This is a genomic window from Streptomyces sp. NK15101, assembly GCF_020400725.1.
In the GTDB taxonomy this organism is placed as follows: Bacteria; Actinomycetota; Actinomycetes; order Streptomycetales; family Streptomycetaceae; genus Streptomyces.
The window spans coordinates 110,413-167,521 of record NZ_JAINVG010000007.1 but is presented as its reverse complement, the minus strand read 5'-3'; the positions used below and the strand labels follow the sequence as shown (position 1 = coordinate 167,521).

The 57,109-nt window shown below is 73.2% G+C and carries 50 protein-coding genes (2 of these 50 running past the window's edge); 29 read left to right on the top strand and 21 right to left on the bottom strand.

All coding sequences use genetic code 11. The features are described 5' to 3' along the window. The 5 genes from K7G60_RS06215 to K7G60_RS06195 all read right to left on the bottom strand — a co-directional run. Window positions 1–1,156, bottom strand: partial view of a beta-ketoacyl-[acyl-carrier-protein] synthase family protein gene (locus K7G60_RS06215; protein WP_225799774.1) — the 5' portion only. Its footprint begins 62 nt before the window's first position; only the first 1,156 of its 1,218 coding nucleotides appear in the window; its start codon is at window positions 1,154–1,156; the stop codon falls past the left edge of the window. Further along, entirely contained in the window at window positions 1,156–1,386 is a 231-nt protein-coding gene (locus tag K7G60_RS06210) for an acyl carrier protein (protein WP_225799773.1), read from the bottom strand. Before K7G60_RS06210 ends, K7G60_RS06215 begins: the two co-directional genes overlap by 1 nt. A gap of 26 nt (window positions 1,387–1,412) precedes the next feature. Continuing rightward, a complete protein-coding gene (locus K7G60_RS06205; RefSeq protein WP_225799772.1) occupies window positions 1,413–3,011 on the bottom strand; it encodes a prenyltransferase/squalene oxidase repeat-containing protein in 1,599 nt (532 codons plus the stop codon). Between the two features lie 200 nt (window positions 3,012–3,211). Next, the gene (locus tag K7G60_RS06200) at window positions 3,212–3,817 is read right to left on the bottom strand and encodes an NUDIX domain-containing protein (RefSeq protein WP_225799771.1); all 606 of its coding nucleotides are present in this window, start codon (window positions 3,815–3,817) and stop codon (window positions 3,212–3,214) included. Next, a complete protein-coding gene (locus K7G60_RS06195; RefSeq protein WP_225799770.1) occupies window positions 3,814–5,061 on the bottom strand; it encodes a cytochrome P450 in 1,248 nt (415 codons plus the stop codon). Before K7G60_RS06195 ends, K7G60_RS06200 begins: the two co-directional genes overlap by 4 nt. 84 nt (window positions 5,062–5,145) lie before the next feature. On the opposite strand from K7G60_RS06195, the gene K7G60_RS06190 reads away from it, so the two are divergent. The 5 genes from K7G60_RS06190 (at window position 5,146) to K7G60_RS06170 (ending at window position 13,570) form a co-directional block, all read left to right on the top strand. Next, the gene (locus K7G60_RS06190) at window positions 5,146–6,486 is read left to right on the top strand and encodes a wax ester/triacylglycerol synthase domain-containing protein (protein WP_225799795.1); all 1,341 of its coding nucleotides are present in this window, start codon (window positions 5,146–5,148) and stop codon (window positions 6,484–6,486) included. Continuing rightward, window positions 6,483–7,895: a cytochrome P450 gene (locus K7G60_RS06185; RefSeq protein WP_225799769.1), complete on the top strand. Its 1,413-nt coding sequence runs from the start codon at window positions 6,483–6,485 to the stop codon at window positions 7,893–7,895. The genes K7G60_RS06190 and K7G60_RS06185 overlap by 4 nt, the downstream gene beginning before the upstream one ends. 100 nt (window positions 7,896–7,995) lie before the next feature. Then, window positions 7,996–8,448, top strand: a complete 453-nt coding sequence (locus K7G60_RS06180; protein ID WP_225799768.1) for a GNAT family N-acetyltransferase — start codon at window positions 7,996–7,998, stop codon at window positions 8,446–8,448. Beyond that, window positions 8,445–9,716 (top strand): MFS transporter, encoded by a 1,272-nt coding sequence (locus K7G60_RS06175; protein ID WP_225799767.1) that lies wholly within the window; start codon window positions 8,445–8,447, stop codon window positions 9,714–9,716. The genes K7G60_RS06180 and K7G60_RS06175 overlap by 4 nt, the downstream gene beginning before the upstream one ends. A 164-nt stretch (window positions 9,717–9,880) precedes the next feature. Further along, window positions 9,881–13,570, top strand: coding sequence for a S8 family serine peptidase (locus K7G60_RS06170; RefSeq protein WP_225799766.1), 3,690 nt, complete (start codon window positions 9,881–9,883; stop codon window positions 13,568–13,570). 67 nt (window positions 13,571–13,637) lie between these two features. Here the strand turns inward: K7G60_RS06170 and K7G60_RS06165 are convergent, their stop codons facing one another. The 4 genes from K7G60_RS06165 to K7G60_RS06150 form a co-directional block, all read right to left on the bottom strand. Next, the gene (locus K7G60_RS06165) at window positions 13,638–15,098 is read right to left on the bottom strand and encodes an acyl-CoA synthetase (protein WP_225799765.1); all 1,461 of its coding nucleotides are present in this window, start codon (window positions 15,096–15,098) and stop codon (window positions 13,638–13,640) included. A 349-nt stretch (window positions 15,099–15,447) separates the two neighbouring features. After that, window positions 15,448–16,632 carry an MFS transporter gene (locus tag K7G60_RS06160; protein ID WP_225799794.1) on the bottom strand — a complete coding sequence of 395 codons (1,185 nt, stop codon included), beginning with the start codon at window positions 16,630–16,632 and terminating at the stop codon, window positions 15,448–15,450. Window positions 16,633–16,744: 112 nt separating this feature from the next. Further along, the gene (locus K7G60_RS06155; RefSeq protein WP_225799793.1) at window positions 16,745–18,226 is read right to left on the bottom strand and encodes a GAF domain-containing protein; all 1,482 of its coding nucleotides are present in this window, start codon (window positions 18,224–18,226) and stop codon (window positions 16,745–16,747) included. Between the two features lie 159 nt (window positions 18,227–18,385). Further along, window positions 18,386–19,447 carry a rod shape-determining protein gene (locus K7G60_RS06150; RefSeq protein ID WP_225799764.1) on the bottom strand — a complete coding sequence of 354 codons (1,062 nt, stop codon included), beginning with the start codon at window positions 19,445–19,447 and terminating at the stop codon, window positions 18,386–18,388. Between the two features lie 392 nt (window positions 19,448–19,839). On the opposite strand from K7G60_RS06150, the gene K7G60_RS06145 reads away from it, so the two are divergent. Then, window positions 19,840–20,796: a hypothetical protein gene (locus K7G60_RS06145; protein ID WP_225799763.1), complete on the top strand. Its 957-nt coding sequence runs from the start codon at window positions 19,840–19,842 to the stop codon at window positions 20,794–20,796. Window positions 20,797–20,877: 81 nt separating this feature from the next. On the opposite strand, the gene K7G60_RS06140 is transcribed toward K7G60_RS06145, so the two are convergent. After that, the gene (locus K7G60_RS06140; RefSeq protein ID WP_225799762.1) at window positions 20,878–21,312 is read right to left on the bottom strand and encodes a MarR family winged helix-turn-helix transcriptional regulator; all 435 of its coding nucleotides are present in this window, start codon (window positions 21,310–21,312) and stop codon (window positions 20,878–20,880) included. Between the two features lie 105 nt (window positions 21,313–21,417). Here K7G60_RS06140 and K7G60_RS06135 point away from each other — a divergent pair, with 105 nt between their 5' ends. From K7G60_RS06135 to K7G60_RS06050, 18 genes are all read left to right on the top strand, one after another. Beyond that, entirely contained in the window at window positions 21,418–22,437 is a 1,020-nt protein-coding gene (locus K7G60_RS06135) for an NADP-dependent oxidoreductase (protein WP_225799761.1), read from the top strand. A 64-nt stretch (window positions 22,438–22,501) separates the two neighbouring features. After that, on the top strand, window positions 22,502–22,924 hold the full coding sequence (locus K7G60_RS06130) for an organic hydroperoxide resistance protein (protein WP_086831271.1): 423 nt from the start codon (window positions 22,502–22,504) through the stop codon (window positions 22,922–22,924). Between the two features lie 695 nt (window positions 22,925–23,619). Next, the gene (locus K7G60_RS06125; protein WP_225799760.1) at window positions 23,620–24,453 is read left to right on the top strand and encodes a methyltransferase; all 834 of its coding nucleotides are present in this window, start codon (window positions 23,620–23,622) and stop codon (window positions 24,451–24,453) included. A 61-nt stretch (window positions 24,454–24,514) separates the two neighbouring features. Then, the gene (locus K7G60_RS06120) at window positions 24,515–25,306 is read left to right on the top strand and encodes a hypothetical protein (RefSeq protein WP_225799759.1); all 792 of its coding nucleotides are present in this window, start codon (window positions 24,515–24,517) and stop codon (window positions 25,304–25,306) included. A gap of 29 nt (window positions 25,307–25,335) precedes the next feature. Then, on the top strand, window positions 25,336–26,463 hold the full coding sequence (locus tag K7G60_RS06115; protein WP_225799758.1) for a fatty acid desaturase: 1,128 nt from the start codon (window positions 25,336–25,338) through the stop codon (window positions 26,461–26,463). 4 nt (window positions 26,464–26,467) lie between these two features. Then, window positions 26,468–27,805, top strand: coding sequence for a phosphoribosylamine--glycine ligase (gene purD, locus K7G60_RS06110; RefSeq protein ID WP_225799757.1), 1,338 nt, complete (start codon window positions 26,468–26,470; stop codon window positions 27,803–27,805). Window positions 27,806–27,813: 8 nt separating this feature from the next. Then, complete coding sequence (locus K7G60_RS06105) at window positions 27,814–29,139, top strand: acetyl-CoA carboxylase biotin carboxylase subunit family protein (protein ID WP_225799756.1); 1,326 nt, start codon at window positions 27,814–27,816, stop codon at window positions 29,137–29,139. A gap of 23 nt (window positions 29,140–29,162) precedes the next feature. Further along, window positions 29,163–30,497 (top strand): aspartate aminotransferase family protein, encoded by a 1,335-nt coding sequence (locus K7G60_RS06100; protein ID WP_225799755.1) that lies wholly within the window; start codon window positions 29,163–29,165, stop codon window positions 30,495–30,497. A 17-nt stretch (window positions 30,498–30,514) separates the two neighbouring features. After that, on the top strand, window positions 30,515–31,741 hold the full coding sequence (locus K7G60_RS06095; protein ID WP_225799754.1) for an ATP-grasp domain-containing protein: 1,227 nt from the start codon (window positions 30,515–30,517) through the stop codon (window positions 31,739–31,741). A gap of 44 nt (window positions 31,742–31,785) precedes the next feature. After that, window positions 31,786–33,144 carry an MFS transporter gene (locus K7G60_RS06090; protein WP_225799753.1) on the top strand — a complete coding sequence of 453 codons (1,359 nt, stop codon included), beginning with the start codon at window positions 31,786–31,788 and terminating at the stop codon, window positions 33,142–33,144. Beyond that, complete coding sequence (locus K7G60_RS06085; RefSeq protein WP_225799752.1) at window positions 33,141–34,397, top strand: acetyl-CoA carboxylase biotin carboxylase subunit family protein; 1,257 nt, start codon at window positions 33,141–33,143, stop codon at window positions 34,395–34,397. Before K7G60_RS06090 ends, K7G60_RS06085 begins: the two co-directional genes overlap by 4 nt. Window positions 34,398–34,401: 4 nt before the next feature. Further along, a complete protein-coding gene (locus tag K7G60_RS06080) occupies window positions 34,402–34,755 on the top strand; it encodes a hypothetical protein (RefSeq protein ID WP_225799751.1) in 354 nt (117 codons plus the stop codon). A 17-nt stretch (window positions 34,756–34,772) separates the two neighbouring features. Beyond that, window positions 34,773–35,684 carry an NAD(+) diphosphatase gene (gene nudC / locus K7G60_RS06075; protein WP_225799750.1) on the top strand — a complete coding sequence of 304 codons (912 nt, stop codon included), beginning with the start codon at window positions 34,773–34,775 and terminating at the stop codon, window positions 35,682–35,684. A gap of 31 nt (window positions 35,685–35,715) precedes the next feature. Continuing rightward, complete coding sequence (locus K7G60_RS06070; protein WP_225799749.1) at window positions 35,716–36,171, top strand: rhodanese-like domain-containing protein; 456 nt, start codon at window positions 35,716–35,718, stop codon at window positions 36,169–36,171. Then, the gene (locus K7G60_RS06065) at window positions 36,168–37,283 is read left to right on the top strand and encodes a DUF6421 family protein (RefSeq protein WP_225799748.1); all 1,116 of its coding nucleotides are present in this window, start codon (window positions 36,168–36,170) and stop codon (window positions 37,281–37,283) included. Before K7G60_RS06070 ends, K7G60_RS06065 begins: the two co-directional genes overlap by 4 nt. Window positions 37,284–37,288: 5 nt before the next feature. Further along, window positions 37,289–37,846 carry a GPP34 family phosphoprotein gene (locus K7G60_RS06060; RefSeq protein ID WP_225799747.1) on the top strand — a complete coding sequence of 186 codons (558 nt, stop codon included), beginning with the start codon at window positions 37,289–37,291 and terminating at the stop codon, window positions 37,844–37,846. A 49-nt stretch (window positions 37,847–37,895) separates the two neighbouring features. Further along, the gene (locus tag K7G60_RS06055; RefSeq protein WP_225799746.1) at window positions 37,896–38,747 is read left to right on the top strand and encodes an EI24 domain-containing protein; all 852 of its coding nucleotides are present in this window, start codon (window positions 37,896–37,898) and stop codon (window positions 38,745–38,747) included. 11 nt (window positions 38,748–38,758) lie between these two features. Further along, entirely contained in the window at window positions 38,759–39,577 is an 819-nt protein-coding gene (locus K7G60_RS06050; RefSeq protein WP_225799745.1) for a pectate lyase, read from the top strand. Between the two features lie 20 nt (window positions 39,578–39,597). Here K7G60_RS06050 and K7G60_RS06045 read toward each other — a convergent pair whose 3' ends face one another. Continuing rightward, complete coding sequence (locus K7G60_RS06045; RefSeq protein ID WP_225799744.1) at window positions 39,598–40,560, bottom strand: LysR family transcriptional regulator; 963 nt, start codon at window positions 40,558–40,560, stop codon at window positions 39,598–39,600. Between the two features lie 137 nt (window positions 40,561–40,697). On the opposite strand from K7G60_RS06045, the gene K7G60_RS06040 reads away from it, so the two are divergent. After that, window positions 40,698–42,887, top strand: a complete 2,190-nt coding sequence (locus K7G60_RS06040; protein ID WP_225799743.1) for a M4 family metallopeptidase — start codon at window positions 40,698–40,700, stop codon at window positions 42,885–42,887. Between the two features lie 143 nt (window positions 42,888–43,030). Here the strand turns inward: K7G60_RS06040 and K7G60_RS06035 are convergent, their stop codons facing one another. Continuing rightward, window positions 43,031–43,762, bottom strand: coding sequence for a carbon-nitrogen hydrolase family protein (locus K7G60_RS06035; protein WP_225799742.1), 732 nt, complete (start codon window positions 43,760–43,762; stop codon window positions 43,031–43,033). 52 nt (window positions 43,763–43,814) lie between these two features. After that, window positions 43,815–44,723, bottom strand: a complete 909-nt coding sequence (locus K7G60_RS06030; protein WP_374115595.1) for a LysR family transcriptional regulator — start codon at window positions 44,721–44,723, stop codon at window positions 43,815–43,817. 49 nt (window positions 44,724–44,772) lie between these two features. Between K7G60_RS06030 and K7G60_RS06025 the strand changes: the two genes are divergently transcribed. Beyond that, the gene (locus K7G60_RS06025) at window positions 44,773–45,615 is read left to right on the top strand and encodes an NAD(P)-dependent oxidoreductase (protein WP_225799740.1); all 843 of its coding nucleotides are present in this window, start codon (window positions 44,773–44,775) and stop codon (window positions 45,613–45,615) included. A gap of 183 nt (window positions 45,616–45,798) precedes the next feature. Here the strand turns inward: K7G60_RS06025 and K7G60_RS06020 are convergent, their stop codons facing one another. Then, window positions 45,799–46,374 (bottom strand): TetR/AcrR family transcriptional regulator, encoded by a 576-nt coding sequence (locus K7G60_RS06020; protein ID WP_225799739.1) that lies wholly within the window; start codon window positions 46,372–46,374, stop codon window positions 45,799–45,801. A gap of 163 nt (window positions 46,375–46,537) precedes the next feature. Between K7G60_RS06020 and K7G60_RS06015 the strand changes: the two genes are divergently transcribed. Further along, window positions 46,538–48,982 (top strand): glycoside hydrolase family 3 protein, encoded by a 2,445-nt coding sequence (locus K7G60_RS06015; protein WP_225799738.1) that lies wholly within the window; start codon window positions 46,538–46,540, stop codon window positions 48,980–48,982. Between the two features lie 60 nt (window positions 48,983–49,042). Here K7G60_RS06015 and K7G60_RS06010 read toward each other — a convergent pair whose 3' ends face one another. Next, window positions 49,043–49,936 carry an SGNH/GDSL hydrolase family protein gene (locus tag K7G60_RS06010; RefSeq protein ID WP_225799737.1) on the bottom strand — a complete coding sequence of 298 codons (894 nt, stop codon included), beginning with the start codon at window positions 49,934–49,936 and terminating at the stop codon, window positions 49,043–49,045. 259 nt (window positions 49,937–50,195) lie between these two features. On the opposite strand from K7G60_RS06010, the gene K7G60_RS06005 reads away from it, so the two are divergent. Continuing rightward, window positions 50,196–50,690 carry a DUF3145 domain-containing protein gene (locus K7G60_RS06005; protein ID WP_225799736.1) on the top strand — a complete coding sequence of 165 codons (495 nt, stop codon included), beginning with the start codon at window positions 50,196–50,198 and terminating at the stop codon, window positions 50,688–50,690. 217 nt (window positions 50,691–50,907) lie between these two features. Here K7G60_RS06005 and fabF read toward each other — a convergent pair whose 3' ends face one another. The 5 genes from fabF to fasR all read right to left on the bottom strand — a co-directional run bounded on the left by fabF (window position 50,908) and on the right by fasR (window position 55,812). After that, window positions 50,908–52,170: a beta-ketoacyl-ACP synthase II gene (fabF, locus tag K7G60_RS06000; RefSeq protein WP_225799735.1), complete on the bottom strand. Its 1,263-nt coding sequence runs from the start codon at window positions 52,168–52,170 to the stop codon at window positions 50,908–50,910. A gap of 94 nt (window positions 52,171–52,264) precedes the next feature. Beyond that, on the bottom strand, window positions 52,265–52,513 hold the full coding sequence (locus tag K7G60_RS05995; protein ID WP_225799734.1) for an acyl carrier protein: 249 nt from the start codon (window positions 52,511–52,513) through the stop codon (window positions 52,265–52,267). 59 nt (window positions 52,514–52,572) lie between these two features. Next, window positions 52,573–53,604 (bottom strand): ketoacyl-ACP synthase III, encoded by a 1,032-nt coding sequence (locus K7G60_RS05990; RefSeq protein WP_225799733.1) that lies wholly within the window; start codon window positions 53,602–53,604, stop codon window positions 52,573–52,575. Between the two features lie 19 nt (window positions 53,605–53,623). Then, window positions 53,624–54,541: an ACP S-malonyltransferase gene (locus K7G60_RS05985; RefSeq protein WP_225799732.1), complete on the bottom strand. Its 918-nt coding sequence runs from the start codon at window positions 54,539–54,541 to the stop codon at window positions 53,624–53,626. A gap of 89 nt (window positions 54,542–54,630) precedes the next feature. Beyond that, entirely contained in the window at window positions 54,631–55,812 is a 1,182-nt protein-coding gene (gene fasR / locus K7G60_RS05980) for a fatty acid biosynthesis transcriptional regulator FasR (RefSeq protein WP_225799731.1), read from the bottom strand. 71 nt (window positions 55,813–55,883) lie between these two features. On the opposite strand from fasR, the gene K7G60_RS05975 reads away from it, so the two are divergent. Beyond that, entirely contained in the window at window positions 55,884–56,537 is a 654-nt protein-coding gene (locus tag K7G60_RS05975; protein WP_225799730.1) for a pirin family protein, read from the top strand. A 361-nt stretch (window positions 56,538–56,898) separates the two neighbouring features. On the opposite strand, the gene K7G60_RS05970 is transcribed toward K7G60_RS05975, so the two are convergent. Further along, window positions 56,899–57,109, bottom strand: the end of a protein-coding gene (locus K7G60_RS05970) for an Ig-like domain-containing protein (protein WP_225799729.1). Its footprint extends 968 nt past the window's final position; the window shows 211 of its 1,179 coding nt (coding positions 969–1,179); its start codon lies beyond the right edge, outside the window — the gene reads right to left on this strand; it ends in the stop codon at window positions 56,899–56,901.

Sequence of the window (57,109 nt, the reverse complement as noted above, 5' to 3'; positions counted from 1 at the left end):
CGAGCCGGAGCAGGGCCCCCCGGGCCGTCGTGGGGACGTCCAGGTCGATGCCCTCGCCCGGCTCCGCGAAGTTCGCGGTCGGCGGCACGGTCTCCTCGGCGAGCGACAGCACCGTGAGCGCCGCCTCCACCGCCCCCGCCGCGCCCAGCAGGTGCCCGGTCACCCCCTTCGTCGACGTCACCGGCGGCCGGTGCGGAAGGAGCGCCGCGAGCACCGCCGCCTCCACGGCGTCACCGCGCGGCGTACCCGTCCCGTGCGCGTTGACCAGGTCGACGTCGCCCGGCACCGCGCCCGCCTCCGCGAGCGCGCCCCGGACGGCCGCCGTCAGGCCGGAGCCGTCCGGCCGGGGCGCCACCACGTGGTGCGCGTCCGACGTCGCCCCGTAGCCGGTGATCAGCGCCCGGGGCCGGGCCCCGCGCGCGGCGGCGTCCGCGGGGCGCTCCAGGACCAGGAACCCCGCGCCCTCCGCCATCACGAAGCCCTCCCGGTCCCTGTCGAACGGCCGCAGCCCGCCCGCCGGGTCGTGGAACCGGCGGGACAGCGCGCCGAGCCGGTCGAAGCCCGCGACGTAGAACGGAGTCAGCGACGCCTCGGCCCCGCCGGCCAGGACGACGTCGCAGCGGCCCAGGGCCAGCAGGTCGAGCGCGACGCCGATCGCCGTGGCGCCCGCCGCGCACGCCGTGGTCACCGCCGTCGACGGGCCGCGGATCCCGAACTCGACGGCCAGCTGCCCCGCGACGGAGTTCGGCAGCGCGCCCGGCACCGCGAACGGGGACATGTCCCCGGGGCCGTCCGTCCGCAGCACCTCGCGCTGGGCCTCGAACGTGAGGACGCCGCCCGCCCCGATCCCGGCGACCACGCCGACCCGCGCCCCGTCCCAGCCGGCGGGGTCCAGGCCGGCGTCGGCGAGCGCCTCCCGCGCCGCGACCAGCGCGAGCAGCGCGCTCCGGTCGGGCCGCCGCGCCGTCACCGCCCTGCCGAGGTCCCCGGGCGGGCCGGGCGCCCGGCAGGCGAGGTGGCGCAGGCCGTCCCGCTCCTCCAGGACGGCGGTGGCCTTCCCGGCGCGGACGGTCTCCCAGGTCGTCGCGGCGTCCGCGCCGGCCGGGGTGAAGAGGCCGACGCCGGTGACGGCGGCCCCCGGACGCGCGCCGGACATCAGGCCACCCCCGCGTACCGGGAGACGAGCCCCTCGATCGCCCTGACGGTCGGCGCCGCGTACAGCTCCTCCTCCGGGACCGGGACACCCCGCTCCTTGCGGAGCACGAGGGCGAGCTCGGTGAGGAGGAGCGAGTCGAGCCCGGCCTCCTCGCGGGTGGACTCCGGGGCGATGTCGGCCGGGTCGAGGCCGAGCGAGACGAGCAGGGTCTTCAGTTCGTCGAAGGTCATGGCGTTCCTTGTGGGCAGGGGTGGGTTCAGCACGCGGCGGACGCGCGCGCGTGGTTCAGGCCGAGCAGCACGCACACGTCCGTCAGGAGCGGCACGTGGTACGCCAGCGGCCGGGGCCCCGCCTGGTCCGGGCGGGAGACGAAGCCGCCGTCCGGCCGCTGCCGCTCCAGGAGGTGGCGTACCGCCCGCCCGGTCGCACCCCGGGCGGACGGCACGGTCGGTGTCCGGGCCACCGCGATCAGCGCGTACGCCGTGCTGATCGGGTCGCTCGGATCGGACGGCACGTGCCCCCAGCCGCCGTCCGCGTTCTGTGTGTCGAGCAGCCGGGACACGGCCCGCTCCCGGGCCCGCGCCACCTCCGTCCGGGCCGGATGCCCGGGCGCCACGGCCAGGAAGGAGTCGTGGGCGAGGACGGTGCGGAACAGGGCGTTGCTCTCGTTCAGGCTCCAGCTGCGCTCGAACGGGCCCGCGTCCTCCTGCCGGGCCACGACGAACCGGACGGCGGCCTCCACCGCGGGCCGGTGCGCGGGCTCGGGGGCGAGCGCGTTCACGGCCGCCGCCGTTATCGCCACCTCGGAGGCGGTGCCGTGCTCGAAGGTCGGGAAGCCGCCGTCCGCGCCCTGCCGGGCCAGCAGGTACCGCTCGCCGGCCGCCACCTCCGCGCCGAACAGCACCGCGCCCGTCGCCCGCAGGAACTCCACGCAGTACGAGGTGTCGTCCACGTCGCTCTGCCCGACACCCCGGTCGAACCCCCAGCCGCCGTCGGCGTTCCGGTGCTCCACAAGGGCCGTCGCGAGGGCCCGCAGGGTGTGCGCCGGGGCTCCCGCGCCGGCCAGCGCGAGTCCGCCGGTCGCCGTCGCGAACACGTCCATCCCCGTGATGAACGGCAGCCCGCCGTCCTCGTGCAGCCATGCGCGCAGCTCCCGCGCCCGCGCCCGCACGGCCATCGCGTACCGGGGCCGCAGCCGCAGCGCGAGCAGTGCGAGGATCCGGGCGAGGTGGTTGCCGTACGGGGGCGGGCCGGGCAGCGAGCAGGGTTCGAGCACCCGCCAGTCCTCCTCCGTGACGAGCCGCGGCGCTCCCGTCCCGAAGGCGTACAGGGCCTTGAGGGCGGCCATCTCGGTGATCAGCCAGCGCTGTTGGCCACGGGCCTCGAAGAGCTCCTCGGGAGAGGGGAGTTCGGGGAAGGGGTGGGCGCCCAGCTCGGCCAGGAGCGTCTGGAACATCAGCCGCTTGCGTCCGGCCGTGAAGTGGTCGAAGCCGCCGAGCAGCCGGGCGAGCGCGCCCCGCCCGTCCACGTACTCGCCGAGGGCCGCGCGGGCGGCCGCCTCCTGCACGGGGTCGGGGGCGCCCTCGTCCACGGCGGTCTTCAGACGACGCGTCAGCCGCTCCTGGGCGTCCGGGTCCACGCCCGTCACCGTCAGCAGCCGCAGGGCCAGGGCGGATTCCAGGATCCGGCTGTCGCACGGGGCCCGGAGCAGCCCCTCGGGGCCGGCGGCCGCCACCAGCCGGGTCGCGAGCCGCGCGCGGGCGCGGTCGAGCGGCCCGGCTCCGGGGAGGGGTTCCGGGCGGGGGCCGGGGACGGCGAGGGAGGCGCCGGGTAAGGGCAGCGCGCAGTACGTCATGGGGAGGTGTCCTTCGGTGCTGTCGTACGAGAGGTGGGTGCCGGCCGGGGAGGGCGGCCGGCGGGGGGCCGCGGTCGGCGCGAGGACGGCGCACGGGCCGTGCGGTGTCGCGCCGTGCGGCGTCCGCGCCCCGCGGGCTCCGGGCCTGCGGCGGCCGGTGGGGCGGGAGACGCCGGGCGGTCCCTTGCGCCCCGGGGCGGTCAGCCGGGGAAGAGGCGCCGTACCGCCTCCGCGCCGGCCGGGACCAGCGGGGTGTAGCCGCCGGTCAGGACCGCGAGCGGTGCGACGAAACCGCACCAGGCGATCTCGTCCGGATCCGGCCGGGGCGCGCGGTCCGCCACCCAGCGGTGGACCGTCAGGAAGCAGGCGCCGTGCGGGTCGTCGACGCGGAGCCGGTACGCCTCGGTCAGACCGGGCGCCCGCTCCCAGCCCAGCTCCTCCCTCAGCTCCCGGAGCGCGGCCGCCCGGTACTCCTCGCCGCTGCGGACCGCCCCGCCGATCAGGACGTCGTAGTGGTCCGGGTAGGCCGGTGCCGAGGCGGTCCGCCGGTAGAGGAGGACCCGGCCGGCGCGGTCGGTGCAGACGGTCGCCGCGTACCGGCGGAGCAGCCCGGTGGGCGGCCCGCCGGCCCGCCCGCCCTGGGCGACCACCCGGTCCCGGGGATCGACGTAGTCGACGCGCTCGGAGGCGTACTTCTCGGAGGCGCGCCTCCCGGCGGTGCGTCTTCCGGCGGCGCGGGCCCCGGAGCCGCACCCGTCGGGCGGGAACGCGTCGGCCGGGCGCCGGTCCGGCGCGGGCGCGCTCACGTCCGCTCGCGGACGCGCGCGTGCAGCGGACCGGCCGGGCGCAGGTTGATGCCGAACACGGCCTCGCCCGCCGGTTCGGTCGTCTCGACCCCGAACCGGGCGAGCAGCGCGCCGAGCAGCACCTCCATCTCCCGCATCGCGAACCGCGTCCCGAGGCAGGCGCGCGGACCGATGCCGAAGGGGAGGTACGAGCCGGGCGGCAGCGGCGACCGGGCCGGGAAGCGGCCCGGGTCGAAGACCTCGGGCTCCGGCCAGACCGCCGGGTCGCGGTGGGTCAGGTAGGGGCAGACGAGGAGGTCCGTACCGGCCGGGATCGCCCAGCCGTCCAGCGTCTCGTCCGCCGGACTGTGCCGGGGCAGCAGCCAGCCCGTCGGGTAGAGCCGCAGCGTCTCGGAGAGCACCGCCTCGACGGCCGAGGCGTCCCCCGCCGCCCGCTCCATGATCTCCGGGTGCGCGTCGAGCAGGACGAAAGCCCAGGTCAGCGTGCGGGCACTGCTCTCGTACCCGGCGACGAGCAGGGTGACCAGCTCGTCGCGGATCAGCCGGTCCGTGTACGCCGGATCCGTCTCGGCCGCGTCGAGCAGCCGGTCCAGCACGCTGGGGCCCGCGCCGTCCGCGCGGTGGCGGACCCGGGCGTCGGCGAGCGCCCGGAGCATCCGCTCGTCGAGCGCGGCGATCGCAGCCTCCACCTCCGGCGGCAGCGCGGTCGCACCGCCCACGTCGGCGGGGAGCGCGGCGACGATGTCCTGCACGGCCGCCAGGTCGACGTACGCCTCCCGGTCCAGGGGCCGGTCCGTGAGCGAGCGCCAGATCGTGTCCACGGTGAAGAACTGCACGTCCTCGGCGATGTCGGTCGGCGCGCCCCGGCGCGCCCGCTCCGCCCAGCGGTCGACGACGCAGGCCGCCGCACCCGCGATGTGGTGCTCCCAGCGCTGGATGCCCCGGCCCGTGAACATCGCCTGGAGCAGCTTCCGCTGGGACCGCCAGGCCTCGCCCGTGGCGGTCAGCATGCCGTCCCCGAGGAGGGGCCTCGCCCGGTGCGACCGCTTCACGTACCGGTCGCCGCCGACGCCGAGCACCTGGTGCACGTGCCGGGGCTCCGTGACCAGGACCGCCGCCCGGCCGCCACGGCGGAATCCGGTCAGCCGGCCCGGCGTGTGCGCCTGGCGGAGGAGGTCGACGAGGGGTGCTCCGGAGGCGGTCCAGGCCGTCACGGCGTCGTCGTCGAGGAAGTCGGGGGGCATGCCATCCGTCACGCATTGCGATTGCATGATGACGTATCGTAGCGCTCTGTGCGATCTTCAGATCCAATTCGATCTTCCTTGGCGGTGCCGCTCGGGGTGCTCGACCGGCTCTCCCTCGACGTGGCGGCGCTGCACGCGGCGGACTCCGCCCTGCACCTCGGCGGCCTGGTCGTCTTCGACGGGAAACCACCTTCCCGCGCAAGGGTGTTGGAGCGCCTGAGGCGTCGCGCCGGCCTGCTTCCCGAGCTCGCCCACCGGCTGGCGGGCGACGCCGGGCGCCCCCACTGGGAGCCCGACCCCGGCTTCGATCCCGATCATCACCTGTACGAGCTACCCGGAGGCGCCGACCCGTTGACGGTCGCCGACGAGCTGCTGCGGCAACCCCTGCCGCGCGACCGGCCGTTGTGGGGGATCTGGCTCGTCCGCCGGGCCGGCGACGGGCGGTGGGGGCTCTGCTACCGGGCCCACCACGCCTTCCAGGACGGTGCCGCCGCCGTCGCCACCCTGGAGCGGCTGCTCGGCCCCGAGGGGGCGCCGCGCCCCAGGGCCCTCGCCTTCCGGCCGCCCCGGCCCGTGCGCTGGGCCGCCGTCCTCCCCGAGTTCCGGCCGCCGCGCCGGGTCACCTGGTGGCCGGCCCTCGACACCCCGCCCGCGCAGTCCTACGCCGCCGCGTTCGCCGACGTCGACACCGCCCGGCTGCACGCGCTCGGCCGTCTGACCGGGGCCACCGTCCCGCAGCTCTGCCTGGCCCTGACGACCGAGGCGCTGCGCGCCTGGCACCCCGACGGCTGGGGGCCGGACGGCCCCGGCCACGGCCGGGGGCTGCGCGCCAACCTCGGCATCGGCGTCCGGGACCCCGACGACCCCCGCCCCCTGCTCGGCAACCGGGTCGCCGTCGCCGGGGTCGACCTCCCCTGCGGCGAACCCGACCCGGCCCGACGGCTCGACCGCCTCGGGCGCGCCCTCGACCACGCCCGGCTCGCCCGCCTCGCCGACGCCCACCGGGTCGTCCTGCGCGGACTCCCGTACCGGATCGGCCGCCTGGCGCTCACCCGCGGCGTCGACGCCCGGTACACCCCGCTCAGCGTCGCCGACCTCCGGATCCGGCAGCCGCTCGGCTTCGCCGGGACCCCCGCGGCCGGGGTGTACGCCCTGCCGGTCATGGTGCCGGGCCAGCCGCTCTTCGTCGCCTGGGTCGCGCACCGCCGCCGCCTCCACGTCACCTTCCTCACCGACCGCGCCCTCGCCGGCGCCGAACGGCTGCCCGCGGCATGGGAGTCGGCCCTGGTCGAGCACGAACGGCTGGCGGAGGAAGGGGCGTTCGCGGGAACGGCCGGACCGTTCGCGCAGAAGGGCGACGGCCCGTTCGCGCGGGCCGGCGACGGCGCGTCCGCGCGGGCCGAGGGCGGGGCGGGGGCGTCGTGAGCGGCCCGGATCCGGTGTCCCCGCAGCCGCCCGGCAAGGGGCGGGAGCCGTCGCCCGGGCACGGCCGGGAAACCCCGCCCCACCATGACCAGACGCCCCCGCCCCGGCACGGCCGGGCTCCCGGGGCGTGGCCGCTGCTCGGGCACCTGCCGCATCTGGCCACCCGGCCGCTGGCCTTCCTGGACTCGCTGCCCGGCCACGGCGACGTGGTCCGGGTCCGGATGGGGATCCGGACCGCCCATGTGGTGAGCCACCCCGCGCTCGTCCGCCGCGTCCTCACCGACCGCGGCTCCTTCGACCGGAGCGGCGTCCTGTACGAGAAGGTCCGCGCGTTCCTCGGCAACGGCCTCGCCACCTGCCCGAACGCCGAACACCGGCACCAGCGGCGGGCCCTCCAACCGGCCTTCCACCCCTCCCTCATGGCCCGCTACGCCGCCGTGATGACGGCCGAGACCCAGGCCCTGACCGGGCGCTGGCGGCCCGGGGCGGTCGTCGACGTCACCGAGGAGGCGTTCCGGCTCACGACCGCCGTCGCCGTCCGCACCCTCTTCTCCGCCGGCATCACCCCGCGCGCCGCGGAGGAGCTGCGCGAGGCCCTCGAAGTCCTGCTGCGCGGGGTCTACACCCGGGTCGTGGCGCCGACCGTCGACCGGGTGCCCTCCCCGTCCCGCCGCCGTTACCACCGGGCCCTGGCCCGTTGGCGCACGGGCGTCTCCGCCATCGTCGCCTCGTACCGGGCGACCGGGGCGGACCACGGGGACGCCCTCTCGCTGCTGCTCGCCGTGCGGGACGAGCGCGGCCGGTCCCTGTCGGACGCCGAACTCGGCGACCAGGTCGCCACCCTCGTCCTGGCCGGCGCCGAGACCACCTCCTCGGTCGTCGCCTGGGCCCTGCGCCTCCTGGCCGACCACCCCGAGGCCGCCGCCCGGTTGCACGAGGAGCTCGACGCGGTCCTCCCGGGACGCCCGGTGGCCCCGGCCGACCTGCCCCGGCTGCCGTACACCGGCGACGTGGTCCGCGAGGTGCTCCGCCTCTACCCGCCGGCCTGGGCGGTCACCCGCACCACCACCCGCGAGACCGAGCTGGCCGGGAGGTCGCTGCCGCCCGGCTCCGTCGTCGTCTGCTGCCTCTACCTGCTCCACCGGCGCCGGGAACTCTTCCCGGACGCGGCGCGCTTCGACCCGGGGCGCTGGACGGCGGGGGAGGTGCCGCGGGACGCCTGGCTGCCGTTCGGGCTCGGTGCCACCAAGTGCGTCGGGGACGTGTTCGGCACGGTCGAGGCCACCCTCGCGCTCGCCGCGATCGCCTCGCGCTGGCACCTGACCCCGGTCTCGCCGCGCCCGCCCCGCCCGGTCCCGCGCATCGTCCTCTCCCCGGGGCCGCAGCCGATGCGGCTCGCGGAGCGGTGAGAGGGGGAGAGGGAGCGGCGAGCGGGGGAGAAGGGGCGCCCCGGCCCCCGTTCACCGAATTGTAAGGAGCATCAGCTGAGATCGCTCCTATACTCTCTCCATGTCCGACATCACCATCCGGCGCGCCACCGCCGACGACTCCAAGCGGCTCACCCGGCTCGTCCGGACCTCCGGCGCCTACCGGGGCGACTACGCCGCCATGGTCGAGGGGTACCAGGTCGGCGGTCCGTACATCGAGCACCACCCCGTCTTCGTCGCCGTCGACGACGGTGACGACGGCCGGGTGCTCGGGTTCTACGCCCTCCTCGTCGACGATGCCGAACTCGACCTCGCGTTCGTCGCCGACGCGGCCCAGGGGCTCGGCATAGGCCGGCTCCTCATGGAGCACATGACCGGGCAGGCCAGGGTCGCCGGCCTCGGCTCCGTGCGGGTCGTCGCGCATCCGCCGGCCGAGGAGTTCTACCTGCGGACCGGCGCCGTCCGCACCGGTACCGTTCCGCCCGCCGGCCGCGTCCACTGGGAGCGCCCCGAGCTGCGGTACGACGTCGCGTGACCGCCGCCCAGGACACCCAGGAGCAGGAGCGGGAGCAGGGCCGCCGCAAGGTCTTCGCCGACCTCACCCCGCTGCGGACCTCCGCGCACTACCGCCGCCTCTGGTTCGGGAACACCGTCTCCTGGGTCGGGCAGGGCATGACGGCCCTCGCCGTCTCCCTCCAGGTGTACGACATCACCCGCTCGCCCTTCTCCGTCGGGCTCGTCGGCCTCTTCGCCCTCGTCCCGCTGATCGTCTTCGGCCTGTACGGCGGCGCGATCGCCGACACCGTCGACCGGCGCAAGCTCGGCCTCGTCAGCGCGAGCGGCTCCGCCGTGCTGTCCATCGCCCTGGCCGCCGCCGCGTTCGCCGGCTTCCACCACGTCTGGTTCCTGTACGGGATCGTCGCCCTCCAGGCCGTGTGCGCCGCGCTCAACGCGCCCGCCCGCTCCGCGATGATCCCCCGGCTCCTGCCGCCCGAGCAGCTGCGCGCCGCCAACGCGCTCAACTCGATGGTCACCACCTTCGGCACCCTCGTCGGGCCCAGCCTCGGCGGCCTGATCGTCGGGTTCGCCGGCTACCAGACCGCGTACCTCGTGGACGCCGTCGCCTTCACCGCGAGCCTGTACGCGATGTGGCGACTGCCGTCGATGCTCCCGGACCGGACGGGGAGCAAGCGCGCCTCGGTCCTCGACGGGCTCCGCTTCCTCGCCACCCGTCCCAACCTGCGCATGACGTTCTTCTCGGACTTCTGCGCGATGATCCTCGCCCACCCCCGCGCCCTGTTCCCCGCCATCGCCGTCCTCTGGTACGGCGGCGACGCGAAGACCACCGGACTCCTCGTCGCCGCGCCCGCGTTCGGGGCGCTCCTCGGCGGGGTCCTCTCCGGCTGGCAGGGCCGCATCCGCCACCACGGGCAGGCGATCCTGCTCGCCGTCGCCTCCTGGGGCACCGCCATCGCCGTCTTCGGGCTGACCCGGAACCTCTGGCTCGGGCTCCTCATGCTCGCCCTCGCCGGTTATTCCGACACCGTCTCGATGATCTTCCGGAACACGATGATGCAGGTCGCCGCGCCGGACGAGATGCGCGGCCGGCTCCAGGGCGTCTTCATCGTGGTCGTCGCGGGCGGGCCCCGCCTCGGCGACTTCCTCGCGGGCTCCGTCGCGGACCTCACCTCGCCGGCGGTCGCCGTCACCGGCGGCGGGATCGCCTGCGTCGTCGCGGTCGGCCTCCTCGCCCTGTACGGGCGCGGCTTCCGCCGCTACGACGCCCACGACCCGGCTCCGTGACGTACACAGCCGATTCCCCCCGAACGATCGCACCCGTCCTGGCGGTTGGCCGCCACGGCACATAACCGCCAGGCGCGGACGGGGTCAACTCCCGCGCCACAGGCCAAGACTCCTCGCGGACCCGGCACACACCCCCGACCCCGGGTCCGCGAGGAGTTCGAACGATGACGTCGAGGACCGCCCCCTTCGACAGAGGAAGGGCCGCGCTGCTCGCCGCGGGCATCTCCCTCGTGATGCTCTCGGCCGGGCAGACCGCCGCCGCGAACACCGACCCCGCCGTGCCGGACACCCTCAAGGCGTCCGCGACGAGCCACACCGTCACCCTCGTCACCGGCGACCGCGTCACCCTCACCGACCTCGGCGACGGCGCCAGAACCGTCACCGTCGACCGGGCGAAGGGCGCCACCGGCGCGATCCGCAGCCGGACCGTGAACGGCCGCGTCACCGTCGTCCCCGACGAGGCCCGCCCCCACCTGGACTCCGGCGCGCTCGACCCGCGCCTCTTCGACGTCACCGGCCTCGTCGAGCAGGGCATCACCGGCGAACTCCCGCTGATCGTCACGTACGGCGGGAAGAGCGCCCGCACCGCCGCCGCCCCGCGCGGCACCGAGACCGTCCGCGCCCTGCCCAGCATCGGCGGCGCCGCCGTCACCGCCACCGACCCCGCCGCCTTCTGGCAGGGCTTCACCGGCCGGAGCACCGCCCGCGCCGCCACTCCCGCCAAGGTCTGGCTCGACGGCCGCGTCGAGGCCGCCATGGCCGAGTCCAACGCCCAGATCGGCACCCCGAAGGCCTGGGAGGCGGGGCTCACCGGCAAGGGCGTCAAGGTCGCCGTCCTCGACACCGGCGCCGACCTCACCCACCCCGACCTCGCGGGCCGGATCACCGAGTCGAAGTCCTTCATCGAGGGCCAGGAGGTCGCCGACCGCGGTGGGCACGGCACCCACGTCACCTCCACCGTCGGCGGCTCCGGCGCCGCGAGCGACGGCAGGGAGAAGGGCGTCGCCCCCGGCGCCACCCTCGCCGTCGGCAAGGTCCTCAGCGACCAGGGCTCCGGCACCGAGTCGCAGATCATCGCGGGCATGGAATGGGCCGCCGAGGACATCGACGCCGAGGTCGTCTCGATGAGCCTCGGCTCCCGCGAACCCAGCGACGGCACCGACCCGATGGCCCAGGCCGTGAACGCCCTCTCCGCCGAGACCGGCGCCCTGTTCGTCATCGCCGCCGGAAACACCGGCGCCCCCGGCTCCATCGGCTCGCCCGGCGCCGCCGACTCCGCGCTCACCGTCGGCGCCGTCGACTCCGCCGACCGCGCCGCCTACTTCACCGGCCAGGGCCCCCGCCACGGCGACCAGGCCCTCAAGCCAGACGTGTCGGCGCCCGGCGTGGACATCCTCGCCGCCCGCTCCCAACTCGTCGCGGGAAGCGGCCTCTACACCTCGATGAGCGGTACGTCGATGGCGACCCCGCACGTCGCCGGCGTCGCCGCGCTGCTCGCCGAGAAGCACCCCGACTGGACCGGCGCCCAGCTCAAGGACGCGCTGATGTCCTCCTCGAAGACCCTCGACGCCGGCGCGTACGAGCTCGGCGCCGGCCGGGTCGACGTCGCCGCCGCCCTCGCCGCGGACGTCACCGCCACCGGCTCCGCCGACCTCGGCTTCGCCTCCTGGCCGTACGAGCAGAACAAGCCGGTCACCCGGACCGTCACCTACACCAACTCCTCGGACCGGCCCGTCGAACTGGACCTCGCCGTCGAGGGCATGCCCGCCGGGGTCGCCGCCCTCGCCGACACCGCCCTCACCGTCCCCGCCCACGGCACCGCCTCCACCACCGTCACCGGCGACGGCACCGAGGCCCCGGTGGGCCGGTCCTCCGGCCGGATCACCGCCACCGCCGGCGGCACGCCCGTCGCGCACACCGCCCTCGGCCTGGTCAAGGAGGAGGAGCGCTACACCCTCACCGTGCACGTCAAGGACCGCGACGGCGCCCCCGCCGCGGCCCGCCTGGGCGTCCAGCGGCTCGCGAAGGACGCGGACCCCTTCCCGGCGACCGTCGGCGAGTCCGGCACGCTCGAACTCCGCCTCGAGCCCGGCACGTACACCGTCGACACCTTCCTCGACGTGCGCGGCTCGGGCGCCGCGGACTCCCTCGGCCTCGGCTTCCTCACCGAGCCCGAGATCGTCCTCGACCGCGACCGCGAGATCACCCTCGACGGACGGCGGCTGCGCGAGATCCGCGCCGAGGTCGAGAAGCGGACCGAGACCCGCCAGCTCCTCATGGAGTTCGACCGCCAGGCGAACGGCGCCTCCTACGGCGGAGCCGTCCAGGTCCCCCTGACGTACGACTCGATCTTCGCCGCGCCCACCCGCGAGCCCGCCACCGGCACCTTCGAGTACCGGACCGTCTGGCGCCTCGGCAAGCCGCTCCTGGAGGCGAGCGTCGACGGCGTCCGCCTCTCCGACGCCACCCCGCAGGCCGGCACGGCCCTCCTCGAAGGCCGCCACCGCCTCGGCCTCGTCGACGCGGGCACCGGCACCCCCGCCGAGTACACGGACAAGGACGCCGACGGCAAGGCCGTCCTCGTCCGGCTCACCGAGGGCGCCGACCCGGCGCAGCTCGCCCAGACAGCCCAGGACGCGGGCGCCGAGGCCCTGTTCGTCACCGACGGCCGGCCCGGCCGGCTCATGCGGTGGTTCGGCACCGCCGGCTACGAGGACCGGCCGCTCGCCGTCGCCACCGTGAACACCGCCGACGCGCGCCGGCTCGCGGCCGGTGCCGCCCGGGGCCTGCGCGTCGACCTGACCGGCACCCGCTTCACCCCGTACACCTACGACCTCTCCGAGGGGCACCCCGGCGCCATCGGCACGGACCTCGTCTTCCGGCCCGGCGAGGACGAACTCGCCACCGTCCGCTCCACGTTCCGCATGCCGACCAAGCGCCGGGAGCTCGGCGGCGAGTTCCGCTACTCGCTCACCGACACCTTCCGGATCGGCTTCGGCTTCAAGGAGCGGATCGCCTTCCCGGCCGAGCGCACCGAATACGTCTCCACCGGCGCCGGCCAGCAGTGGCACGAGTCCGTCGACCTCGGCGACTCCCTGGAGGAGCGCGGCGGCCGGTCCGTCTACCGGGGCGGCAGCCGCACGGACCTCGACTGGTTCGGCCCCGTCTGGCACCCCTGGCTCGGCACCGGCCTCGGCTGGGGCCAGCAGCGCACCGGCAACGACCTCCGCTTCAACACCCCCGGCTGGGGCGACTCCGGCACCGACCACACCGGCTTCGGCAACGTGTGGAGCGACGACACGATGACCCAGTACACCGAGGTGTACGTCGACGGCGTCCGCGTCGACCGCAAGAAGAGCTCCGGCGCCTACGCCTGGGACGCCCCCGCCCGGGAGGCGACGTACAAGGTCGTCACCGACACCGCCCTCGACGCGGACCGCTGGCGGCTCGGCACCGAGGGCCACAGCGAGTGGACCTTCCGCTCCGCCGAGACCCCCGACGACCGCGTCACCCACCTGCCGATGCTCAACCTCGGCTTCGCCGTGGACACCGACCTCGACGGCGACGTCCGCGCCGGAAGCCGGCTGCCGGTCGGCATCTCCGCCGAGTACGTGAAGGGCGCGGCCGGCACCGGCACCATCGGCACCGCCACCCTGGAGGTCTCCTACGACGAGGGCGCGACCTGGACGGAGGTCGTGCTCGGGAAGTCCTCGCGCGGCGCCTCCTGGACCGGCGAACTCCGCGTTCCGTCCGGCGCCGGGTCGGTGTCGCTGCGGGCCGGGGCGAGCGACGACCGGGGCGGCTCGGTGAGCCAGGAACTGATCCGCGCGATCGGCGTGAAGCAGCGGGCGTGAAGCGGCAGGCCTGAAGCAGCGGCGCGGCCGGGGTCCTCCCGCCCGGGAGGGACCCGGCCGCCTTCGCTCAACCGGACGCCGACAGAGCCTTCTTGAGGATCTTGCCCATGTCGTTGCGGGGCAGCGCGTCGAGGTAGCGCACCACCCGGGGCCGCTTGTGCGGCGCGAGCAGCCCCGCCACGTGGTCGGCGAGCTCCGCCTCCGCCGGCGGCTTCTCCCCGTCCCGCGGCACCACCCAGGCCACGATCCGCTCGCCCAGGTCGGCGTCCGGCTCGCCCGTGACGGCCGCCTCCCGGACGCCGGGGTGGTCGAGGAGGGCGTTCTCGATCTCGCCCGCCCCGATCTTGTAGCCGCCGCTCTTGATCAGGTCCGTCGCCTTCCGGCCCACCAGGCGCACCCCGCCGTCCGCCTCGCGGACCGCCATGTCGCCGGTGCGGAACCAGTCGCCGTCGAAGGCCGCCGCCGTCGCGTCCGGCCGGTTCAGATAGCCGGAGAAGAGGTTCGGGCCGCGCACCTGCACCTCGCCGACCGTCTCCCCGTCGAGCTCCTCCAGGACGGAGCCGTCCTCGTCCACGAGCCGCAGGTCCACGCCCGCGAGCGGCGTCCCGACCGTGCCGGGCCGGGGCTCGCCGCCCGGGCGCACGCTGGTGTTCATGAGCGTCTCGCTCATCCCGTACCGCTCCACGACCGTCCGGCCCGTCGCCGCCGCGATCCGCTCGTGGTCGTGCACCGGCAGCGCCGCCGAACCGGAGACGAGGAGCCGGGCCTTCGAGAGGGCGTCGGTGAGGCGGGCGTCCCCGTCGAGCGCGTCCGCGAGCCGGTGGTACATGGTCGGTACGCCGAACAGCATCGTGCCGCCGCCGTCGCCGAGCTCCCGCGCCACGCCCTCCACCGAGAACCCGCCCAGGTGCCGCACCTCGCCGCCGCGCCGCAGCGGGCCCAGGATCCCGAGGACGAGCCCGTGCACGTGGAACAGCGGCAGCGCGTGCACCAGGACGTCGTCCGCCGTCCACGACCAGGCCTCCGCCAGCGCGTCGAGGGAGGCGGCGACCGCGCGGTGCGAGAGGAGGACGCCCTTCGGGGGGCCGGTGGTGCCGGAGGTGTAGACGACGAGCGCGGTCGTCTCGGGGTCGACGGGGACGGCCTCGGGAGGAACCTCGGGCCCCGTGAGCTCCACGTCGATCCGGGGGAGCGCCGCGAGCCCCGCCGGCAGCTCGTCCTCCGGACCCGCGAGCACCAGCTCGGGCGTGCTGTCGCCGAGGATGTGCGCCAACTCCCGCTCGCCGGTGCGCGGATTGAGCGGTACGGCCGGTACGCCGGCGAGCAGGGCGGCGACCACCGCGACGGCCGTACGGGCGGTGGGCGTCGCCCAGACGGCGACCCGGCCCGCGTCGGCGAGGCGTCCGGCGAGGGCGCCGGCGGCGCGGGCCAGCTCGGCGTACGTCAGGGCGTCGGGGCTGACGCGCAGGGCGGGGCGGTCGCGGTCGCGTTCGCGTTCGAGTTCGAGTTCGGGGAAGAGCGCACTCACCGGTCGTACTCCTCGGGTGGTCGAGGGCGAGGGGTTACGTGACGCATTCTGCCCGCCCGCGCCGCGCCGTTGTGGGCGGTCGTTCCGCCGGGGCAAGGGGGTTCCCCCTGCTCGAGCGGAGCCGAGAGCTCGGGGGAGGGTGGGCACAACGGAACGGCGCCCCTTGCCGGCGCCCGAGGCTCACGCGCCTGGACCCGCACCCCGTGCACGGCTCCCTGGTGGTGCGGGTCCAGGCGCGGAACGCGGAGGCGCCGCGAAGGGCGCCGTCCCGTGTGCCCACCCGTCCCGCCCAGCGGGACGACTGCCCACACGGGCGGGGGCGGGGGCACACGGTGGGGCCCGGGAGGGCTCAGGGGCTGGTGGTCGTCAGCTTCGTCGGGCGGGGGTCCGGCGTCTCACCGCCCGCCCGGATCCCCCGCATCCGCCCGTACGCGTACACGCACCCCGCCAGCGCCAGGTCCGACAGCAGCATGAAGCCGATCGAGTACGAGCCCTTCGCGCTGTAGATCGCGCCCATCACCAGCGGCGGAAGGAACCCGCCGAGCCCGCCCATCGCGCCGACGATGCCGGTCACGCTGCCGACCTTGGCCTGCGGGGTGACCTGGGAGACCAGGGCGAAGACGGAGCCGCTCGCCGTGCCGAGCCCGGCCGCCATGACGAGCAGGGCGATGGTGCCGCCGGGGTTCAGCGGCGGGTCGAAGGCCTGGACGACGGCGAGCAGGGCGACGGTCCCGAGCGCGACGGCCGTCACGAGCGCGGGGTGGATCCGGTCCGAGAGCCAGCCGCCGACGGGGCGGAAGACGACCGTCACCAGGGCGAACCCGGCCGCCTTGGTGCCCGCGTCCGTCGGGTCGAGCTCGTACCAGGTCTTCAGGTACGTCGGCAGGTAGACGCCGAACGCGACGATGCCGCCGAACCCGATCGCGTACAGCGCGGACAGCTCCCACGTCACCCGCAGCCGTGCCGCCGAGCCCAGGCGGGAGGCCAGGGAGGCGGTGGGGACCGGGCGGTCCGGGCGGTCCGTGATGAGGACCGCCGCGAGCACCGCGTACGCCGCCAGCGCGATCGCCACCACGATGAACGGCAGGTTCTCGCCGTGCTCGGCGATCCGGGGCGTGAAGTAGCCGGAGAGCGCGACGCCGCCCATGCCCATGCCGAACACCCCGAGCGCGAGACCGCGTTTGGCGGGCGGGAACCAGGAGTTGACCAGGGGGATGCCGATGGCGAACGTCGTGCCGCCGAGGCCGAGGAGGAAGCCGACGACCAGCATCAGCCCGTAACTGTCCTTGACGACGATCAGCAGCAGCACCGGGATGATCGTCAGCGCCGAGACCAGGGGGAACATCAGCTTCGCCCCGTACCTGTCGGTCAGCGCCCCGGCCGGGATGCGGCCGACCGAGCCGACCAGGACGGGCACCGCGACGAGCAGGGACTGCTGGAAGGAGCTGAGGTCGAGCCGGTCGCCGTACCAGCTCGCGATCGGTGCGATCAGGTCCCACGCCCAGAAGGTGAGCGTGAAGCCGATGGTGGCCATCGCCAGGTTGCGGTAGGCCGCCGCTGTCGGGGGCTTGGTCTCGGTGGTCACCCCTCCAGTCAAGATCCGGGGGAGGCGCCCGGCGCGCCGGGTTGGGCCGTACGAGGGTCCTTCAGGGCCAGGTCACCGTCGTCGGCGGAGTGCCGTCGTCCTCGACGCGCAGCCGGGCGCCGTCGGCCCCGGCCGACACCTCGACCGTGATCGCGCCGACCCCCGGCCGCCGGTGTGCCGCCGCGAGCGCCCCGCGCAGCACGGCGAGGAGCCTGTCCGCCGTCTCCTCGTCGACGAGCGTGTCGACCGCGCCGGAGAAGTGCACGGACGGCTGGAAGCCGAGCGGGACCGCGGCCCCGCCGGTCTCGCGCAGCACCCGCCCCCGGAAGGAGGCCGGCGCGTCCGCCGGCGGCTGCTGGAGGGCGAAGATGGTCGTCCGGACCTCCTGGATCGTCGAGTCCAGTTCGTCCACGGCCCGGCCGAGCAGCGCGTCCTCGTCGGAGGAGCCGCCCGCCCGTCGCCGGGTGGACTCGAGCATCATCTCCGTGGCGAACAGCCGCTGCACCACCAGGTCGTGCAGGTCCCGCGCGATCCGGTCGCGGTCCTCGAAGACGGCGAGCCGCTCCCGGTCGTGCCGGGCGTCCGCGAGGACCAGCGCGAGCGCGGCCTGCGAGGCGAACTGCGAGGCGAGCAGCCGGTCCACCGCCGAGTACGGCCGGCCGCCGCGCCGCCGGGGCAGGGCGAGGGTGCCGATGAGCTTCCCGCCGCTCTGCAGCGGCAGCATCATCGACGGGCCGAAACGGGACCGGACGTGCGTGGTCATCCGCGGATCGGTCGCCGAGTCCTCGACGAAGACGGGTTCCCCGCCGAGGAGCTGGACCAGGACGGGGGAGCCGGGCGCGATCGTCGTGCCGACCAGGTCGCCCGGGTCGTCCGTGGTGGAGGCGGCGACGATCTCCATCCCGCCCTCCTCGGTGGGCTGGAGGACCACGCCGGCCGAGGCGCCGGCGAGGACGCGGGCCTGCTCGGCGACTGTCGTCAGGGCGTTCTCGGCGGTGGCGCCGGTGAGCAGGGCCGTGGTCACCGCGGCCGCGCCCTCGATCCAGCGCTCCCGCTGCCGGGCCGTCTCGTACAGCCGGGCGTTGCCGATGGCGATTCCCGCCTGGGAGGCGAGGACCCGGAGCAGGGCGAGGTCCTCCTCGGTGAAGGGGCCCGTGCGCTTCTCGGTGAGGTACAGATTGCCGAAGACCTCGGTGTGGACCCGGATCGGGACGCCGAGGAAGCCGTGCATCTCCGGGTGGCCCTCGGGGACGCCGGAGGAGCGCGGGTCGGTCGTCAGGTCGTCGAGCCGCAGCGGCTGCGGGTCCCGGACGAGGACGCCGAGCAGTCCGGTGCGGCCGTCGGGGAGGCGGCCGATCCGCCGCCGCTCCTCGTCGGTCATGCCGGAGGTGAAGAGTTCGGTGAGGCGGTGGCGCTCGGGGTCGACGACCCCGAGCGCCCCGTAGCGGGCTCCGGTCAGCTCGGTCGCGGAGTCCACGATGTGCTGGAGGGTGGTGCGCAGTTCGAGGTCCGTGCCGACGCCGAGGACCGCTTCGAGCAGCATGGGCAGGCGAAGGGAGTCCTCGCCCTCGCCTTCCTCCGCGTCCGCCTCCGCCCCCGCGTCCGGGCGGGACTCCTCCTCGCGCGCGTCCGCGGCCTCGGCGCCCTCGTCCATGATCGTCATGGTCTCATGGTCGTACGAATCGCCCGGAACCAGGACGACTCACTCCTCGTCGGCGAACGGGTCCCGCTCCGCCAGCGGGTCGAGGACCATCGGCTGGACCTTGCCCTCCAGCATCGCGCCCAGCCCCAGGACGGCGCACACGTCCGGTCGTTCGGCGATGTGCACCGGCATGCCGGTCGCCTCCCGCAGCATCTGGTCGAGGCCCGGCAGCAGGGCGCTGCCGCCCACCATCATGATCCCGCGGTCCGCGAGGTCGGCCACCAGGTCCGGCGGGCAGTCCCGCAGCACCTTCCCGATGCCGTCGAGGACCGCCGTCAGCGGGGTGTGGATCGCGTCCCGCACGGCGGCGGTGTCGACGGTCACCGAACGGGCCAGGCCCGTGGCGACGTCCCGGCCGTGGATCTCCGTCCAGGCGGGCCCCTGCGCCGTCAGGCCGTTGCCGCTGAGGGCCAGTTGCAGCGGGCGCACCGACTGGCTCGGCAGCATCAGCTCGTGGTGGTGGCGCAGGTGCTGGATGACGGCGTGGTCGATGGCGTCGCCGCCGACGGGCATCCGCTCCGCCGTGACGATCGCGCCGAGCGAGAGCACCGCGACCTGCGTGGTCGCGGCCCCGCACACCAGGATCATGGTCGCGGTCGGCTGCTCGACGGGAAGTCCGCAGCCGACGGCCGCCGCGATCAGGGTGTCGACCAGCTCGACCCGGCGCGCCCCGAGACCGACGAGGGTCTCCACGGCGGCGCGCTGCGCGAGCGGGTCGCTGTCGTGCGGGGTGCAGGCGGCCGCGCGCAGCCGGGGCTTGCGGCGCAGCTGCCGGCGCAGCTTCTCGCCGAGGAGGTGACGGAGCATCCGCTGCGCCATCTCGATGTCGACGACCGTGCCGCCCGAGACCGGGCGGACGACCCGGATGTAGTCGGGGGTGCGGCCGGTCATCTTCTCCGCGAGCGCGCCGACGGCGATCAGCGCTCCGGTACGGGTGTTGACGGCGGCGACGCTGGGCTCGTCGACGACGAGCCCGGCGCCCTTGACGAAGACCCGGGTGCGGGCGGCACCCAGGTCGACGGCGACATGGCAACGACGCAGCTGATCAAGGCTGACGGTCACGGCGGATCCTCCGGAGTGCGGTGCTGGCACGGGCGAGGGGGTCGCGATTCGCGGTCCTGTTCGCATCGTCCGGCCCTCCGGGGCGCGGCGCGCGCTGGGCTGCGCCGCCCGGGGCCCCCGGGTGCGGGCGGTGCCGGAGTCCCCACTCCCGGTGAGGAAGGCCTGGAGCCGATCCTTCCCGAAGCGGGAGAATCACGGCGCACCGCCGCCGACCTGCGGTTTCCACACAGGATCCTCACGTCCGCGCCTACCTGACGCCGCACCGGGCCGCATAGCCTGCGGGCCCCATGGACTACTGCCACGCGTGCCGGCGGCATCTCAATGGGGCCCTCGCCTGTGCCGGGTGCGGGACTCCCGTCGAGGAACTGCGGTACGAGACTCCCCACATACCGGTGCACACACCGGTCCCCTCATCGGTCCACACCCCGGACCGCCACCACTACGGCGAGCCGAACCGGCCCGCGATCTACGAGGATCCGAGCCGATCCGCCGCGTACGGAGACCCGAGCGGATCCACCGCCTACGGCTACGCGGGCGATCCCGCCGCCCACGGCTACGCGAACGGACCCGCCGTCCACGGCGAGCCGGGCGGCCCCGCCGCGTACGGCGACCCGGACCGGTCCGTCGACCGGGACGAGCGGGACGGGCAGGACGATCCGGACCGGCCCGCGCCCGAGCACGTCTACGAGCTGGACGTCCTCGAACCGGCGCGCCCGGCCCCCGGTGGGCGCCGTGCCGCCCGGGGCCGCTCCGCCGCGCGGCGGGGGAGGGGATCGGGCGCGCGCCGGGGCCGTACGGTCCTGGTGGGGACGGTGGGACTGGTCCTCGCGGCCGGGACGCTGACCCTGGCGAAGCTCGCCCTGGAGGAGCCGGCGCAGGACGGCGCCGCCATCGCGGTGGAGGAGCTGGAGGTCACCGAGACCCCGCTCCCGCCCGAACCCGTCGAGACCACCGAACCGCCGGAGGGGTCGAGCCCGGCCCCGGCGACGGACGCGCCGAGCTCCGTCCCCGCGCGCCCCCGCCAGGTGAGCACGGGGTCGGGATCGGAATCGGGCACCGGATCGGGTACGGGGTCCGGCACGGGTACGGGCTCCGGTACGGGTGCGGGGACCGGCACCGGCACCGGCCGGGGCGACGGCGCCCCGACCTCCGCACCGGCGACCAGCGGCCCGGCCTCCCCGCCCGCCACGCCCACCGCGGCCCCGGCCGGGACGGAGAGCGGCCCGACGCCGAGCGGCTCGGGAACGCCCGGCGGGACCGCGCCGGCGATCACGGGACCCACGCCGAGCCAGACCCCGACGCCCAGCCCCACGCCGACGTGCACCCGCTTCCTCTGGTGGTGCGTCTGAGGCTGGAGGTGCCCCTGAGAGGGGTGGGGTGCCTGAAACCGGTGGTCCGTTCGAGGCCGTGGTCCGTCCGGGGCCCCGGCCCTACGCCGCGTCCGCGCCCAGCATCCGCTTCAGCAGGTCCCGGAGCAGGGTCCGCTCGGTCTCGGTCAGTTCGCCGAGCGGTTCGCGCGCGAAGTCGAGGGACTCGCGCAGCCGGCGGGCGGTGTCCCGGCCCTCGTCCGTGGGGACGGCCAGCTTGACGCGCCGGTCGGCCGGGTCGGGCCGGCGCTCGACCAGGCCGCGGGCCTCCAGGCGGTCGACGATCCCGGTGATGTTGGAGGGCTCGCACTTGAGCTTCTGGGCGATGCGGCGCATCGGCAGCGGATCGAGCGAGAGCAGTCCGAGGACGCGGGCCTGGGCGCCGGTCAGCGCGTGCTGCGCGGCCGCCTGCTCGTACTCCTCGTAGTAGCGCGCCACGACCGTGCCGATCAGCTCGACGACTTCGAGGGTCAGGGGGTCCGTGCGTGAGGTGGCCATGGGCATCAGTCTACCCAGATGCTTGACAACATGAAATATGTAGGCGCATGGTTGTTTGAGGTAGTGAACCTTTTGTGATCAGAAGCTTTTCTGGAGGCCGTGCTCATGTCCGTTCTTCCCGCGTCCAGCCGTGAGTGGCACCTCGTCGCCCGTCCGCACGGCTGGCCCGTGCCGGCGGACTTCGCCCTGCGCGAGACCCCGGTCGCCGAGCCCGCCGAGGGCCGCATCCTCGTGCGCAACCTGCACTTCTCCGTCGACCCGTACATGCGCGGCCGGATGAACGACGTGAAGTCGTACATCCCGCCCTTCAAGCTCGACCACCCCATGGACGGCGGCGCGGTCGGCGAGGTCGTGGCGTCCAACGCCGAGGGCTTCGCCGTCGGCGACCACGTCCTGCACGGCCTCGGCTGGCGCGAGTACGCCGACGTCCCGGCCCAGCACGCCACCAAGGTCGACCCGGCCCTCGCCCCCCTCTCCGCCTACCTGGGCGTGCTCGGCATGACCGGCCTCACGGCCTACGCCGGCCTCTTCGAGGTCGCCTCCTTCAAGGAGGGCGACGCCGTCTTCGTCTCCGGCGCGGCCGGCGCCGTCGGCAGCCAGGTCGGCCAGATGGCGCGGCTCAAGGGCGCCTCCCGGGTCATCGGCTCCGCCGGCTCCGACGAGAAGGTCGAGTTCCTCGTCGAGGAGCTCGGCTTCGACGCGGCCTTCAACTACAAGAACGGCCCGGTCAAGGACCAGCTCCGCGAGGCCGCCCCGGACGGCATCGACGTCTACTTCGACAACGTCGGCGGGGACCACCTCGAAGCCGCGATCTCCTCGCTCAACGTGCACGGCCGCGCCACCATCTGCGGCATGATCGCCCAGTACAACGACACCGAGCCGGTCCCGGGCCCGCGCAACATGGCGATGATCATCGGCAAGCGGCTGCGGCTCCAGGGCGTCCTCGTCGGCGACCACTACGGTCTGCAGGACCAGTTCGTCCGGGAGGTCGGCGGCTGGCTCGCCTCGGGCGAGCTGAAGCACCGCGAGACCTTCGTCGAGGGCATCGAGAACGGCGTGGACGCCTTCCTCGGTCTGCTCCGCGGCGACAACACCGGAAAGATGATCGTCTCGGCGACCCGCTAGTCTTCCCTCAGCCGTCGCGATCGTGGGCGCGAGTCGCGGCGAACCGCAGAAGGAAGTACCCAGCATGTCCATCCAGCAGTCGGACGTCCTCTACACCGCCGTCGCCACCGCCGAGAACGGCCGTGACGGGCGCGTCGCCACCGACGACGGTCAGCTCGACGTCGTCGTGAACCCGCCCAAGGCCATGGGCGGCTCGGGCGCGGGCACCAACCCCGAGCAGCTCTTCGCGGCCGGCTACAGCGCCTGCTTCCAGGGCGCGCTCGGCGTCGTCGCGCGCAACGAGAACGCCGACGTCTCCGGCTCGACGGTCACCGCCGAGGTCGGCATCGGCAAGAACGACGACGGCTTCGGCATCATCGTCAAGATCTCGGCGACCATCCCGAACGTGGACGCCGAGACCGCCAAGAGCCTGATCGAGAAGGCCCACCAGGTCTGCCCGTACTCCAAGGCGACCCGCGGCAACATCACGGTCGAGCTCGCCGTCTGAGTCCGACCCCAGGGCCTTCGGCCCGCAGGTCCTGAGAGGGCCGCCCCCCGGCCGACCGGGGGGCGGCCCTCTCCGCATATGCATAGATCCAGCCACTTCTGCATATGCCAGCGGCAGTATCGCGAAGCTCCGACTTGAAGAATATGAATACCGAGGGTTGACGTACTCCTTTCGCGATCACTAGTTTCTGCGACGGCTCAAAAACCAGTACGACTCCGCGCTCACCGGCGCATCACCACCCTGGGCCGACCCGTACGGCGCCATCCGCGTCCGTAAGCAGCGATTCCGGTTTACCCCTCGTCCGGAGGCAGTCACTTTGAGCACGTCGACCCCCCACCTTTACCACCGTCCCGATCGAGTGCGCGCCCGCCGGTTCCACGGCGTCCCCGCAGCGTCTCGGTCCATGTTCTGACGGTACGGGCCATCCAGCCCGTTCCCGCCGGCCCATTCTCCTGAGGCCGTGCCTTCTTCCGCTGCTCTCCGGTGAGTAGCGGCTGACGCGCCCGCTTTCCGTTCGGGTGGTTTCCCGTTGTTCGGCGCGTGCGCGTTCACCATGCCTTCTTCCGGAATTTCCCGAGAGTGTTCGGCCCGTTTCGGCGCGTCCGGATCCCCTTCCGAGTCCGTTCCGCCCGAACCCTGCTTCCGCCCGAGCTCTGCTTCCGCCCTGCCCACTCCACCGAAAGGTTCAGGCTGCGATGAGTGCTGCCCCGATCACGGCGCCGGTCGAGAAACGATCCCTGCCCGTCGGAGGGAAGGGGACCCTCTGGTTCGCCCGCCCCGCCTACGGCGTCTTCGAGTACCGCGGTCGGCCGCTGCGCATCGAGGTGGAGGACCCCGCCGAGGTGCTCTTCCCCACCGACTGCGGCCTGAGCCTGGTCGCCGCCCTCAACCACCCGAGCGCGCCCGACCCGCGCGGCCTCACCGCCTTCGACCTGGGCTGCGGTTCCGGCCTCTACACGGTCGCCCTGCTGGCGGGCGGCGCCTCGCACGTCACGGCCCTGGACGTCAACGCCGCCGCCGCCGGGGACACCCTGGCCAACGTCGCCCGCAACGGTCTCGACGTCAATCGCGTGTCCTGCGTCACCGCCGACCTCGCCGGCTTCGCGCCGGTGGAGAAGGCCGACCTCGTCGTGACGAACCCGCCGCACCTGCCGTACGACCCTCGCTACTCCACCGACAGCGGACTGGAGACGGCTCTGGTCGCCGGCCGCGAGGGCCGCGGCATGTACGACGCCGTCGTCGCCCGGATCGACGACCTGCTCGTGCCCGGCGGCCGACTGGTCATGGCCCATTCCTCGCTGGCCGACGTGGCCCGCACGGTTTCCGAGATGTGCGCCAAGGGCTACGAGGTCCGCACCATCGAGGTCTGCGAAATGGACATTCCGCTGGAAAGCTACGCGGAGCACAAGGACATCATGCTCGGTCACCTCGAGAAGCTGCGGGCCGACGGCCGCGCGGAATTCGAGGGTGAGCGCTTCCTGGTCCACGCGCTGGAATTCACGCGTCCTCTTGTGTCCGCCGGACTCTGATCACCCTGCACGACACCGAAAACGCACGGAAACGCACGCAAAAATCGACGAGGGGGAACGCATGACGATCGACGGAAGTGTGGCGCAGGTGGCTGCGGAAGAGGTGGACGGCCTGCTGGAACGCCACTTCGCGAAGAATTTCGACGCCGCGGTGATGGCCGGAGTGCGCGAGAAATTCGCCGCGGAACACATCGTGCCGCTGCGCGGCCTGCTCCCGCCGGAACTCTTCGGTCCGATCCGGGACGAGGCATTCGGCATCATGGACCGGCACGGTGTCAGCCACGATCTCACCTTCGAGATCACGGACAACACCCCGCGCAGCATGACCACCGTCGGCCAGCCCGTCATCAAGGACGAGGGCCCGTTGATCGACGCGTTCTACTTCTCCCCCCAGGTCCTGGACCTCGTCTCCCGCGTCGTCGGCGAGAAGGTCCACACCTGTCCGTACGCCGGCGAGCACTACGTCATCAGCCGCCTGCTGAAGTCGGGCGACACCCACGGCTGGCACTGGGACGACTACACCTACGGCATCATCCTGGTCCTCGAGGCACCGCACTACACCGAGGGCGGCTTCGTCCAGGCGGTCGCGAACACCTCCTGGGACAAGGAGAACCCCGACGTCCACGGTGCGCTGATCAGCAGCCAGGTCCGCTCCTACGCGCTGGAGCCCGGCGACGCGTACGTCGTGAAGACGAACACCACCATGCACCGCGTGTACCCGATCCGCGGCAACGGCCGCCGCACGATCGTCAACATGACGCTGGCCAGCGAGGACGACCTCAGCCGCCCCATGACGCACGAGACCAACGACGCCCTGTTCGGCGGCGTCCGCGATCCGCGCAGCGCCGGCTGACGCCCCGGTCGCCCACCGAGGAGCCAACGATGCAACCACGCGAGACGATGCGCGGCCTGCCGCGCCTCGTACAGCCCTTCCTGACCTGGGTGACCGGCGTGCCCCTGGCCGGCACCGCACCCCGGGTCATGTGGCGCCCCACCCTGGCCCTGATCGCCGGCGCGGTGCAGACCGCCGTCTCCGTCGCCGCCGGCGCCTGGGCCCTGACCCGGCCCTGGTACGTCCTCGTCCCGGTGCTGCTGCTCAGCTGGCCCGTCACGGCCGGCGGCATGCGGCGGCTGGACGTCGTCGTCGTCCACCAGACGCTGCACCGGATGTTCACCGCCTCCAAACAGGGAAACCGGGTCGTCAGCGAGCTGATCACCACCCTGCTGTGGCGGCCGCCCTTCGACGGCAACCGCGACGAGCACCTCACCCACCACGCCTTCCCCTGCTCCCTCAAGGACGGCGACACGCTGTACCTGCAGAGCACCGGCGCCCGGCCGGGCATGACCCGCAAGGAGTTCCGCGGCTACCTGCTGCGCGCGCTGGTCTCGCCCCGCCACCACCGGTCCTTCCTGTTCAGCCGGATCCGGGCCAACTTCCTGAGCCGTTCCCCGCTGTACCGGATGGCGATGGCGTACGGCTTCCTGGCGGTGACCGTCGCCCTGCTGGCGGTCACCGGCTGGTGGGTCCAGTGGCTGCTGCTCTGGTTCGTCCCGCTGACGTTCTTCTTCCAGAACCAGACCCTGCTGTACACGCTCAGCGAGCACCGCTGGTGGATCCACGGCAACGCCGAGCGCCTCACCAAGGCGCAGCGCGACGAGCTGACCTTCGGCCGGTTCTGCGGGGAGCCCGTCCCGGACACCGCCTCGCTGGGCGCGGCCGGCCGGCTCGCCGCCTGGACCGGCTGGTGGCTGCGGATGACGCTGCTCTACGCCCCGTACCGCATGTGCATCCTCGTCGGCGACACCGTGCAGCACGACCTGCACCACGTCCGGCCCAAGTGCGACTGGGCGAACTCCTCCTGGGTCCGCAACGACGACCTCGCGCAGGGCAACGCCGACCGCTACTACGAGGCGTGGGGCGGCCTGCTCACCCACGTCTACGTCGGCAACAGCGTCCGTGACTGGACCGCCGTGCCGTCCGCTCCGCTCACCCCGTCGACGGCGGGGTGACACCGTGACCACACGAGCAAGGCCCATGAAGAAGATCCTCGTCGTCGACAGCACCGGACGCGGCCACGCGATCTGCGACCTGTTCACGCGCACCGACCCGGACGTGACCGTCTACTACGGGCCCGGCTGCGACGTGATCGACCATCCGCGCATCGTGTCCGCCCCGTCGGTCTCGCTGACCGACCCGGCCAGCGCCCTGTCGTTCCTGGAACGGCACCCCGTCTCCTTCGTCTTCGTCTCGAACATCGACGCCCTGTCCCTGGGGTACGTCGACGAACTGCGCCGCGCCGGACACCGGGTCATCGGCCCGACGAGGGCCGCGGCGGCCCTGGAGTCCAGCAAGACCCGCGGCAAGGAGTTCTGCGCCCACCACGGCATCCCCGTGCCCGGGTTCGAGGTCTTCACCGACGCCGAGAAGGCCAAGGAGTACGTGCGGACCCTCCCGTACCGCTGCGTCGTCAAGACCGACGGGCTGACCCCCGACGGCGACGGCTCGGTGGTCTGCGACTCGACGGCCGAGGCGGAGGCGGCCGTCGACCGGTTCGCCCGCGAGTGCGGCGAAGGGCTGCGGCTGGTCGTCGAGGAACGCCTGACCGGTTCCGAGATCTCGGTGTTCGCGCTGCTCGACGGGGACAGCGCCCTGCTGTTCCCCACCGGCCTCGACTACAAGCGCACCCTGGAGAACGACGCCGGCAAGAACTGCGACGGCATGGGCTCCGTCGCGCCGCACCCGGACGACAGCCCCGAGCTGCGCGAGGAACTCCGGTCCACGCTGGTCGACCCGCTGGTACGCGGCCTGAGGGCGGAGGGACTGGACTTCACCGGGTTCGTGTACATCGGCGCCATGCTCACCCCGCGCGGCCCCGTCGTCATCGAGATCAACGCCCGCTTCGGCGACTCCGAGGCGGAGGTCGTCCTGCCCGGCGTGACCAGCGACTTCACCGCTCTGTGCGAGGCGGTGCTCGCCCGCGAGCTGGGCCGGCACCGGCTGGAGACCGACGGCCGGGCCCGCTGCTCGGTCGCGCTCGTCCAGGGCAGCGTCGACCCGGGTCCCCCGGACGCCCCGGCCGGCTGGCCGTTCGGCCCCTTCACCGTCGGCCAGGCGGTGAGCGGCCTCGACCGCGTCGACCCCGCCGAGGCCGTCGTCTTCTGCGCGAACGTCCGGCTCGACAGGGCCGGCGTCCCGCGCACCACCGGCGGCCGGGTGCTCCACGTGGTCGGCGCCGGCATCACCCCCGAGGAGGCCCGCGCCCGCGCCTACGGCCAGATCGAGCGCGTCGGCTTCCCCGGCATGCGCTACCGGACCGACATCGGGGCCGTCGCGGTTCCGGCAGGGAAGTGAGTACCCCGATGCCCCGCAGGAGAGCCTTTGTCCTCTTCGAGATGATGAACGCGATGCTCGTCACGGCGCAGGCCGCCAAGGCCCGCGGTTTCGAGATCGTCGCCCTCAACCGCAACCCGCTGTGCTCCGAGGGCCCGTTCACCGTGCCCGAGGGGCTGGTCGACGAGCACGTCCAGGTCGCCTCCTGGACGGACCCCGCCACCGTCGAGCCGCTCCTGAAGTACCTCACCAACCGCTACGAGATCGTCGGCACCCACAGCATGTTCGAGGGAGCGCTGCCCCACCAGGCGACCCTCCGCGAGCTCGCCGGACTGCCGACGACCGACCCCGCGACCCTGCGCGGCATCCTCGACAAGGCGCACGTCCGCGCCCGGCTCCAGGAGGCCGGCCTCACCGCCCTGCGGACCGCCCCGCTCGACGAGGCGCTCGCCTGGGAGACCTGGAACTTCGACCGGCCGGCCATCCTCAAGCCGGCCAACGGCACCGGCAGTGCCCTGTGCTTCGAGGTGTCCACGCCCGAGGAACTGCGCGCGGCGATGGAGACGGTGGAGCGGACCGAGGTCGTCAACCCGCTGATGCGGGACTACATCCGGGCCCACGGCGCCTTCGTCCTGGAGGAGCGGGCGGAGGGCGAGCTCCTCTCCGTCGAGTCGATGGTGCACCGCGGCGAGGTCGGCTTCGTCAACCTCACCGGCCGCTACGTGCTCGCCTCCGACCCGGTCGTCGAACAGGGCATGCAGCTGCCGTACCACCACCCCCACCAGGACCGGATCGTCGAGACCTCGCGCGCCGTGCACGAGGCGCTCGGCTTCCACCACGGCCCCACGCACCTGGAGTTCATGGTGACGGAGGACGGGACCGCCGAGCTGATCGACTTCAACGCCCGTGGCGCGGGATTCGCCGCCCCGGTCTCCACCGGGGCGGCCTACGGGATCGACTTCGGCGACGTGCTCGTCGACATCGGCTGCGGCATCCGGCCCGACCTCTCCTTCACCGGGCGCCCGCACCGGTTCGCCGTCGAGATGCTCGTGATGCCGCGCCCCGGGACCACCGAGTTCCGGTCGATCGAGTTCCCCGCCGACACCCTGGCGGCCCGCGCCACCAAGACCGGCGGCGAGAAGCTCAGCGGCCGCGCCGACCAGCTCGACGCCGTCGGCATGTTCATCGTCACCGGCGACACGGCGTCCGAGGCGCACCGGCGCGGCCTCCAGGCGCGCCGCGAGGTCGTCGTCAACGGCGAGCCCCTGGGCGACCACCCGGGCAACGCCGTCGCCCACTCCCGCCACATCGGCCGGGACCTCCCGGCCTCGTCGCCGACCGGAGGCCCGCGGTGACCCGAACGCACGAAGAGGCAGTCATGACGCAGGACAACGGCCCCGCCGCCGTGTTCGACAGCCGGGAGTCGGCGGTCCGCTCGTACTCCCGGTCCTTCCCCGCCACCTTCACGACCGCCCGGCGCGAGTTCGTGACCGGCGCGGACGGCACCCGGTACCTCGACTTCCTGGCCGGGGCCGGCGCGCTGAACTACGGCCACAACCCCGAGTTCGCCAAGCGCGCGCTGATCGACTACATCGAGCGCGACGGTCTCACCCACGGTCTGGACCTGGCGACCCCGGCCAAGCAGGACTTCCTGGAGACCTTCCAGGAGCACATCCTCGCGCCGCGCGGCCTCGACCACCGGGTGCAGTTCTGCAGCCCGTCCGGGACCAACGCGGTGGAGGCGGCCCTCAAGGTGGCCCGGCTCGTCACCGGGCGCACCAACGTCGTCGCGTTCGGCGGCGGCTTCCACGGCATGAGCACCGGTGCGCTGGCCGCGGTCGGCTCGGACTTCTACAAGGCCGGCCTGCACGCCACCCTGCCGAAGACCACCCACATCCCCTTCCCCGACTCCCCGATGGGCCCGTTCGACTCGCTCGACCTGCTCGACCGGCTCGTGTCCGACAGCAGCTCGGGCGTCGAGAAGCCGGCCGCGGTCATCATCGAGACGGTGCAGTGCGAGGGCGGGGTGTACGTGGCGCCCACCGAGTTCCTCGTCGGCCTGCGGACCTGGTGCGACACCCACGGCGTGCTGCTGATCGTCGACGACATCCAGGTCGGCTGCGGCCGCACCGGCGCCTTCTTCTCCTTCGAGCGCGCGGGCATCCGTCCGGACCTGATCACCCTCTCCAAGTCGATCAGCGGATACGGACTGCCCATGGCGCTGCTGCTGGTCAAGCCCGAATACGACGTGTGGAAGCCGGGCCAGCACAACGGCACCTTCCGGGGCAACCAGCTCGCGTTCGTCGCCGCCGCCGAGGCCGTTCGCACCCACTGGGCGGACGGCGCGGGCGAGGCGTTCGGCGCCGAGGTGCGCCGCAAGGGCGACCTGGTCGAGGCCTACCTGGCGGAGCACGTGACCGCCCGCTTCGCCGCCTCCGTCCGGGGCCTGGGGCTGATCCGGGGCATCGACGTGAGCGCCGCCGGCATCTCCGGCGCCAAGGTGTCCCGCCGCTGCTTCGAGCGCGGGCTGATCGTGGAGACCTGCGGCCGCGACAGCGAGGTCATCAAGATCCTCCCGCCGCTGACCCTGTCCGACGAGAGCCTGACGGCCGGACTCGACGTCATCGTCGAGGCCCTCTACGACGAGGTCCAGGACGACCGGCGGGCCACCGCGGGGTCCGTCCCCGTCCCGTCGACCCCCGCCACCGCATGACCACCGGAGGAACCAGCATGAACACCATTCTGATCATCGGCGGGCGGCTGCAGGCCATCGAGAAGGCGAAGGCCCTCGGCCTGCGGGTCGTCCTCCTCCAGCACAAGGAGCGGCTGCTGCCCGGCCAGGCCGAGGCGGCCGACGCGCTGCTCCTGGTGGACTACCTCGACTGGGACGTGACCTGGCCGATCGTCCGCGCCGCCCACGAGGCGTACGGCTTCACGGCCGTCATGACCCTGGTGGAGCAGGCCACCGAACTGGCCGGCCGGCTCAACGACCGCCTCGGCCTGACCGGCACCTCCTACGAGGTGGCGAACCGCCTGCACGACAAGCTCAGGATGCGCGAGTGGCTCCACCGCACCGGCTTCGAGTCGGTGGGCTGCGCCGAGGTCAAGAGCGGTGCGGACGTCCGGGAGTTCGGCAGCCGCCACGGCTACCCGGTGATCGTCAAGCCGCTCGACGGCACCGCGAGCCGCGGCATCGCCGTCATCGAGGGCCCGGACGAGGTCGACGCCGCCTGGGCGGAGGTGGCCGGACTCCGCGACCGCGACGACCTGCCGATGGCCACCTTCTACCCCGTGACCTCCTTCATCGCCGAGGAGTACATCGACGGCGTCGAGTACAGCGTCGAGTCCTTCTCCTTCGCCGGCCGTCACATCGTCGTCTCCGTCACCGGCAAGTTCCACGACGGCGTCGTCGAGATGGGCCACGCGCTGCCGGCGATCCTCGACCCGGAGGACGAGCGGACCATCGTGGACCACGTCGTCGGCTTCCTGACGGCCATCGGCCTCAAGGACGGCGTCGGCCACACCGAGATCAAGCTGTCCTCCAAGGGCCCGCGGATCATCGAGGGCCACGACCGGGTGGCCGGCGACCGACTGCTCGACTTCATGGCCGTCACCCACGGCGTCGACCTGGAGCAGTACGCGGCCGGCTGGCCGTTCCGCCTGGTCCCCGAGCTGCACGAGCGGCCGCGGGCGGTCCTCGGCGCCGCGACGAAGTGGGTCAACGGCCGGCCCGGCGTCGTCGAGTCCGTCGAGGGCGTCGACGAGGTCCGTGAGCTGCCCGGCGTCTTCGGCGTCGACGTGTACGTCGAGCCCGGCGACGTGATCAGCCCGATGCACGACAACTACGGCCGGCACGTCCAGGTCCTGGTCACCGCCGAGGACACCGCGGCCGCCATCGAGCGGATCGACGGACTCCTCGACCGGATCCGCGTGGTCACCCGGCCCGAACAGGGCTGAGCCGTCAACCCCAGGCACGAACCGGAGCGAGAGAGAGCCAGGAAGTGGCAACCACCGTCGAACCCGAGTCGATAGGCCGGAAACTCGGCATCCCGCGGTTGAAGGGGCACGGCAAGTTCGTCTCCGCGAGTCTGATCGACAGCCTCGGCACCGGACTGATCCTGGCGTTCACGGTCGTGTACTTCGCCCGGACCACCTCCGTGTCCCTGGCCGCGATCGGCGCCGCCATGACCCTGGCACGGCTCCTCGCCCTGCCGACGTCCATGGTCGTGGGCCCGCTGATCGACCGGTTCACCGCCCGGCGCACGGCGGCCTGGGGCAACCTGGTCTCGGTCTTCGGCTACCTCGGCTTCCTCCTGGCCCACTCGGTGTGGCAGATCGTGGTCGTGGCCTTCCTCGTCCAGGTGGGCCACACCACGTACTGGACGTCCAGCAGCGGCCTGGTGGTGCTCGCCGCCCCCGAGGACCGGCGCACCACCTGGTTCGGCTTCATGACCGCCCTGCGCAACACGGCGATGGGCATCGGCGGCGCGCTCGCCGCCTTCGCCTTCACGCTGGGGGAGGGGACCGCGCTCCACGCCATCGTCATCGGCAACGCGGTGAGTTACGTCTTCGCGGCCGTCCTGCTCTTCACCTGGCGGCCCACGCCCCCCGAGCCCGCTCGCGAGACCTCCCCGGCGACCGCCGACGTGATCCTCGACGCGGCCCCGGAGGAGCGGAGCGCCCCGCCGGAGCAGCCCCCGGCCGGCTACCGGACGGTCCTGCGGGACCTCTCGTACACACTGCTCATCGGCGTCAACGCCACCATGGTGTTCGCCCAGATGCTCATCAAGGTGCTGCTGGCGATCTACATCGTCGACGCGCTGGAGATGCCCGCCTGGACCGCGGGCACGCTGATCGTGGTCAACGCGATCCAGGTCTCCCTCACCCAGACCCTGGTCGCCCGCAAGGCCGAGTCGTCCCGGATGACCCGCGCCGTGATGCTGGCCGCGGTGCTCAACACCGCCGCGTTCCTCCTCTTCGCCGTCCTCTACGTGACGTCGGACCTGGTGACCTACGTGGGGCTCTTCCTCGCGATGGGCGTCTTCACCCTCGCCGAGGTGATCGCCTTCCCCGCCCTCGACACCCTGAGCGTGTCGATGGCCCCCAGCACCATACGCGGCCGCTACCTGGCCACGTACCAGCTGTCCTGGACGGTCGGCGAAGTCGTCGCCCCGGGACTGCTCACCTTCCTCCTCGCCCGGGGGGAGGTGCTGCCGATGGTCTTCCTCGCCACGCTGAGCCTGCTGGCCGTCCCGCTGCTCCTCGCCCTGGAGAAGCGGACGAAGAACAAGACGTCCGAGACGGCCGGAACCACCGGGCCGTCCGACGAGACCAGGACGATGACAGGAGAAAGCGCATGAAGACGGTCGTCGTGATTTCGACCCGGGGCTTCGGGGTGTTCCGCCACGACCTGCTGGTGGAGCCGGACCAGGTCCGGTTCGTCGGCATCTTCTCCGAGCAGGACAGTGCCAACGTCTCGCAGGAGGAGCGGGAGTACTTCCACCGGATCCACGTGGTGCCCTGTGGCCTCGACAACCCCTCGTACACCGAGTCGTCGATCGCCGACCCGGCGTCCGTACGGGCCATCGTGCGCGAACTCGCCGCGGAGTGCGGTCCCGGTGAACTCACCCTGCACTGCTTCGACGAGCGGAACCTGCTGCTGACCGGCGAGCTGCGCGAGGAACTGGGCCTGCCCGGCCCGACCTACGACGAGCTGCTGCCCTACCGCGACAAGTGCCTGATGAAGGAGCGGCTGGCCGGCACCGGTCTGCGCGTGCCCCGGTTCGGCCGGTTCGACGCCGACGCCCGCGCCGCGGACCCGGCGGCCTACCTGGACCGGATCGTCGCCGAGGTCGGCATGCCCTTCGTGCTCAAGCCGGTCGACGCGGCCTCCGCCGACGGGGTGTACAAGGTCTTCACCACGGAGGAGTTCTTCGCCCTGCCGAAGGACCTCGGACGCTCCTACGAGTACGAGGAGCACATCGACGGCACCATGTACAGCGTCAACCTGGTGACGCAGAACGGCAGGACCGTCTTCCGCGGGGTCACCGAGTACCTGGTCAACTCCACCGAGGTGCAGAAGGGCCGGGTCAACGCCGACATCAACCTGATCGACTCCGACCCCCGCGTCGACCGCATGGTGGCCTTCACCGAGACCGTCCTGGACGCCCTCGGCCGACTGGACGGCGGCAGCCACCTGGAGCTCTTCCACACCAAGGACGACGAGCTGGTCTTCCTGGAGGTCGGCGCCCGCTTCAAGGGCCTGGCCGGACTCGCCGCCATGCAGGAGAACTACGCGGTCGCGCTGCTCAACCTGGCCTTCGAGATCGAGGCGGGACTGGCCAGCCACCCGTGGGACCAGGAGCAGACCTACTGCTTCGACGCGGTGATCCCCAAGCGCCCCGGCGTCGTGGCCCAGCTCGTGGACCCCGACGTCGAGAGCGACTTCACCATGAAGTGGAAGGTCGAGGTCGGCGAGGAGATCAAGCAGGGCGCCTCGCTCATCGACAACGGCGGCACCTTCCTCGTCCGCAACAAGGACTACGACACCCTCTACCGGGACTTCGAGAAGCTGGCCGGCTACACCCCGATCCGCTACACGGACGAGGTCTGACGCCGTGGTGCGACGCACGCGCGAGGCGGAGGCCGTCGACATGGTGTCGCTGCGCGCCACCGTCGGCCGCATCGTGGAGGCGGACCGGTTCGACGGCTGGCTGATCGAGCTGCCCGACCACGTGCTGGTCGCGGTCGCGGCGCCGCTCGAGATGCTCGGCTTCCAGCACTACCTGACGCCGCCGCGGGACGACTTGCTGGTCAGGGCGGCCCGGGTGGTGTGGGACTCTGTGGCCGATCTCCTGGCCGACTGCCCGGCCGATCTGGCCGCCGAGTTCGCCTCCCTGGGCGCCGCCCTCACCCCGAGTGAAGCCGGCGCGGCGGCACGGCCGGGGACGAGCCGAGCCGACGCTTCATGAACGACAGGAGTCCCTCCGTGCACTACACCGGACTTGAGCTGGACCGGGCGGGCGACCGCCGCTCCGACGCCGCCTGGGTCGCCGCGCAGGCTTCCCTCCCCGGCACCCGGGTGCTCCCGATGTGGCGCGACCAGTGCCTCACGCGGGGCGGCACGCCGGTGGTACGGAGGGTCTCCGACGCGGGCCCGTTGCTGGACGAGGCCGCCGAGCCGGTGTTCCTGGGACTCGACGGCGACGAGGCGGTCTTCGCGGCCGACCTGTCCGCGCTGACGGAGGACCGGGCCCGCGCCCTGGCGGGCGCCGACGCCGTCCAGGACGTGCGGCAGCTGGTCGCCGGCATCGGCATGGCCGAGGCCGGCCTGCTCGCCTACGCCCGCGGCCTGCTGCACTGGAACCGCAACCAGCGGTTCTGCGGTGCCTGCGGCGGCCCTGCGGACTCCCGGCACGGCGGTCACCTGCGGGTCTGCCGGGACTGCGGAAAACTCCTCTTCCCGCGCATCGAGCCCGCCGTGATCATGCTGATCGAGCTGGCCGGCCGACCCCGGCGCTGCCTGCTGGCGCGGCACGCCCAGTCGGGTCCGCAGTCCTTCAGCACCCTCGCCGGCTTCGTCGAGATCGGTGAGGGCCTGGAGGACGCCGTGCGGCGCGAGGCCTTCGAGGAGGCGGGCGTCCAGGTGAAGTCCATCGTCTACCAGGGCTCGCAGGCATGGCCCTTCCCGGCGGGCCTGATGGTCGGGTTCCGCGCCGAGGCCGCCTCGGACACCGTCCGCGTCGACGGTGCCGAGGTGGTGGACGCGCGGTGGTTCACGGCGGCGGAACTGCGGGCCCACATCGACGCCGGGCACGTCTACCGCGCCGACTCCATCGGCAAGTTCCTCATCGAGAACTGGCTCGCCGAGGACGACGCCGAGGAGAACACGAACGGATGAAACGGATGGATGACCTTCATGGATGACACGGATGGCTGACACGGCTGCGGCACCGACAGCACCCCGACGGCCCTCACCCGCCTCACGGGTGCTGGCCGTCCCCGCCGCCGAGCCCGGACAGGCGCTCGACTACTTCCTCCGGGCCCGGCTGGCCTGCGAGACGGACCCCTTCGACGTCCATCACGACGTCTCCGACGGCGTGCCCGGCTTCGTCCTGATCGACGCCCGGCAGGAGGCCGCGTACCGCGAGGAGACGCTGCCCGGCGCGCGGAGCGTGCCGCACCCCACGATGACGGCCGACGTCCTCGCCGGGCTCGATCCCGCGCCCCTCTACGTGACGTTCGGCTGGGGCCCCGCCTGCAATGCCGGCACGAAGGCCGCCGCCGCGCTCGCGGGTGCCGGATTCCGGGTGAAGGAGATGATCGGCGGCCTGGAGTACTGGAAACGCCAGAACTATCCCACCCAGACAAGGGGGCCAGTGACATGAGCGAAGAGATCAAGCGGGTCATCGACGAGGTCGACGGAATACGCCAGAGCCTGGACCGAAAAGCCGATCCCCGCGATCCCGCATTCCTCGACGGGCTGCTGAAACAGCTGGAGAACGCACCGCACCTGCGAGAACAGCCCATCGCCCGGGCCCTCATGGAAGACCTGCGCGGATTCGCCGACGAACCCCGGCTGCTGCGCACCAAGGCCCATATCAACAACCGGCGTGACCAGCACATCTTCTCCTACTTCGACGCCTCCTACTTCCCCCGGCTGTCGCTGGACTACCTGACGTACGAGACACTGCCGACCCACCCGCTGCTGGCCGAGCGGTACGCCAGCAACACGATGCCGGTGAACATCACCGCCTGCTCCGAGGGATTCCAGTCCCGGGTCGTCGTGGCCCTTTTCCCGGAGAACCACCTGGACGGTCGGCAGGAACCCGACGACCTGATCTTCTACTTCATCAACAAGTTCGTCGAACGCCACAACCGCATCACCCGGAAGATGATCGACGGGGTGATGGCACCGGGCAGTTTCCCGCTCCTCCAGGACGCCGACGACGACCTCGTCGAATCCGCGTCCGCCTGGTGGGTGCGGCTGCACGAGTTCCACCACCGGCAGGGCGACATGCCCATCCCCGACTATCTCCACGCCAAGAAGCTCAAGCCGCTCGCCGGCCTGGAGGAACTCCGCGTCGACGTCTCCTCGATGCTGGTCTGCCTCGAGGACGACGGGCTCCCCGCCGACGAGGCCCGCCGCGCCTACGAGTACATGCTCGCGGAACGTCTGCTCCGCTACGCCGTCGAGGGCATCCCGCGGCCCAACTACGACGCCGTCGCCTCCCAGCTGCTCTTCAACTACCTCTTCGAGAACGGCGGCATCGCCCTGCGCGGCGACCGGATCCACCTCGCGCCCGAGCTCCCCGCCGTCCTGACCCGCTTCCTGAACGAGATCGTGACCGTGGAACGGCGCATCCACACCGAGTCCGTGGCGGACGTGAAGGCCGCCCTGCTCGCGTTCACCAACGCCTACACCGACTACGACGAGACGGCGAAGGACTACCGGCACATCCCGTTCTTCGCCGACGTCAAGCAGCGCCTGGGCGTCTGACCCGCATGACACCGCCCCCGGCCCCGCGAAGCCCGCTGCCCGCCCGGCTGCTCCTGGCGGCCCACGAGGACCCCCGGCTGCGCTCCCGGACGTTCCGGACCGAGCTGGGATTCGGCGCGGCCGGCGCCGCCCTCCTCGAACTCGTCCTGGAGGGACGGATCAGCGTCTCGCACGACGAGGTCGTGGTCCGTGGCGCGGGGCGCTGCACCGACCCGGTCGTCGACCTCGTGCTCGGCCGGCTGCTGTTCGCCGAGCGGGGGCGCGGTCCACGCGGCTGGATCGAGCGGCTGGGCCCCGAGGTGCTGGAGGGGACCCGGGACCAGCTGCTCGCTCAGGGTCTGCTGATGCCCGTGCGGCGCCGGGTCCTCGGGCTGTTCCCGGTGCACGGGTACGCGCTCGCCGGCGCCGTGCCCCGGCATCCGCCGGATGCCGCGCTCACCTGGCTCCTGGACGCCCTGCGCCGGCCGGCCGGGCCGCCGCGGCCGGAGTGCACGGACCCGGTCGTCCTCGCCGTCCGGGCCGCCACGGAGGCCGCGGCCTTCCCGCTCGCCTGCTCCGGCTGAGCGCGGGGGCCGCCCGGCCGGTCCCGGGGGCCCCGATAGGGTGATCGTCATGCGTGATTTCGGGGCGGGTTTCGGTTACTTGGTGCGGGGCCAGAAGTGGGTCGGCGGCCACGGACGTTGGTTCGGCTTCGGGCTGCTGCCCGGCCTCGTGACGCTCGTCCTCTACGCCGGCGCGCTCGTCGGCCTCGGTTACGGCGCCGACGACCTGACCGCGTGGGCGACGCCGTTCGCCGACGACTGGTCCTCGCCCTGGCAGGGGATCTTCCGCGGCGCCCTGACAGGGCTCGTCTTCGCCTTCGGGCTCTTCCTCGCGGTGATCACCTTCACCGCCGTCACCCTCCTCGTCGGCCAGCCCTTCTACGAGTCGCTCTCCGAGGAGGTCGACCGCAGCGAGGGCGGCGAGGTCCCCGAGTCGGGCCTGCCGCTCTGGCGCGAACTGTGGATCTCGGCCCGGGACAGCCTGCGGATCCTGGTGCGGGTCGCGTTCTACGGCATCCTGCTCTTCGCCTGCGGGTTCATCCCCGTCGTCGGCCAGACCGTCGTCCCCGCCATCGGCTTCTGCGTCTCCGGCTTCTTCCTCGCCGAGGAGCTGACGGCCGTCGCGCTCCAGCGCCGGGGCGTCGAGCTCAAGGAGCGGCTGCGGCTGCTGCGCGGGCGCCGGATGGCCGCCCTGGGCTTCGGCGTTCCGCTGACGCTCGCCTTCCTGGTCCCGTTCGTCGCGGTCTTCCTCATGCCGGGAGCGGTCGCCGGGGCCACCCTGATGGTCCGTGACCTGCGGGGCGAGACGGCCGGTGACGACGCGGACGAGGACTCCCGGAAGGACGGCCGGAAAAACGATCAAGAAGGCGGCAACCTTCCTTCCTCCGGTGGCGACCAGGGGGTGCACCACCACCCCCACTGAAGAAGGAACACATGACGCCACACAAGCGGAAGACGGGTCGCCGGCGCGCGGTCATCGGCGGCCTCAGCGCCCTCGGCATCACCGGCGCGGCCGTCGTCGCCGGCGGTCTGCTCGCACCGGCGGGCGCGGCGGACGCCGTCGCGGCCTGGCCGGAGGCGAAGGGCGACAAGCCGGTCGCCACGACCATCGAGGTCTCCGGCACCTACGACGGCGGGCTCAAGCGCTTCCACGGCACCGGTGAGCTCGGCTCGGACGGCCAGGACGAGAGCCAGAAGCCGGTCTTCGTCCTCGAGGACGGCGCCGTCCTCAAGAACGTGATCCTCGGGACGCCGGCCGCCGACGGCGTCCACTGCCTCGGCAGCTGCACCCTCCAGAACGTCTGGTGGGAGAACGTCGGCGAGGACGCCGCCACCTTCAAGGGCACCTCCGCCTCGTCGGTATACGCGGTGTACGGCGGCGGCGCGAGGAGCGCCTCCGACAAGGTCTTCCAGTTCAACGGCGCGGGCAAGCTGGTCGTGACCAGGTTCCAGGTCTCCGACTTCGGCAAGCTCGTCCGCTCCTGCGGCAACTGCAGGAAGCAGTACGCGCGGACGGTCCTGATCAACGACGTCGACGTCATCGCGCCCGGCAGGTCGATCGTCGGCGTCAACGCCAACTACGGCGACACGGCGACCCTGCGGAACATCCGGATCCACGGCGACGCCGAGCGGAAGACCAAGCCGTGCACCCGCTTCACCGGGAACAGCACCGGCAAGGAGCCCAAGGAGATCGGCACCGGCCCGGACGGCACCACCTGCCGCTACTCGGCCGCGGACGTCTCCTACCGGTAGCCCCGTACCGCACCCGGTCCTCAGTCGCCGAGGACCGGGTGCAGCTCCGGGCGCGCGTCCCACCAGGCCCGGTGGAAGGCGTTGTTGCCGACGTCCGCCAGATACGCGCGGGCCGCCGCCCGGTACAGCAGCTCCGCCTGCGGGGCCGGTACCGCGGCCCGGTTCCAGGCGAGCCGGATCCGCCCCGTCACCGGGTCGCCCTCCAGGGGACGCAGCACCGTGCCCTCCGCCGCCGGGGCGGTCGGCTGGCTCATCGAGATCGCCCGGCCCGCCGCGATCAGGTCGTAGTGCATCTTGCGGTCGGCGACCCGGTGCCGCAGCGACGGGGTGAACCCGGCCTTCTCACAGGCCGCGACCAGCGCCTCGGGGCCGCCGTCGTCGTCCTCCACCAGCGTCATCCAGGACTCGCCCGCGAGCTCGGCGAGCGCGATCCGCTCCCGGCCGGCCAGCGGGTGCTCCGCCGAGAGCCGCACGCAGAAGGGCTCCTTGGGGACGAGGGTGCGGGCCGTCGTCCCCTCGGGCAGCGGCACCTCGTGGTCGTTGACCTCCCCGTACAGGACGGCGTCGTACCGCCCCGCGCCGAGCTGCCGGGTCAGCGTCGTCGCCGAGTGCTCCACGGTGACGGTGATCTCCCGCCCCGTCACGACCTGTTCCAGCTCCCCGAGCAGCCGGTCGACGAGGACGAGCAGGATGCAGCCGAGCCGCAGCGGGGTGTGCGGGGCGACGGCCCGGGCGCCGGCGACCAGCGCGTCCATCTCGCCGAGCACGAGCCGCGCCTTGGCGAGCACGAACTCGCCCAGCGGAGTGGGCTCCACACCGTGCCGGCCGCGGAGGAAGAGCTCCCCGCCGGCGACCCGCTCGATGCGCCGCAGCTGCGCCGACAGGGCCGGCTGCGAGACCCCGAGCCGCCCGGCGGCCCGCCCCAGACTGCCCGCTTCCGCTATCCGGCAGACGGCTTCGAGATGCCTCAATTCCAGCTGCATTTCAGCAGCGTACGCAGGGGCGCACGGGCGCACCATAACCCGCGTCTTATGCCGGATGAGATGTCCCGAACTGGCCATGTCCACGCCCATACTCGGCGCGATGATCCGTCTCCCCCACCCTTGAACGGAGCACGACGTTGCACCCGACCAGACTCACGGCGGCCGTGGCCGCCCTGGCGCTCTCGGCGAGCCTCGCGACCGCCCTCGTCGGACCGGCGACCGCGGCGACCCCGCAGGCGCGGCCCGTACCCCCGGGCCACGGCAAGGCACTCGCCCTCGCCGCCGCCGACGAGGCCGCGAGCAGCGGCCTCGACGAGCTGCGGCACGGCGCCGACGAGGACCTCGTCCGGACGTCCGTCACCCCCTGGGCGAACGGCCTGTACTACGCCGCGTACGAGCGCACCTACCGCGGCCTGCCGGTCGTCGGCGGCGACGCGGTCGTCGTCTCCGACAGCTCCGGCAAGGTCCGCGAGGTCACCGGCGCCCCGGCGCCCGCCATCCGGCTGTCCACGAAGGCGAAGGTGACGGCCGACGCGGCCCTCGCCACCGCCCGGAAGCAGCTGGCCTCGGTCGAGAGCGCGAGCGCCCCCGAGCTGACCGTGCTCCTCAAGGGCGGCAAGGCCGTCCTCACCTGGCACACCCTGGTCATCGGCCGGACCGCGCAGGACGCCCCGAGCTCCCTCGACACGTACGTCGACGCGCGCACCGGGGCCGTCGCCCGCGCCACCGACAAGATCCTGCACGCCGACGGCCGCGGCTACCACAACGGCAACGTCACCATCGACACCGCCGCGACCTCGATGACCGACACCACCCGCGGCGGCTTCAAGTGCGGCGGGCAGAACGGCAGCGCCTACACCGGCTCCTCGCCGTGGGGCAACGGCACCGCCAACGACCTGGTGACCGCCTGCGTCGACATCATGTACGCGGCGCAGAAGGAACACTCCATGCTCAAGGAGTGGTTCGGCTACAACGGCCAGAACGGGCAGGGCGGCATGGTCCCGGCCCGCGCCGGACTCGCCGAGGTCAACGCGTACTACGACGGCACGAAGACGACCTACGGGCGGTCCCAGACCGGCTCCAACCAGCTCACCGGCATCGACGTCGTGGCCCACGAGTACGGCCACGAGATCTTCGACCGGACCCCGGGCTCCGCCGGCTCGTCCAACGAGAACGGCGGCATGAACGAGTCCACCGGCGACATCTTCGGCGCGCTCACCGAGCACTACGCCAACAACCCCAACGACACTCCGGACTACACGGTCGGCGAGAAGGTCAACTTCTTCGGCGACGGCAAGCCGATCCGGAACATGTACAACCCCTCGCTCGTCAACAACGACCCCAACTGCTACACCCAGTTGACCTCCGGCACCGAGGTGCACGCGGCGGCCGGCCCGCAGAACCACTGGTTCTACCTGCTCGCCGAGGGCTCCAACCCGGGCGGCGGCAAGCCCAGCAGCCCGATATGTTCCGGCGGCCCGTCCTCGGTGACCGGCATCGGCATCCAGAAGGCCGGCAAGATCTTCATGGGCGCCCTGCTGATGAAGACCTCCTCCTGGAACCACCCCGCCGCCCGCAGGGCGACGCTGAGCACGGCCAAGAACACCTACGGCAGCGCCGAGTGCAACGCGGTGAAGGCGGCCTGGAACGCGGTCGGCGTGCCGGCCCAGTCCGGTGAGACCGACTGCGGCGGCACCACCACCCCGGACTTCTCGCTCGCCCTGAACCCGTCCTCGGGCTCGGTGCAGCCGGGCGCCTCCGTCACCTCCACGGTGAACACCTCCACCACCGGCGGCAGCGCGCAGACCGTGCAGCTCTCCGCGAGCGGCGCCCCGAGCGGGGTCACCGTCTCCTTCAGCCCCTCCTCGGTGACCTCCGGCTCCTCGTCCACGATGACCGTGCAGGTGGCGGCGGGCACCGCCAACGGCACGTATCCGATCACCGTCACCGGTAAGGGCTCCGCCACGCACACGGTCACCTACCAGCTGTCGGTCGGCACCACGACCCCGCCCACCGGCTGCGACAGCACCGAGCACACCTACCAGGGCACCCTGTCCTCCGGACAGGCCCAGGCCCAGCCGGACGGCTCGTACTACTACTCGGCGACCTCCGGCACCCACGTGGGCTGCCTGCGCGGTCCGGCCGGCACCGACTTCGACCTGTACCTGCAGAAGTGGAACGGGTCGACGTGGGCGGACGTGGCCGTCGGCGGCACGGCGTCCTCCGACGAGGACACCAGCTACTACGGCACCGCGGGCTACTACCGGTACGTGGTCCACGCGTACAGCGGTTCCGGCGCGTACACGCTGGGCCTGACCGCCCCGTAAGGGGATCGGAGTAAGGGGATCAGCGTCCCGTAAGGGGACGAGCGCCCCGTGACGGGGGCGGGCGCCGTCGCGGACCGGGGGTTCCGTGACGGCGCCCCGGAGCCGGGCGGCCGTGTGTCCCACGGCCGCCCGGCCTCTCCGCGTCAGCGCACCTCGGCGAGCACGAAACCGGGCTTCTCCGGGCCCGCGTCCGCGATCCGCCCGCCGTCCGGGCCCCAGGCACCGGCCCCGCCTCCGCCGACCCCGTCCTCGTTGGGTCCCAGGACGTTGCCGAGCACCACGTGCAGACCGAAGTCCCGGGCGCGCACCGGATACACCTCCTCGAAGGAGTCGTTGTCGGCGGAGAGCACCGAACTCGCCAGGTACACCGCGCAGTCGTCGGCGGCGGCCCGCTCGGCCAGTTCCGGGAAGCGGTTGTCGTAGCAGGTGGCCAGGGCGAACCGGACCCCGTCGAGTGCGAACCGCCCGTCGGCGGTGCCCGGTTCGAAGACCTCCGCCTCGACCCCGTACAGGTGCTGCTTGTCGTAGCGCGCGAGGAGCGAGCCGTCCGGGCCGATCACGAGCGAGGTTATCCCGGCGACGGAACCGTTCGGTCCTTCCGAATCCCCCGTCCGCACCGGCCCGTTGACCACGGCCGCCGCGCCGGCGTCCCGGCAGGCCTCCCGTACGGGTGCGAGGCGGGGGTCGTCCTCGGTCAGGACCAGGGCGGGGGTGTCCCGGATCAGGGAGGGCTCGTACCCGGTCAGGCAGAGCTCGGCGAAGACGACCACACGGGCCCCCTCCGCCCCGGCCGCCCGGACCAGACCGGCGATCGTACGGACGTTGGCGTCGATGTCCCCGGCGACCGGGGTGAACTGGGTGGCTGCGACGAACATGACGGCCATCATCCCGCCCCCTGCTGTAAGGATCAAGGCCGGTCGGAGGGTATTAGCCGGGGATGAGCTGCTCCGCCGTCTCGCGGAGCAGGCCCAGGAACGCGGTCGCCGCGACCGTCGGGGTCGCGGGCGCGGCCGCGCAGATCCGGCGGTACGGGACGTCCTCCGGGTGGATCGTGACGAGGGCGACGTCCCGGCGCACCGAGGCCGCCGCGAGCGCGGGAACGAGCGTGACGCCGAGGCCCGCCGCCACCGCCCCCAGCTTGGCGATCCAGTCGTGGGCGAGCAGCCCCGTGCGCGGCCGGAACCCGGCGGCGACGACCGGACGGAACAGGGTGTCCTCCAGGCGCTCGTGGCCGACGATCCACTCCTCGTCGGCCAGCTCCGCGAGCCGCACGGCCCGCCGCCCCGCGTACGGATGCCCCCGCTCCAGGGCCACCAGCATCGGTTCGTCGAGCAGGTGGTGCAGCGTCACCCCGGGCGGCGGGGGAGCGGCGGCCGCCGGGCTGACCACCGCCAGGTCCTCCTCCCCGGCGACCACGAGGCCGAGGTGCTTGACCGACGGCCCCTCGACGCGCGTGACCACGACCCCCGGGTGGCGCTCCCGGAAGGCGGCCTGCGCGCGCGGCACGAGGGAGGCGGTGGCGCTGGAGAAGGCCCCGAGCCGCAGCAGCCCGCCGTCGAGCGTGCGCAGCGCCTCCAGCTCGGCCCGGGCCGCGACCAGCCGGTCCCGCACCGCCTCGGCGTGCGGCAGCAGCACCCGGCCCGCCTCGGTGAGCCGCACCCCGCGCGGCAGCCGCTCGAACAGCTCCGTGCCCATCTCCTCCTCCAGGGACTGCACCTGGCGGGAGACCGCGGACTGCGTGTAGCCGAGGACGTGGGCGGCGGCGGTGAAGGAGCCCGCGCGGGCGACCGCGAGGAACGCCTCGTACAGACCATGCGAGACAGGCATGGAGGCCATGCTAGACATTCGCTTGTCGCATGAGCCGGCCGGTCCTAGCGTCGGGCCCATGGAGACCACCACCCAGCCCCCGCAGAGGACTTCGCAGAGGATCGCCTTCCTCGGCCTCGGGTCCATGGGCCTGCCGATGGCCCGCCGCCTCCTCGACGCGGGGCACCCGCTCACCGTCTGGAACCGCACCGCCGCCAAGGCCGACGCCCTCGTCGCCGACGGCGCCGTCCGCGCCGCGACCCCCGCCGAGGCCGTCCGGGGCGCCGACGTCGTCGTCACCATGCTCGCGGATCCGGCCGCCGCCCTCGCCGTCGCGGACGAGCTGATCCCGGCGCTGCGCCCCGGCACCCACTGGATCGACACCTCGACCGTCGGGCCGGACGCCGTGGCCGCCCTCGCCGCCCGGCTTCCCGCCGGGGTCACCCTCGTCGACGCGCCCGTCATGGGCAGCGTCGACCGGGCCGCCGCCGGCGAGCTGCTGATCCTCGCGGGCGGCGACACCTCGCCCGTCGCCGGCGTCCTCGACAGGCTCGGCACCGTCACGCCCTGCGGAGACCCCGGCACGGGCGCCGCCCTCAAGCTCGTCCTCATCAACGCCGTCATCGGCGGGGTCGCCGTCGTCGCCGAGGCCCTCGCGCTCGCCGGCTCCCTCGGCCTGCCCCGCGAACTCGCGCTGCGCGCCCTCGGCGAGGGCCCGCTCGCGGGCGCCGTCGGCCGGGCCACCGCCACCGGCTCGCACTTCCCGGTCGCCCTGGCCGCGAAGGACGTCGCCCTGGCGACGGCGGTGGCGGAACTCCCCGTCCTGGAGGCCGTCCACGCGTCCCTGACCGCGGACCCGGCGCTGCTCGGCGAGGACCTGGCCGCGATGACCCGCCGGAGGCCCGCGGCGGCGCGCTCCTAGGATCCGGTGCGGCGGTGCGGCGGCGCGGCGGTGCGGCGCCGCAGGGCGCGGGGCCGTGGCGGAGCGGTCCGTCGCGGAGCCGGGCGGAGGAGGTCCCCGACGCCCGGGGAGAGCGGGCGGTCGCCGGACCTGGCGGCCGCACCCCGCGGATTCGAGTCCCGCCGGTCCCTCGTCCCCACCTTCCTAAGGGCTGTCCTCGTCCCCCCGCAGCAGTCGCAGGAAGTCCCGGAAGGCGCCCGGCATGTCCACCGCCGACGGGTCCAGGAGCCACTGGTACTGGAGGCCGTCCATCACCGCCGTGAGCAGCGGTGCCGCCCGCTCCGGGGTGAGGCCGCCGGGCAGCCGCTCGCCGAACTCCAGGCGCAGGACGGCCGCCATGTTGGCCCGCACCTGCGTGTACCGCTCGGTGAAGAACTCCCGCGCCGGGTGCCCGTCCGTGACGCTCTCGCCGAGCAGCGCGGAGAAGGTCTGCACGATCCCCGGCCGCATCGCGTTGTACTCGACGAGCGACTCCAGGAGGTCGAGCCGCCAGCCCTCCCGGTCGGGGCCCCCGCTCGTGTCCCAGCGGTCGCGCTCCTCCAGGACCGCGACGAGCAGCGCCTCCTTCGTCGGGTAGTAGTGCAGCAGTCCCTGCTGGGTCAGCCCGACGCGCTCGGCGACGGAGCCGAGGGTGGCGCCCCGGTAGCCGCGCTCGGCGATCACTTCGAGGGCGGCGCGCAGGATGTCCGCGCGCCGCTCCTCGCTCCTGGCCCGCACCATCGCCGTGGCCTCCTTCCGCGTGGTCCGTCCCGTCCGAGAGGACCGTACCCGCTCGTCCCGTTCCGCGAGTAACGGAAAGGTAACTTAACCTACCGATCTACAGGTAGGTGTGTGCACGATGGGCGCATCGGGGTCACCGGTACGTCAACGAGGAGGTACGGCCATGGCGGAGAACACCGCGGAGACCGTGAGGAACGCGGCCGTCGAGGCGGCGCTCGGCAAGCTCGACCTGGACGCCAAGGCCCGGCTGCTCGCCGGCCAGGACATGTGGTCCCTGCCCGCCCTGCCGGAGATCGGCCTGAAGTCCCTGGTCATGTCCGACGGCCCCATCGGCGTCCGCGGCGTCCGCTGGACCGCCGACGACCCGTCCGTCGCGCTCCCGTCCCCGACCGCGCTCGCCGCCGCCTGGGACCCCGCGCTCGCCCGCCGCGCCGGCCGGCTCCTCGCGCAGGAGGCCCGCCGCAAGGGCGTCCACGTCCTCCTCGCGCCCACGGTCAACCTGCACCGCACCCCGCTCGGCGGCCGCCACTTCGAGGCCTACAGCGAGGACCCGTACCTCACCGGCGCCATCGGCACCGGATACGTCCAGGGCGTCCAGGACGGCGGCGTCGGCACCACCGTCAAGCACTTCGTCGCCAACGACGCCGAGACCGACCGCTTCACCGTCGACAACAGGATCGCCCCGCGCCCCCTCCGCGAGCTCTACCTCGCCCCCTTCGAAGCCATCGTCAGGAACGCCCGCCCCTGGGGCATCATGACCGCCTACAACCAGGTCAACGGCGTCACGATGACCGAGCACCACCAGCTCGTGAACGAGGTCCTGCGCGGCGAGTGGGGCTTCGACGGCTACAACGTCTCCGACTGGATGGCCGCCCGCTCCACCACCGCCGGCATCGCGGGCGGCCTCGACGTCGCCATGCCCGGCCCCGTCACCGTCTACGGCCCGGCCCTCGCCGCCGCCGTCCGCGCCGGCGAGGTCGAGGAGTCCGCCGTCGACACGGCCGTGCGCAACGTCCTGCGGCTCGCCGCCCGCGTCGGCGCCCTCGAAGGCGCCCCGCCGGTCGTCACCGAACACCCCGCCGCCGTCGACGGCGACGCCCTCGCCCGCGAGATCGCCCGCCGCGGCTTCGTCCTCGTACGGAACGAGAACGGCGCCCTGCCCCTGAAGAGCGGCACCGTCGCCCTCTCCGGCGCCGCCGCCCGCGACGCCCGGGTCCTCGGCGGCGGCTCCGCCCAGGTCTTCCCCGACCACGTCGTCTCCCCGCTCGACGGCCTCGCCGCCGCCCTCCCCGACGGCTCCCTGACCTTCTGCGTCGGCGCCGACCCCAGCGAGGAACTCGCCCCCGCCGGCTCCGTCTCGCCGGGGTTCACCCTCCGCGCCCGCTGCCGCGACGCCGCGGGGAACGTCATCGGCGAGGGCTCCCTGCCCAACGGCCAGGTCCAGTGGATCGGCGACGACCTCCCCGCGGGCGCCACCCACGAGGCCCTCGCCTCCGTCGAGGTCCTCGGCACCTTCACCCCGCGCGAGTCCGGCGAGCACGCCTTCGGCACCCGCGGCCTCGGCGCCTTCACCCTCACCGTCGCCGGCCGGACCGTCTTCGACGGCACCCAGGTCATGGGCCCCGAGACCGACCCCTTCGAGGCCTTCTTCGGCTCCCCGGTCGAGCGCGGCAAGGTCGTGCTCACCGCCGGCGAGACCGTCGAGGTCTCCCTGCTGCACACCCTGGACAAGGAGTTCGCGGCCCCGCTCCCGGCCGTCATGTTCTCCTTCGTCCACCTCGGTCCCCGCCGTGACCCCGACGAACTGATCGCCGAGGCCGTCGAGGCCGCCCGCGCCGCCGACACCGCCGTCGTGGTCGTCGCCACCACCGAGCGCGTCGAGTCCGAGGGCTTCGACCGCAAGGACCTCGCCCTCCCCGGCCGCCAGGACGACCTCGTACGGGCCGTGGCCGCCGCCAACCCGAACACCGTGGTCGTCGTCAACGCCGGCTCCCCGGTCGAACTGCCCTGGCGCGAGGACGTGGCCGCGATCCTGCTCGGCTGGTTCCCCGGCCAGGAGGGCGGCGCCGCCCTCGCCGACGTCCTCACCGGCGCCGAGGAGCCCGGCGGCCGCCTCCCCACCACCTGGCCCGTGGCCCTCGCCGACGCCCCCGTCACCGAGGTCACCCCGACGGACGGCGAACTGCACTACGCCGAGGGCGTCTTCATCGGCTACCGCGCCTGGGACAGGGCCGGCACCGTCCCCGCGTACCCCTTCGGCCACGGCCTCGGCTACACCACCTGGTCGTACGACTCGCTGGCCGCGACCCCCGACACGGCCACCGTCCGGATCACCAACACCGGCGACCGGCCGGGCCGCGAGACCGTCCAGATCTACCTGGCCCCCGTGTCGGACCCCGTGGAGCGCCCCGCCCGCTGGCTCGCCGGCTTCGCGAGCGTCGAGGCGGGGGCCGGAGAGACCGTCGAGGCCGAGATCGCGCTGCCCCGCCGCGCCTTCGAGATCTGGGACGAGGACAAGAACGACTGGACCCTCGTCACCGGGACGTACGAGGTCGTCGCGGCCCGCTCCCTCACGGACGGCCGCCTGACCGCCACCCTGGAGATCTGACCCGCCGGACACCCCCACGACCGGCCCCGGGGCGGCACCTGACAACCGCCCCGGGGCCCCTCACTCCTCCGTGATCCGCCGGTACGCCAGCTCCGCGAGCCGCGCCTGCCCGTCCCTGCTCGGATGGAACCAGTCCCAGGGACTCAACTGCCCGCCGCCGAAGCGGAACCCGAAGACCGCCCCGCCGTCGTACCGGCAGCGCGCGTCCTTCGCGCAGACCTCCTCCAGGACCCCGTTGTACGCCACCACCCGGTCCCGCACCGCCGCCCGCCGCCGCTCCGCCACCGGACCCAGGTCCTCCGCGTTCGCCAGCATCGCGCCGCAGATCCCCAGCTTCCACACCTCCAGTCCCCTCGGGCTCACCCGCCCCGTCGACCACAGGTGCTTCAGGTCCGGGACGCTCGCCACGTACACCTGCGCCTTCGGCGCGCCCGCCCGCAGCCGGGCGAGGGCCGCCTCGAAGGAGGCGCGGAAATCGGCGACCGGGGTCATGAGGTCCGGGGTGGCCCGGCAGGCGTCGTTCGCCCCCATCATCACCGTCACCAACTCGGGCTTCTCGGCCGCCGCCCCGGCCATCTGTGCGGGGAGCTCCGCCATCAGCGCACCCGTCCTGGCCAGGTTCCAGCTGCGGGTGGCCACCTTCTCCGGGCCGAGCAGCCGCAGCGCCAGACTGTTGACGGCGGTGTCCGTGCCCGTCGCCCAGGACGCCTCGGGGCAGTCGGCGAGGACGGAGCACGCGTCGAAGGCGCGGGTCACGGAGTCGCCGACGGCCGCGACGGAGGTGGGGGAGACGTCCCAGGACGGCGTCGGTCTCGGCTTCGGCGCCGGCGTGGCCGCCTCGACGGGGGAGGCCTGCCGCGGGTCCCCGGCCGTGCAGCCGGAGAGCACCCCGCCGCACAGCAGCGCGGCCGTCGCGGCGGCGACAGCGGTACGGAATCGGCGTCGGCCGCGCATACCCGGCCCCTCCTTCGGCGTCCTGGCGGGTGAAAGCTTGGTGTTCACCCGCCCCCGGACCGACCGTACGTCACACCGATGACGGCGCGGCACGGTAGCTTTTCCCCCGTCGAACCAGAGGCGCCTTTGCCGACCGGCTCCGGTAAATTACATCACGTCACATGCTGTCCCCTTTTAGATGGTTTGCGATGTTCATCTCCTGATGCTGTTTACTGAGGCCGCTGGGAAAGGCGAACCTCGTCCCACACTGGAGGTCCCGGTGACGACACGTGGAGTCCTGTACGTTCACTCCGCACCGCGCGCGATGTGCCCGCACGTCGAATGGGCGGTCGCGGGTGTCCTCGGTGCGAGGGTCCAGCTCGACTGGATCCGCCAGCCGGCGTCCCCCGGCACCTGGAGAGCCGAGTTCTCCTGGCAGGGCCAGACCGGCACCGCCTCCAAGCTCGCCTCCGCGCTCCGCGGCTGGCAGATGCTCCGCTTCGAGGTCACCGCGGAACCCTGCCCCACCGCCGAGGGCGAGCGCTACAGCGCCACCCCCGACCTGGGCATCTTCCACGCCGTCACCGGCATGCACGGCGACATCCTGGTCCCCGAGGACCGGCTGCGGGCCGCCCTCGCACGCTCCGCGCAGGGCGAGACCCAACTGGAGGCGGAGATCGCCAAGCTGCTCGGAAAGCCCTGGGACGACGAGCTGGAACCCTTCCGGTACGCGGGCGAGGGCGCCCCCGTCCGCTGGCTGCACCAGGTCGTCTGACGCTCCGGGCGACGGCGACAGGCCCCGGCCCGTCGTCCGCGACGCCTCCTGGTCGCCTTCGCCCAGCGGGAGGAGATCGTCCCCGTCACCGGCGGCCACGTCGTCCTCGACCAGATCCTGATGAGCGCGGAACGGCGGCGTTCGCGCTGCGCCGACCCGCCGTACGACGAAGGCCCACCCCCCGACCGGGGGGTGGGCCTCACGCGTCGAGCGCGGGTCAGACCGTGCGGAACGCCAGCACCACGTTGTGGCCGCCGAAACCGAAGCTGTTGTTGATCGCGGCGATCGTGCCCTGCGGGAGCTCGCGCGGCTCGCCGCGGACGATGTCGGCCTCGACCTCGGGGTCCAGGTCGTCGACGTTGATCGTCGGCGGGGCCACGCGGTGGTGGAGCGCCAGGACCGTCGCGACGGTCTCGATGCCGCCCGCGCCACCGAGGAGGTGACCGGTCATCGACTTCGTCGCGGAGATCGCGACGTGGTCCAGGTCGTCGCCCAGGACCTTCCGCAGCGCCTTGATCTCGGCGACGTCGCCCTGCGGCGTCGACGTGGCGTGCGCGTTGAGGTGGACGACCTCGGACGGCTTGAGGTCCGTGGAGTCCAGCAGGTTCTGCATCGCGGCGGCGATGCCCCGGCCGGTCGGCTCGGGCTGCGCGATGTGGTGGCTGTCGGCCGACAGGCCCTGGCCGAGCACCTCGCAGTAGATGCGGGCGCCGCGGGCCTTCGCGTGCTCCTCGGACTCGAGGATCACGACGCCGGCGCCCTCGCCGAGCACGAAGCCGTCACGGCCGGTGTCGTAGGGACGCGAGGCCTTCGTCGGCTCGTCGTTGTTCTTGGACATCGCCATCATGTTGGCGAAGGCGGCGATCGGCAGCGGGTGGATCGCGGCCTCGGTACCGCCGGCGACGACCACGTCGGCACGGCCGGTACGGATCATCTCGACGGCGTAGCCGATCGCCTCGGCACCCGACGCACAGGCGGAGACGGGGGTGTGGACGCCCGCCCGGGCGTTCACCTCCAGACCCACGTTCGCGGAGGGGCTGTTGGGCATGAGCATGGGCACGGTGTGCGGGGAGACGCGGCGGACGCCCTTCTCCTTCAGCACGTCGTACTGGTCGAGCAGCGTGGTGACACCGCCGATGCCGGAGGCGATGACGGAGCCGAGCCGCTCGGGGGCGACGGACGAGTCCTCGCCCGCCGGGGCGGTGTAGCCCGCGTCGGCCCAGGCCTCGCGGGCCGCGATCAGCGCGAACTGCGCCGAGCGGTCCAGCTTGCGGGCGAGCGGGCGGGGCAGCACGTCGCCGGGGTCGACCGCGGCGAGCGCCGCGATCTGGACGGGCAGTTCGGCGAACCGCTCGCCCTCCAGGGGCTTGACGCCGGAGCGCCCCGCGAGAAGACCTTCCCAGGTCGACGCGGAGTCGCCACCCAGCGGTGTGGTTGCGCCGATACCGGTGACGACCACGGTGCGATTGGTCGAGCTCACAGGAATTCGTTCTCCATGTGTGTGATGGTCGGAATACGGCGCCACCGCCGGGTGGCGGACCGAGTCAGCGTGGACCGAGTCGGCAGGGGCCGAATCAGTCCTGGTGCTTCAGGATGTAGTCGGCGGCGTCGCCGACCGTCTTGAGGTTCTTGACGTCCTCGTCCGGGATCTTGACGTCGAAGCGCTCTTCGGCGGCCACGACGACCTCGACCATGGACAGGGAGTCGACGTCCAGGTCGTCGGTGAAGGACTTGTCGAGCTCGACGTCCTCGACCGGGATGCCGGCGATCTCGTTGACGATCTCGGCGAGACCCTTGACGATCTCTTCCTGGGTGGCGGCCATGGTGGCGCTCCTTCTTGTGTCTGTACTGAGGGAAACGGCTTCCGGAAGGTCCGGAGTGCCTAGGGGAGAGTAACGACCGTGGCGGCGTAGACGAGACCCGCCCCGAAGCCGATGACGAGCGCGGTGTCGCCGCTCTTCGCCTTCCCGGTCGCCAGGAGCCGCTCCATCGCGAGCGGGATCGAGGCGGCCGAGGTGTTGCCGGTGGTCTCCACGTCACGGGCGACCGTGACGTGCTCCGGCAGCTTCAGAGTCTTCACCATCGAGTCGATGATCCGCATGTTCGCCTGGTGCGGGATGAAGACGTCCAGGTCGTCCGCCGTGATGCCGGCGGCGTCCAGGGCCTGCTGGGCGACCTTCGCCATCTCGAAGACGGCCCAGCGGAAGACCGCCTGACCCTCCTGCGTGATGGCGGGGAACTTGATCTCGCCGGCCGAGTTCAGCGGCAGGTTCGAGACGTCGCCGACCTGGAACTCGTTCCACGGCACGGTCTGCTTGATCGTCTCGGACTTGTCGCCCTCGGAACCCCAGACCGTGGGGCCGATGTGCGGCTCGTCCGAGGGGCCGACGACCACGGCACCGGCGCCGTCGCCGAACAGGAAGGCCGTCGCGCGGTCCTCCAGATCCGTCAGGTCGCTGAGCCGCTCGACACCGATGACGAGCACGTACTCCGCCGAACCCTCGACGATCATGCCCTTGGCGAGCGTCAGGCCGTAGCCGAAGCCCGCGCAGCCGGCGGAGATGTCGAACGCGGCCGGCTTGCCGGCGCCGACCTTGTCGGCGATCTCGGTGGCCACGGCCGGGGTCTGCTTGAAGTGCGACACCGTGGAGACGATGACCGCGCCGATCTGCTCCGGGGTGATCCCCGCGTCGGCGATCGCCTTGCCCGAGGCCTCCACCGACATCGCGGTGACGGTCTCCTCGGGGGACGCCCAGTGGCGGGTCGCGATGCCGGAGCGCGAGCGGATCCACTCGTCGGACGAGTCGATCTTCTCGAGGATCACCTCGTTCGGCACGACCCGGGTGGGGCGGTAACCGCCGACACCGAGGATCCGTGCGTAGGGGGCGCCCTTGCTGGGCTTGATCTTCGACATGTTTCTCGGCACTCCCTTGTCAGACGGCCGCGTGCTCGGCGATGAGCGTACGGGCCGCGTCGAGGTCGTCGGGAGTCTTGAGGGCGACCGTGGCCACCCCCGGCAGCGCCCGCTTGGCGATTCCGGTCAGGGTGCCGCCGGGGCACACCTCGATCAGCGCGGTCGCGCCGAGCTCCTGGAAGGTCTCCATGCACAGGTCCCAGCGGACCGGGTTCGCGACCTGGCCGACCAGACGGGCCACGACCTCGGCACCGTCGGCGACGACCTGCCCGTCCTTGTTGGAGACGTAGCGGGTGACCGGGGCGGCCGGCGACAGCTCCTTCGCCGCCTCCTCCAGCGTCGCCACGGCCGGGGCCATGTGGTGCGTGTGGAAGGCGCCCGCGACCTTGAGCGCGACGACCCGGCGGACGCCCTCGGGCTTGTCCGCCTCCAGGGCGGCCAGCTGCTCGAGGGTGCCGGCGGCCACGATCTGGCCGGCGCCGTTCACGTTGGCCGCGGTCAGGCCGAGCTTCTCCAGATGCGGGACGGTCACCTCGGGGTCGCCCCCGAGCAGCGCCGACATGCCCGTCGCGGTGACCGCGGCGGCCTCGGCCATCGCGAGACCGCGGGTGCGGACGAGGCGCAGCGCGGCGGTGTCGTCGAGGACGCCCGCGAACGCGGCGGCGGTGAACTCGCCGACGCTGTGGCCGGCGACGACGCCGGGCTTCACGTCACCGAGCGCGGCCGCGGACAGCAGACCGGCGGCGACGAGGAGGGGCTGGGCCACGGCGGTGTCACGGATCTCGTCCGCGTCCGCCTTCGTGCCGTAGTGGGCGAGGTCGAGCCCGATCGCGTCGGACCAGGCCGCGATGCGGTCGGAGGCGCCGGGGAGTTCGAGCCAGGGGGTCAGGAAGCCGGGCGTCTGGGCGCCTTGGCCGGGAGCGACGAGTACGAGCACCCTCACACTCTCTCTTGGGGACGGCTTCGAGCGCCCGTGGGGACTAGGACGAAGAACCGTCGGGGGAATTGTTGGTGTTCGACAAAAGTCTAGGACTGCTGATCTCCGTCGGCCAAGCGTCCCAGGATCAGGGCGATCCGCAGTGTGAACGCGGAGCGAACATCGGAGGGTGACCAACCGGTGACGTCGGTCACACGTCGAAGCCGGTAGCGCACGGTGTTCGGGTGGACGAAGAGCATCCGGGCCGCGCCTTCCAGGCTGCTCGCCTGCTCCAGATAGACACTGAGAGTTTCGAGCAGCGCCGAGCCCGCCTCCTCGAGCGGTCTGTAGATCTCCTCCACCAGCTGCTCGCGTGCCGAAGGGTCGGAGGCGATGGCGCGCTCCGGAAGGAGATCGTCCGCCAGGACCGGCCGGGGCGCGTCCTGCCACGCCGAACAGGCCTTGAGGCCGGCCGCCGCCGCCTGCGCGGACCGGGTCGCGGCGAGCAGGTCGGGTACGACGGGACCGGCCACGACCGGCCCCGGCGCGTACGGCCCGATCAGCGCCTTGGCGACGGCGAGGGGGTTGTCGTTGCCGCCCGCGATGACGACGAGCCGGTCGCCGAGGACGCCCGTGAGGACCTGCAGCTTGGCGTGCCGGGCGGCCCGGCGGATCGCCTCGACGGTGAGCTCGCTGTCCCCGTCGGGCGCGGTGCCGAGAACGACGCACACGTGGTCGGGCGAGTTCCAGCCGAGGGCCGCGGCGCGGGACACGGCCCCCTCGTCCGCCTCGCCGGAGAGCACCGCGTTGACGACGAGCGATTCGAGCCGGGCGTCCCAGGCGCCCCGGGCCTCGGCGGCCTGCGCGTACACCTGGGCGGTCGCGAACGCGATCTCGCGCGCGTAGACGAGCAGCGCCTCCCGGAGGACGCTCTCGTCCCCGGGGGCGGCGACCTCCTCGATCGCCGACTCCATGACCTCGATCGTGGTGCGGACCATCTCCACGGTCTGCCGCAGGGTGATCGCGCGGGTCAGCTCCCGGGGCGCCGTGCCGAAGACGTCGGTGGAGATGGCCTGCGGGGTCTCCGGGTGCCGGAACCACTCGGTGAACGCGGCGATGCCGGCCTGGGCGACCAGGCCGATCCACGACCGGTTCTCGGGCGGCATCGCGCGGTACCACGGCAGCGTCTCGTCCATGCGGGCGATGGCGCCGGCGGCGAGCCGCCCGGACGACTGTTCGAGGCGCTTCAGGGTCGCGGCATGCGGATGGGCGGCGTTCACGGGTTCAGGCACGGGGACAAGACTGCCTTATCGGGACGCCGGCGTGCGGGGTCGGGGGCGTTTCCCCGGGCTACGGTACGTGCGTGATACGCATCCAGCGCGCGGGCGACCGGTACCCCGGTGGCGACCCGGAGGCCGGGATCGAGACCCGGCACGCCCTGTCCTTCGGCCCGCACTACGACCCCGACAACCTCCGCTTCGGCGCGCTCCTCGCCTGCAACGAGGAGCGGCTCGCGCCCGGCGCCGGCTTCGACGAGCACCCGCACAGCCACACGGAGATCGTGACGTGGGTGGTGCGGGGCGAACTCACCCACCACGACTCGACCGGCCGCACGACGGTCGTCCGCCCCGGCGACCTCCAGCACCTCGGCTCGGCGAGCGGCGTCCGGCACGTCGAACGCAACGACGCCGACGTCCCCCTGGTCTTCGTCCAGATGTGGCTCGCCCCGCTGGAGCCGGGCGGCTCGCCCTCGTACGAGGTGGTGCGCGGCCTCGGCGACGCGTACGCACTCCCGGCGGCGGGCGCGGTCCTCCACGTCCACCGCCCGGAGGCCGGCGCCACCACGCCCCTCCCGGACGCGGTCGCGCTGTACGTCCACGTGGTCCGGGGGACGGTCGCCCTGGCGGGCGCGGCCCTGGAGGAGGGCGACGCGGCCAGGGTCACGGCGGAGAAGGGCCTCACGGTCGTGGCGACGACCCCGGCCGAGCTGCTGGTCTGGGAGTTCGCCACCCCCTGACGCGCCGCCCGGCGGTGCGCCGCGTACTGGTCCTCCACCGCCGTGGTGCTGCCGTCGATGTCCCCCCGCCACGGTTCCCGGCCGGAGGCCAGGTCGAAGCCGACGAGCCGGATCGGCGTGGACTGGCCGCCCCGGTACACGGCCGTCGCGACGAGCCGTCCCCGGTCCACGCCCGTCCACCGGAGGGTGCCGTAGGAGCCGGTGGTGCCGATGCGCGACCGCGGACGCCCGTCCGGGCCGAAGGCGAGGAAGGCGCGCATCCCGTCGTCCCCCTCCTCCGAGACGTGGACCACCCCCCGACCCGAGTCCCCCGACCCGACCGGCCGGTCGAACAGCTCGTCGTAGGAGCGGGGCCGGCGGTTCAGCGCAGCGCGCTCTTCGCCTTCCAGTCGGCCCAGCTCAGGTTCCACGCCCCGTAGCCGTTGCCCTCCGCCACCGTGCCCTTCGTCTCCCGGCCCTTGATCTCGAAGGGGTCGCCCACGTTCACCGAGGCGTAGAACGAGGCCGCGTTCCCCTCGCTCATGCCGATGCAGCCGGAACTGCGGTTCGCCTTGCCGAAGTACGCCGCGTTC

What these genes read in the sequence shown, in the direction of transcription:
- K7G60_RS06210 (WP_225799773.1), bottom strand. Translation starts at nt 1,386, where the DNA reads ATGACCTTCGACGAACTGAAGACCCTGCTCGTCTCGCTCGGCCTCGAC.
- K7G60_RS06205 (WP_225799772.1), bottom strand. Translation starts at nt 3,011, where the DNA reads ATGACGTACTGCGCGCTGCCCTTACCCGGCGCCTCCCTCGCCGTCCCC.
- K7G60_RS06195 (WP_225799770.1), bottom strand. Translation starts at nt 5,061, where the DNA reads ATGCCCCCCGACTTCCTCGACGACGACGCCGTGACGGCCTGGACCGCC.
- K7G60_RS06180 (WP_225799768.1), top strand. Translation starts at nt 7,996, where the DNA reads ATGTCCGACATCACCATCCGGCGCGCCACCGCCGACGACTCCAAGCGG.
- K7G60_RS06170 (WP_225799766.1), top strand. Translation starts at nt 9,881, where the DNA reads ATGACGTCGAGGACCGCCCCCTTCGACAGAGGAAGGGCCGCGCTGCTC.
- K7G60_RS06160 (WP_225799794.1), bottom strand. Translation starts at nt 16,632, where the DNA reads ATGGCCACCATCGGCTTCACGCTCACCTTCTGGGCGTGGGACCTGATC.
- K7G60_RS06155 (WP_225799793.1), bottom strand. Translation starts at nt 18,226, where the DNA reads ATGCTGCTCGAAGCGGTCCTCGGCGTCGGCACGGACCTCGAACTGCGC.
- K7G60_RS06140 (WP_225799762.1), bottom strand. Translation starts at nt 21,312, where the DNA reads ATGGCCACCTCACGCACGGACCCCCTGACCCTCGAAGTCGTCGAGCTG.
- K7G60_RS06135 (WP_225799761.1), top strand. Translation starts at nt 21,418, where the DNA reads ATGTCCGTTCTTCCCGCGTCCAGCCGTGAGTGGCACCTCGTCGCCCGT.
- K7G60_RS06130 (WP_086831271.1), top strand. Translation starts at nt 22,502, where the DNA reads ATGTCCATCCAGCAGTCGGACGTCCTCTACACCGCCGTCGCCACCGCC.
- K7G60_RS06125 (WP_225799760.1), top strand. Translation starts at nt 23,620, where the DNA reads ATGAGTGCTGCCCCGATCACGGCGCCGGTCGAGAAACGATCCCTGCCC.
- K7G60_RS06120 (WP_225799759.1), top strand. Translation starts at nt 24,515, where the DNA reads ATGACGATCGACGGAAGTGTGGCGCAGGTGGCTGCGGAAGAGGTGGAC.
- K7G60_RS06115 (WP_225799758.1), top strand. Translation starts at nt 25,336, where the DNA reads ATGCAACCACGCGAGACGATGCGCGGCCTGCCGCGCCTCGTACAGCCC.
- K7G60_RS06105 (WP_225799756.1), top strand. Translation starts at nt 27,814, where the DNA reads ATGCCCCGCAGGAGAGCCTTTGTCCTCTTCGAGATGATGAACGCGATG.
- K7G60_RS06100 (WP_225799755.1), top strand. Translation starts at nt 29,163, where the DNA reads ATGACGCAGGACAACGGCCCCGCCGCCGTGTTCGACAGCCGGGAGTCG.
- K7G60_RS06095 (WP_225799754.1), top strand. Translation starts at nt 30,515, where the DNA reads ATGAACACCATTCTGATCATCGGCGGGCGGCTGCAGGCCATCGAGAAG.
- K7G60_RS06085 (WP_225799752.1), top strand. Translation starts at nt 33,141, where the DNA reads ATGAAGACGGTCGTCGTGATTTCGACCCGGGGCTTCGGGGTGTTCCGC.
- K7G60_RS06070 (WP_225799749.1), top strand. Translation starts at nt 35,716, where the DNA reads ATGGCTGACACGGCTGCGGCACCGACAGCACCCCGACGGCCCTCACCC.
- K7G60_RS06065 (WP_225799748.1), top strand. Translation starts at nt 36,168, where the DNA reads ATGAGCGAAGAGATCAAGCGGGTCATCGACGAGGTCGACGGAATACGC.
- K7G60_RS06060 (WP_225799747.1), top strand. Translation starts at nt 37,289, where the DNA reads ATGACACCGCCCCCGGCCCCGCGAAGCCCGCTGCCCGCCCGGCTGCTC.
- K7G60_RS06055 (WP_225799746.1), top strand. Translation starts at nt 37,896, where the DNA reads ATGCGTGATTTCGGGGCGGGTTTCGGTTACTTGGTGCGGGGCCAGAAG.
- K7G60_RS06050 (WP_225799745.1), top strand. Translation starts at nt 38,759, where the DNA reads ATGACGCCACACAAGCGGAAGACGGGTCGCCGGCGCGCGGTCATCGGC.
- K7G60_RS06045 (WP_225799744.1), bottom strand. Translation starts at nt 40,560, where the DNA reads ATGCAGCTGGAATTGAGGCATCTCGAAGCCGTCTGCCGGATAGCGGAA.
- K7G60_RS06035 (WP_225799742.1), bottom strand. Translation starts at nt 43,762, where the DNA reads ATGTTCGTCGCAGCCACCCAGTTCACCCCGGTCGCCGGGGACATCGAC.
- K7G60_RS06030 (WP_374115595.1), bottom strand. Translation starts at nt 44,723, where the DNA reads ATGGCCTCCATGCCTGTCTCGCATGGTCTGTACGAGGCGTTCCTCGCG.
- K7G60_RS06025 (WP_225799740.1), top strand. Translation starts at nt 44,773, where the DNA reads ATGGAGACCACCACCCAGCCCCCGCAGAGGACTTCGCAGAGGATCGCC.
- K7G60_RS06020 (WP_225799739.1), bottom strand. Translation starts at nt 46,374, where the DNA reads ATGGTGCGGGCCAGGAGCGAGGAGCGGCGCGCGGACATCCTGCGCGCC.
- K7G60_RS06015 (WP_225799738.1), top strand. Translation starts at nt 46,538, where the DNA reads ATGGCGGAGAACACCGCGGAGACCGTGAGGAACGCGGCCGTCGAGGCG.
- K7G60_RS06010 (WP_225799737.1), bottom strand. Translation starts at nt 49,936, where the DNA reads ATGCGCGGCCGACGCCGATTCCGTACCGCTGTCGCCGCCGCGACGGCC.
- K7G60_RS05995 (WP_225799734.1), bottom strand. Translation starts at nt 52,513, where the DNA reads ATGGCCGCCACCCAGGAAGAGATCGTCAAGGGTCTCGCCGAGATCGTC.
- K7G60_RS05990 (WP_225799733.1), bottom strand. Translation starts at nt 53,604, where the DNA reads ATGTCGAAGATCAAGCCCAGCAAGGGCGCCCCCTACGCACGGATCCTC.